We start from the raw sequence: 54,602 nt of genomic DNA, 5'->3' as shown, positions 1-54,602 counted from the left end.
ATTTGCACAGCACCCGCAGCCAGGTTGACACCAGCGCGGAGAGCACGCGCAGGCGCAAATAAAGGCGCCACAAGAAGGTCACGCCCTTGAGCGCGATCATGCGCAGCAGCCAGCGGATGTTGTAGCCCGCCGCGCACAGCACCGCATGCAACCGGTCCCCCGTTTTGCCCTTGAGGTGACAGCGCTGCATCCGACAGTCGGCCTTGAGGTGTCCGATGATGGGCTCGATCGCCTGACGGCGCCTGAGCAGCCTTCTCTCCTGTTGCGTGATCCGTTTGCTCTTGCCCCGGTGCACGATGTGCACATCCGGGTTGTCCGCATCCACACCCCGGAAGCCCAGGTCCACGAACGCGGTGGCAGGCTTGACCCGGCTGTCCTGCATCAGGATCGTGGCCTGCTCCAGTTGTTCGGCCAAGGTGTGTCCGTCATAGGGGTTGCCGTGGAATGCCCGTGCACCCACGACGAGGTTGCCTTTGAACGTGCTGGCAATGCCCACCTTCACGCCGAACTCGTAGGGTGTCCTGGCCTTGCCCTTGCTGATGCAATCCACCTCGGGGGCGTGCCAGGCGTAGAGCTTGGGCTGCCCGTCGATGGCCTTGCGCTGGCCGCTCTGGGCGTTGATGCGCGCGGCCTTGCTCAGGGCCTCGCCCAGAGCCTGCCGCACAGCCATCCCAATGGCTGTGCTGGCTGCCGTGGCCTTGCGTTCGATCTCGCGCTGCAGCCGCGCGACGATGGTGCGCTGGCGTCTGATGGCGCTCTTCATGCGCTTGAACTGGCGGGCGTGGGCATAGCGACCAGCCTTGCGGCTGAGCTCTTTGCCCTCTTTGGCGAAGGTCTGCTTCAGACGGACACCCGCGTCCTTGGCTACCTCCACCAGCTTGGTGCGCGCCGTCTCCAGCAGGCGGCTGTCGGTGGGGTGGGCTATCGCCTTGTGCTGCACCGTGCTGTCCACAATCACCCGGCTGAGTTCCTGCGGCTTGATGAGCTTGAGTTCGACGGCCACGTTGATGGTCTGGGCCAGCAGCTCTTCGACGCCTTCGTCACCGAGCAGCTGACGGAACTTGACCAGGGTGGTGGCGTCGCAGGGTGGGCTGTCTTCGTAGTAAGCGCAGCCCGAGAAGTATTGCCAGCGGGGTGTGTCGGCCCAGCGCTGGACGACGCCTTCGTCGGACTCGTTGAAGGCGTGCTTGAGGTACAGCAGCGAGATCATGATGCGCAGCGGCACGCGCGGGCGTCCGGCCTTGCTGGGCGCGACAGTACGCTGCACCTGTTCGCCGAAGAGGTCCAGCTCGGGCATGGCCACGCCGGCGCGGCCTTTGCGGCTGAAGACCTGGGCCACCTTTGCTTCGATCTCCTGCCAGGGCATGCGCGAGGCCAGCACGGCCAGCGGGTGGCGCAGGTCGATCATGTGGTCGATGCGCGAGCGGAAGAAGTCGTCGGTGGCGGCGCAGGCGAACATCTACAGACTCCCAGGAATCGAGGCAAAGAAGCCGTCAAACAGGGAGAAATCATACCCGGCAAATCCATGAATATCTCATGAAATCAATGGGTTATGAATAAATCAGGAGCAACTAAATCGGGTCAGAGCAGCCTTCCAATCCCGGATGGGCATGGTCCACTTCTGGCTGATGTTGCGCAGGGCCAGGTAGAACAACTTGGTCAGTGCCTCGTCACTGGGGAACGAACCCCGGTTCTTGGTGAGTTTGCGCAAGCTCATGTTGACCGACTCGATGGCGTTGGTGGTGTAGATGACCTTGCGGATTTCTGGCGGGTAGTCAAAGAACGGGGTCAGCCGGCTCCAGTTGCGGCGCCATGACTGACCGATGGGCAGATACTCGTCGTCCCAGCGGGCCTCGAATTCCCCGAGCATCAGCTCGGCCTCCTCGGCGGTGGCGGCGGTGTAAATGCGGCGCAGGTCGGCCGCCACCTCCTTCCTGCGTTTCCAGGACACGTAGTTCAGGCTGTGGCGCACCATGTGCACGATGCACAGTTGCACCACCGCCTTGGGGAATACCGCCTCAATCGCGTCTGGGAAGCCCTTGAGCCCGTCGACACAGGCGATGAAGATGTCCTGCACGCCCCGATTGCGCAACTCGGTGACGACCTGCAGCCAGAACTTGGCCCCCTCGGTTTGCGCCAGCCACAGGCCCAGCACTTCCTTGTCGCCCGTCATGGTGATGCCGATGGCCAGGTACACCGCCTTGACCCGCACTGCACCCTCGCGCACCTTCACATGGATGCAGTCCAGATAGACGATGGGGTAAATCGGCTCCAGCGGCCGGGCCTGCCAGGCCTTGACCTCATCGGCCACCGCGTCGGTCACTGAGGAAATCAGGCTGGGTGAGACCTCGGTGCCGTACATCTCTTCGAGGTGGGCCTGTATCTCGCGCACCGTCATGCCACGGGCGTACAGAGAAATGATTTTGTCGTCGAAGCCGGCCCAGCGGGTCTGGTGCTTGGGGATGAGCTGGGGCTCGAAGCTGCCGTGGCGGTCGCGGGGGACCTCGATGGGCAGTTCACCGAAATCGCCCTTGAGGGTCTTCTTGCTCTTGCCGTTGCGGGTGTTGCCGCTGGCGTTTGCCACGGCTTCATTGCGCTCATGGCCGAGGTGTTCGGTCAGTTCGGCGTCCAAGGCCCTTTCAACCAACAGCTTGGTCAACTGCTTGAGCAGGCCGTTCTCGCCTATCAGGTCTTCAGGTTTCTTGTAGTTGGCCAGCAGGCTGGACAAAAGTTCTTCGGGTACGTCGTGTTTCTTGGTGCTCATGGTGCTTACGGACAGGCCGGCTTGCGCCGGCGGGGAATTGTCCGTTTACACAAAATTCTGCACACCCTCCCCGCCAAATGCCGCAGACATTAATTGGACAGTTTGCTGCGTCAAAAGTCCGTCATGGGCTCACGCCAAGGAGCCGGGATGCTCATCTCCTACGACCATCAATTCCTGCCAATGAGTGGTGTACCTCGGTGTTCGCCGCTCCTGCCTCATCTGCCAGGCCCCGGCTTTGCTTGGCGTGCGGCTCTTCGACACCCTGGCCGAACCCAGCTGCAACGTCCCCCGGCCATAGCGCTGGTTGAGCCCATCCAGCGTCTCCATGAGCCGTTGCTGCCGCTCATCTCTCTCCACCTCTTGGTCACCCAGATCCAGCTCCTGCTGCTCCATGCCGTCGGCCTGCAGATCCAGGAGCATCACACCCGCCTTGGCATAGTTGAAGCCTGAGCGGTAGATACGCTCCAACCCCTTGAGTGCAGCCCCCACGATCCGCTGAGTGTCAGAAGAAGGCAAACGCAATGGCACCGTTACCGAGCGGCTGTACTGCCGGTCCTGAACCCGAAACGGGCTCGTGCGGATGAACACCAACACCGCCCCTGTACGACTGCCTTGTTCCCGCAGCTTCTGCGCCGCCCGGCTGGCAAACTCCGTGATGGCCTCCCTCAGCTCATTGAGCTCCGTCACCTTCTGCCCAAACGACCGTGTGCAGGCGATCTGCTGCTTGGTGGCGGGGACTGCCTCCAGGTCGATGCAGGGAATGCCGTTGAGCTCACGGACGGTCCGCTCCAGCACCACCGACCAGTTGCGCTTGACGGTCGCCGGGTCGAGCCGCTTCAGATCCAGCACCGTGCGGATACCCGCCTCCTGCAGCTGCCGCCCAATGCGCGGCCCAACCCCCCAGATTTCTCCCACCTCGGTTCGCTCGAATAGCCAGTCACGTTGGCGTTCAGTGAGCTCCACCAGATTGCACACCTTGGCCAGCCGGACGGGGTAGCTCCCCGGCTTGCGGTCCGCGCTCTTGGCCATATGGTTCGCCAGCTTGGCCAAGGTCTTGGTGTGAGCAATACCGATGCAGGTGGGTACGCCTATCCACTGCTGTATGCGCTCCTGCGTGGCCCGTGCCCGCTGTGTGGCGTCCTGAACCCCCGTCAGGTCGAGAAAGCACTCGTCGATCGAATAGACCTCCTGCCCACAGCCCAGCGTCTCAGCAATCTCCATCATCCGTGCGCTCATGTCACCGTAGAGCACAAAGTTGGCTGAGAGCGCCACCAGTCCCGCAGACTGCTCCAGGTGCCGGATCTGGAACCAGGGCGCCCCCATCTTGATGCCCAGCGCCTTGGCCTCCTCACTGCGAGCGATGGCACATCCGTCGTTGTTGGACAGCACCACCACCGGCCGCCCGATGAGCTTGGGGTTGAACACCCGCTCGCACGAGGCATAGAAGTTGTTGCCGTCGAGCAGCGCAAAGACCTTGTCGCCAGACACCCAAGCCTCCCGTTGTGACCGTCACACCGGCATCTCTTTGATGACCGAGGTCACCACACCCCAGACCGTGATCTCCTGAGCGTCGCCGGGGACGATGTCCGGATACTCCGGATTGGCCGAGAGCAGCTTGACGATGCCGCGCAGCTTGTACAGCGTCTTGCAGGTGAGCTCGTTGTCGATGACGGCCACCACCACCTGGCCATGGCGTGGGGTGATCTTGCGGTTGATGACGATGAGGTCACCGTTCTCGATGCCACGCCCTGTCATCGAGTTGCCGCTGACCCGGCCCATGAAGACGTAGGGGCGCTCCAGCTCCAGCTTCTCGCCCAGGTCCAGCCGCTCGACCTGGAAGTCCGCGGCAGGCGAAGGAAAGCCCGCAGGCGTCTTGAAGCCCACCAGAGGCAAGCACAGCGAAGCGGGCAGAGCAGGGCAGGCTGTCCGCTCCAGCAGCGAAGCCAGCGCCGGTGCAGCTTGCGACTTGGGCAGGAGCTGCACCGCTGCTGGCTGCCTGAACTCTGTGACCGAATAACTGTACATACATACAGTATAAATCCGGGGCGTGACCCTGCAAGAGCCAACATCAGGGCTCCGCTATCATCTTCACCACAATGGCGTTGGAACGGATTTGCGGGAGGTTCAAGCGATGTTCTGCCAACACTGCGGCTCACAGTTGCCGCCCGGTGCCCAGTTCTGTCCGAGCTGTGGCAAAGCCATCGCGTCCAGCGCAGACAGCGTCTACCGGGGCAATGCAGCGGACTGGACGCTGAGTGAGCCAAGCCGTGGCCCCAGCGAACCAGCACCCGCGCCAGTGGCCGAGGGCGAGCAAATCCGTCCATGGGTGCGCTACTGGGCCCGGATGCTGGATGTTCTGCTCTTCTCCCTGCCTTCAGGCGTGGTGATCGGTGTCATCTGGCCAGAGCTCATCTACAACAGCGACCCCGCCAGCGACTGGGTGCTCGGCATCATCATCCTGCTGGCTTGGGGCTTTGTAGAACCCCTGTGCCTGAGCGTGTTCGGCACCACCCCTGGCAAAGCCTTGTTTCGCATCTCCTTGCGCTTGCGCAATGGGCAGAAGATGGATTACTCGACGGCGCTGGCTCGCTCCCTCAAGGTGTGGCTGAGAGGAATGGGCATGGGCCTGCCGTTGGTCAGCTTGGTCACCTTGATCATCGCCCACGGCAAGCTCAAACGCGGTGGGGTAACGACCTGGGATGCGGATGGCGGCTTTGAGGTCGTGCACCGCCCAGTCGGTGTTGGCCGGACCTTGGCGGCCATCGCGTTCTTCGTGGTGTTCCTGATGCTTGTTGGTGCGGGTTCCTGACCGGCGCACACGCAGAAGTCAACCAGACATCCCCAGGCAACGGGGGCAAGCCTGTGGATAAGCCTAGGGGAAGCAACCTAAGTGCTTGTCCAGCAACGGTTCCGGGTCCGCTGCTCAAACGGCAGGCACATCAGGCAAACGTATCGGTTGCTGCTCCAGCACAATGAGCGCATGTGTACCAACTACACACCGACCAGAAACAAGCACTGGGTCACGCAGAACCTGGGCGTGGACTTGCCCGAGCAGTCGTACCCGGCTGAAGCGTTTCCTGGGTACGCAGCACCCATTGCAGTGCTGGATGACCAGCGCAATGTGAAGTGCATGCTGGGCCGCTTCGGTCTCGTTCCACACTGGGCCAAGGACGCCAACATTGGTCGGCGTACCTACAACGCGCGCAGCGAGACGGTGGCAGAGAAACCCAGCTATCGCACGCCTTGGCGCAAACGGCAGTTCGCGATTGCCTTGCTGGACGACTTCTTCGAGCCCAACTGGGAAACCGGCAGGGCGGTGCGTTGGCGAATCCGGCGTTCGGATGGAGAGCCGATGGGCGTGGCCAGCGTCTGGGACCGCTGGACCGATCCAGGCACTGGGGAGATCGTGACATCCTTCTCGATGCTCACTGTCAACGCGGATGGGCACCCGGTGATGGGGCGGTTTCACCGGCCGGGTGACGAGAAGCGCAGCGTCGTGGTGCTGGAGCCAGAGCAGTTCAGGGCTTGGTTGAATGCTGATCTTCGCTTGGCGACGGTGTTGCTCGATGCTCCCGGCGCCGAAGTGCTGCAGGCGCACGAGGCACCGACGGGAGGGCAGGTGGTGGGCGTGACACAGGGGCTTTTTTAGGCTGAGAGCAGTCGATCGCTGCAGCGCATATAAGTTATCGCTTGCTACTCCTGACCGGGCATTCATCGATCTAGGTTGGTCAACCACCGTTCGAACGAGGATTCAGCCCGAAACGGCAACTTGGAGCTCGTCACCGAAGAAACCGAGGCCCAAGCAGGCTACGGATGTTCATTGTCAGGGAACGACAGGCCGCTTCTGCTGAATCGTCGAGTTCAGGCTGAGTGCATTCAGCTGCCAGTGGATATGGAACAATGGCTTGCCGCAAGAGGTCTGCCGCTGTATGAGCGTTGGTAAATGACAAGGTCACAGACTGTCCAGTGTGTTTCACCCTCGACTTTGATCTCGGCGAAACGCTCAGGCCCGCTCCTTCCTGCTTCTTTTGACCACGTACATCGCATCGTCGGCAACATCCAGCGCTTCCTCCGGCGTGGATGACCCCGGGGCGATGATCGCCAGCCCCACACTGGCTCCCCGGTAATCCAGCACGGTCGATTCCACCTCGACCCTTACTCTGGTCGCTGCAGACACCCTGTCCCGGAACACTGCGCTCGCTCCTTCGGCTGTGGAATAGTCCTTGGGGCCGTGGCCCACCACGACGAACTCATCGCCCCCGATGCGGGCTGCCAGGTCCTCGCCACGCAGTGAGTCTTTCAGGCTCGCCCCCACTCGGGCCAGCAGTGCGTCCCCCACCTCGTGCCCATGGACATCATTGACCTCTTTGAGGCCATCCAGGTCTGCGAAAGCGACAAAGGTGTAGGTGTCGCTGCGTTTGGCGTGTTTGAGCACGCGCGCAAGCTCCTCGAGGAGCCCGCGACGGTTGTAGAGTCCCGTGAGCACATCGGTCCTTGCCTGCTGCGCCAGCGCGTGGTTGGAGGCCACCAGCTCTTTAAGCAGCCGCTCGCGCTCGATGTTCTGCGCGATCAAGGTGGCGAAGAGTGCCAACAGCTTGCGCACGTCTTCGCTGGGCACCTGACTCCTGCTGCTGGCGGCACAAAGCGTACCGTACAGGGCACCATCGCCCAGTCGGATGGGAGTGCTGACATAGGTTTCAATACCGAGTGCCTTGGCAGCACTGGAATAACCCCAGCAGTCCGAGACGTTGGAGGTGAAGGGCTTGCCCTCTTCCAACGCCCGCTTGCATAGGGTGTCGCCCCACGGTACGGCCAAGCCCTCCGGGATCTGCATGTCGTGGGCGTTGTGGGAAAACAGAATCTTCTGCTCGTCCTTTTCCAGATCGATGGTGGTCAGGTAGGCAGAATCCAGGCCGCTGACGAGCTGCAGCATGGAGAGCAGGGGCCGAGAGAGGTCCTCGAGCGTCCGTGCTTTGGTGACCGATGTGGCAAGTTGATCCAGCAATGCGTCCATAGCGTCTGAAGGAGTGATATGAGAAATATATCTCCATCCTTGACTATCCGCGCTCCGGTGTCAATCGGGTTACATTTTGACAATAGATGTCACTTCCAGTAGGCCTGCGGGGCTTCGCAACCGCTCGGCTCACCTTTTGTCACTGGTTGCACTAATGACCGCAAGGTTGCTGAGTCCGTGAGCTCGCCGTACGGTGCAGAGTGACGCCTTCCGCTGCGGACTTGCCGGTCATGATACGGATGTCGCTACAAGGCTGGACCCGGACATTCCTTCATGACGCGCCAATGTTCGAAGAGGCAACAAGCAGCCATTCGATGATGAAGCACTCAAGCGACAGTTGGTCGGCTTGTCTGGAGGAGGAGCCAACCATGCGCCGAAATGGTCAGTGTGGCTGGAACGCAATGATCCCCATGCCCAACAAGGCCACTGCCGCACCGGTTGCATCCCAGGCTGTCGGTCGGACACCATCCACCGCCCACAACCAAGCGATGGCTGTGCCGATGTACACCCCGCCATAGGCCGCGTAAACACGGCCCGAGACCGCATCATGCAAAGTCAACAGCCAAGCGAACAGTGCGAGACTGGCCGCGGCCGGCAGCAGTAACCACGCTGAGCCTCCTTGGCGAAGCCACAGCCAGGGCAGATAGCAGCCAACGATCTCGGCCAAGGCGGTGGCGACGTACAGCAAAAAGGTCTTCATGGTGGGTCAGTGCGAAAGATGTGCATGGCACGCGCACGCTTCGCCATGCGCGGCGGCCACCAGTTCCTTAAGGATGCCGCAGTCAGTTCCTTCGTCGTCACAACGGCCACAACTGGCCTTGAGTAGCAACAGCTGCTTTTCCAGCGCGTACATGCTTTTGAGCCGCGCCCGCACCTTGTCGATCTGCTCTTGCACCAGCCTGTCCACGTCCGGGTGTGGCTCGCACGGTGCGTCCAGCGCGCCCAGCAGCCGGTGGATATCAGCCAGCGGCATCTCTAGTGCGCGGCAGTGACGGATGAAGGCCAGTCGCTCCAGGTGGGCGCTATCGTAGTTGCGGTAGCCGTTGTCCTGACGGGCCGGTTCCGGCAGGAGGCCTTGCTTTTCGTAGTAGCGAATGGTGTCCACGTCCACGCCTGTGGCTTCGGCCAGTTCCTTGATGCGCATGGGGTTTCTCCGGGCTGTTGGACGGACGGCTTGACTCTGGAGTCGCTCCAGGGTTTCCAATACCGATATTCTGAAGGAGTTTCCATGTCGGCCCACTGCTGTGAACACGAATGCCCCGCCCCCGGACAGATTACCAACCTGCCACGCTACCGACGCGTGCTGTGGATCGCGCTGATCGTCAATGCCGCGATGTTTTTGGTCGAACTGGGTGCGGGCTTCTCATCGGGTTCCCTGTCCCTTCTGGCCGATGCCATCGACTTCGCCGGTGACGCGCTGAACTACGGCGTGTCGCTGGCTGTGCTGGCGTCTGCGCTGGCCTGGCGCGCTCGGGCGGCCATGCTCAAAGCGTTCAGCATGATGGGGTTTGGCCTGTATGTGCTGGGCAGCGCCGTCTGGGCGGTCTGGAACGGCCGGGTACCCGATGCGCCGACCATGGGTGTGGTGGCATTGCTGGCGCTGCTGGCCAACGTGTCGGTGGCCTGGCTGCTGTATGCGTTTCGCGAAGGCGACGCCAACATGCGCAGCGTCTGGCTGTGCTCCCGCAACGACGCCATCGGCAACGTGGCCGTGTTCCTGGCCGCGCTGGGGGTTTTTGGTACGGGGACCGCCTGGCCAGATCTGCTCGTGGCGGCGCTGATGGCGGGGCTGGCCTTGCACGGTGGCTGGCAGGTGTTGCGTCAGGCCAGGGGAGAACTTGGAACCACTGATGCCAGTGACCACGGGCATGACCACCATGGCCACGCCCATTGAGTCCGTGGAGACGGTGGCGTTCGACGCGCGCACCTTCGAGCGGCTGTCACAGGCCTACCGGCGCCTTGACCATCACGATGTTGCTCAAGCCTGGCACCTGCTCGAAGCCATGCATGTTCTGGGGCAGACGCGTTTGCTCCCGCATGCACGCTCTCACTGGTGCATGCTCGGGCTCGCCTGGCGGACGCGCGACTCTTCCGAGCTGAGCGGGCAATTCCTGAGGCTGCTCCTGGTGCCTCTTGGGCATCTTCTCGGCCGTCTGCCGCTGGGCAACACCGGTCGCGCAAACATCAGTGCGTTCCAGCCCATGACGGTGACCCCGAAACTGTGGGCCACCATTCGCCAGTTCCAGTCCTCACCTGACAGCTGAACAACCTGAGGCAAACCAGGGCTGCGCATCCTGCCAAGCGCCAGCGTCGTAAAATCTCTTATTTATGCGCGTCGTTCTGCTCACCCTCTTGATGCTGTTCTGCTTGCCCCTGCAGTGGGCGGGAGCTGCCGAGCGCGAGCCTTGTGTGCATGAGCCCTGTGCTTCGGTGCATGCGGCTCTGACAGTCGCGCCGGTTCTGGCCAACACCGACAACCATGTCGGTGAATCCCACGCACAGCACTCCCACTGTGGGAGCTGTCACTCCGGCGCTCTGGCCCTGCCGGTGTGCGCGTCCTTCGTTCCGAGCGACGAGGCTATCCGCCTGCACATGATGGCTAGCATCTGGACCGAAGTCCTTCTCGTTGAGCGGCCCGAACGGCCGCAGTGGCCCACCCTGGCCTGACCAGGGTTCGGTTTTTTTGACGGCGCCCAGCGCCGCACCGCTCCGATTCCTGTGAAACGTGTCAGCCCTCGCGGCTGGTGATGTCCTTGCTTTCAGGGTACTTTTTCATGTCTGCATTTCCATGGCGGGGTAGCCCTCGCCTGGCTTGGCTTATGGCCGTGGCCTTTCTTCTGGCACTGGACCAGCTGAGCAAAGCCTGGTTCGCCAGCACCATAGCGTTGGGCTCGGCCATCGAAGTCTCCGCCTGGTTGAACCTAGTTCATGTGCTCAACACCGGCGCCGCGTTTTCGCTGCTGGCCGATGCGGGCGGCTGGCAGCGGGTGTTCTTCATCGCTATCGGTTTCATGGTGGTGGTGCCCATTACCTTTGTCTGCCTCGCGCGCCAGGTGGAACCGCTGGAACGGACCGCGGGAGCATTGCTGGTGGCCGGCGGCAGCGGCAACCTGATCGACCGCATCGCCAGCGGTGCGGTCACCGACTTCCTTGATCTGCACTGGCGCGGTCTGCATTGGCCGGCCTTCAACCTGGCCGATGTGTTTATCGTGCTGGCGGCGGGCATCTGGATTCTGATGTCCTTTCGCCCACCGGTCACCTCCTCGGAGCGCCCGTCATGACACGACCCTGGACCCTGCTGCTGATGGCCTGGCTGGTGGCGACCACCGCCACCCTGGGCGCGCTGTTCATCGGTGAAGTCATGGGCATGACGCCCTGCGTGCTGTGCTGGTACCAGCGCATCTTCATGTTCCCCATCGCCATCGTTCTGGGCATCGCCTGTTTCACCGATGACCGCCGGGGCGCCATCTATGCCCTGGCTCTGGCATTGGGCGGCCTGGCCATGGCCGGCTACCACACCCTGCTGGTCGCGGGCCTGATTCCCAAGGCCTGGGTGCCATGCAGTGCCGGTGTGTCTTGCGCGGACCAGAAGCTCGAAATCCTCAATGGTGTCCAGATTCCCTGGCTGTCACTGGCCGCGTGCCTGGCGCTGGTCATCCTTCTCGTCGTCTACCTCAGAAAGTCCTCCCGATGAATTCCAAAAAAATCACCGTCGCCGCCCTCGTCGCCATCGTCCTGATGTTCTTCGTCCTGGGCATGAATGCCTACCAGAAGCGGGTCCAGAACTCGCAGGCGGAGAAGGTCAATCAGGTCGTCAAAGAATCCACCGGGCAGCCGGCCACCCCGTCGGGCAGCCCGGCAGACAACCGCCTGGTCCGCTTCCATTCGCCGGTGTTTGGGCCGCGCAACGCGCCGGTCACCATCGTCGAGTTCTTTGACCCGGCGTGCGAGACCTGTCGGGCGTTCTATCCCATCGTGAAGAACATCCTCAAGCAATACCCGAACGATGTGCGCCTGGTGGTCCGGTACGCCCCCTTCCATGCGGGCTCCGATCAGGTGGTCAAGCTGCTGGAGGCCGCCAAACTGCAGGACAAATACCTGCCCGTGCTGGAGATGGTGCTGGCCGCCCAGCCCCAATGGGCCGACCACGGCAAGCCCAACCTCGATCTGGCGTACCGCGCAGCGCAAGAAGCGGGTCTGGACGTTGCCAAGGCACAGGCCGACGCACAGACGCCAGCCATCGACGCGGTTCTGAAGCAGGACATCGAGGACCTGACCGCGCTGGAGGTAACCAAGACCCCCACATTCTTCGTCAATGGCCGTGGTCTGCCGTCTTTTGGCGATCAGCAGTTGATGGCGCTCGTGGCCGAAGAAGTGGCCAAAGCCAAAAAGTGACATGACACAGCGCTTTTCACCCATTTCAAACGATTCGTCCGTGGACCGTCGGCGATTTGTTCAGACGTTTTTCGCTTGCTTGGCAGGTATCCCTGCGTTGATGGCCTGTTCACAAGAAGCGCCCAAGTTCAAGAGCACCGATGTGACCGGCGCCTCCTTTGCCCAGGATCTCCGGCTGAAGGATCACCACGGCAACCTGAGGACGATGAAGGACTTCAAGGGCAAGATCGCGGTCGTTTTCTTCGGCTTCACGCAGTGTCCGGACGTCTGCCCCACCTCGATGACCACCATGGCGGAAGTCAAGCGCTTGCTGGGTGCCCAGGGCGATCGACTGCAGGTGCTCTTCATTACGGTGGACCCCGAGCGGGACACGCAGGCGCTGCTCAGGGAGTACATGGCGAACTTCGACCCGAGCTTCATCGCGCTGCGGCCCGAGCCCGACGAACTCAAGGACGTTGCGGCGGGCTTCAAGATTTACTACAAGAAGGTCCCGGGTTCGACCCCGACCTCCTACACCATGGACCACTCGGCAGGGAAGTACATCTTCGACACCGAAGCCCGGGTCCGCCTGTTTTCCGCCTACGGAACCGATGCCGCCACGATCGCGTCGGACATCCAGATCCTTTTGTCCGCGGCCTGAGGCGCTTCAAGCCCTGGCGAAACCACTGCCTGCCTAGTCATGAAGCCTGTCCACCTGCGCAATCTGCAAACACTGATCCACAGCCACCGACGGCCCGTGCTGGCCGCCCTGGGCACCTTGCTGCTGGGCACGGGTGTCGTGGCGTTCGGCGTTTCACCCACCCTGCCCGACGCGGCCCAATGGCCGGTTCGGCAGGTGGTGGAGACCATGGATGCGCCTCTGGCGGAGCCTGCGCTGACGGCATCGACGCCCGAATTTCTGATTCACCAATCGCAGCTCACCCGCCGAGACGACTCCCTCCAGGCCTTGCTCAAACGGCTGGATGTCGATGATCGTGATGCGCAGGGCTTTCTCGCCCGTGACGCCACATCGCGCCTGCTGTTGACCGGTGCTTCTGGCAAGCTGGCCTCTGCCACCCGGACCCCCGAGGGGCGTTTGAAGACCTTGTCGGTGCGCTGGGTGGACGCCAACAACCAGCGCGTCAGTAGACTGGTGGTGGAGCGGGAAAGCACTGGATTCATCGCCCGGCTCGAACAGCCGACGCCACGGCGCCTGGTCAAGTTCGGTTCGCTCACCATCCGCTCCTCGTTCTACGCGGCCACCGATCAGGTCGGCATTCCGGATGCCATTGCCGCGCAGACGGAGGAGGCCTTTTCCGGGGACCTCGACTTCCAGCGCGACCTGAAGCGCGGCGCGCGCGTCAATCTCGTGTATGAGGCGTTCGAGCTGGAAGGTGAAACCTTGTTCACAGGCCAGTTGCTGGGCGCCGAGATTCAGAACGGCAAAGACACGCACCAGGCCATGTGGTTCCAGTCGCCCGGCAAAGCGGGCGAGTTCGTCAGCCTCGATGGGGCAAGTCAGCGACGCGCCTACCTGGCTTCTCCCCTGGCGTTTTCCAGGGTCACCAGTTCTTATGGACCACGCATCCACCCGGTGTTCGGCGGGCAGAAAGCCCACAAGGGCAGAGACTACGGCGCGCCGGCCGGAACCCCGATCCGAACCGTGGCCGACGGCGTGGTGAGCTTCGCGGGTCGCCAAGGTGGCTATGGCAACTACGTCGTGATCCAGCACCCCGACAAAGCCGCCACTGCGTATGCGCACCTGGAACGCATCGCCGTCCGGGTGGGCCAACGCGTGCAGCAAGGCCAGACCATCGGAACGGTCGGCTCCACCGGCACGGCGACAGGCCCGAACCTGCACTTTGAATACCTCGTCAAAGGCGTGCAAACCAACCCGTCGCGGATCGCCAGCGATACGTCGGTCTCGACCGTTGCGGTGGCCCAGCTGCCCGGCTTCAAGCAGGAAGCCAAGGCCATGCGGGAACAACTCGGCGTGGCCGCCTCGGTCGCCTTGGCCAGCGCGCAGTGATCCGAAAACGCGAAACCTCTTCGTTGACCACCCGATACGTGACTCTGACTTCCGATTTTTCTACCACCCGGCGAGCGCTGCTCTCAGGCACCGCACTGGCCACAACCTCTTTGCTGTTTCCGTTCGGACAGGCCAGCGGCCAACCCGCTGGCAGCCCGTTGAATGGCGAAGCCGTGCTGACCGGGTCTCTGCGCTCGTCGCCCGAGAGGCGTCTGCTTGCGGTCTATCGCGCCATCGCGGCCGGGGATCGGCTGGCCCTGCCACTGGCGGCATCGCTGGTGCGGGATGTGCCGGGTTTCCAACTGGGCCAGCTCGTTTACGCAGACCTTCTGCTCGCCCACAGCGGTTCTTTCCCAGGCCTCACCACGGCGACAGATGGCCCCCCGGCGGTTCGGGAGCAACTGCAAAAGCTGCGCGCCGAGGCCAGCCGGCGCCTGAACTCGCTCAGCGAAATGCCTCCGTCCGGCACCGTTCCGGCACAGCTGCTGCGATTGGCACCGAATGTCCGTCATGTGGTGGTGGTCGACGCCAGCCACTCAAGGGTCTATGTCTTTGAGCAACAAGTCAGTGGTCTTCAGCTGATTCGCAGCTTCTACGCATCTGTAGGACGGGCCGGGTTTGACAAGCGGGTCGAGGGTGATCTGCGCACCCCACTGGGGGTGTACTTCATCACCAGCCGCCTGGACGATCAGCAAGTTGAAGAGCTGTATGGCATCGGAGCGCTGCCGCTGAACTACCCCAACGAGCACGATCGCCGCCTGGGGCGTACCGGCAGCGGCATCTGGTTGCACGGCGTGCCGCGCGCCACCTATTCGCGCAGCCCCTACGCCACCGAGGGTTGCGTCGCTCTGGCCAATGACGACATGGCTTACCTCATGGATGTGCTGCAAACCCGGCGCACGCCCGTCGTCATTGCGGACGAGGTGAAATGGGTTCGACCGTCCGACCAGGCAGCCGAATGGCGAAGCTTTGACGCCGTGCTCACTCAATGGCAACAGGCTCGTGCCCGTGGAGATGCCCGCACCTTGCTGGCCCTGCAAACGGCGGACTTCAATGCGCGCAGTGGCAACCTGCTGCGCAAGGTGTCCCTTGCTGCCGAGCCCCTGCGCGCAGGCGGGGAGCCTGATCCGCAGGCCGAATGGCGCCAAGTCTCGGTCTTTCGCTGGAAGCGAGAGACCGAGGTGGCCATCGTCAACTACAAAGCCGTGACCTCGAAGCCATCACGCGCCACAGAACGTCGCCAATACTGGGCACGAGAGCAAGGACACTGGCGCCTGTTCTTCGATGGTGCAGTCTGAGGGTGATCCTAGAGCCACAGCCTGTATTGCCCGCCTCGTCACTTTCAAAGATCTTCAACGGGGCAACAGCCGATCAGGACGCGACACCGCACTTCAAACCTCCGTCTGCTCGGAGATTTCAAGGGCATCATCGACTTCGATACCCAGATACCTCACGGTAGATTCCAGTTTGGAGTGTCCAAGCAGCAACTGCACAGCGCGTAGGTTCTTGGTGCGCCGATAGATCAACGTCGCTTTCGTTCTTCGCATGGAGTGCGTCCCATAGTCGGCACGGTCGAGACCCAGTTCGTCAACCCAGTGACCCAGAATCCGAGCGTACTGACGCGTGCCCAAATGGGGTGATTCGTGAAGCCTACTGGGGAACAGGAAGTCATCTGATTTCAACGCGGCCTGCTTGATCCAGGCCTGCAGGGCATCACGGGTGCCCGCGGTGATTTCGAACTGCACCGGCCGCTGTGTTTTGTGTTGCATAACGATGGCTCGCGTGGCCATCTGGCTGCCATGACACACATCACGGACCTTGAGCGCCACCAAATCGCAACCTCGCAGCTTGCTGTCGATACCGAGGTTGAAGAGTGCCAGCTCTCGAACCCGCTCCCCCATTTGAAGGCGTACACGCAACGCCCAGATGTCTTTGAGCTTGAAGGGAGCCTTCTGACCAACGATCTTTCCCTTATTCCAAGGTTCATGGTGAACAGAGGTGCCGGAGGTTTCCATGATGGACTCCCATCAAGTTGAGGGCCACACAGCATGCGCCGGCTCCGATGCAGGCTGTTGCGTTAGATCAAACTCGACATCGTCTGCCTACTCATGATTCTGGGGCTGTGTCCGGGACTTCGGTGAGGGTGAATGACCGATCTACAGCCAACAACGGGTGTTCGGATCTGTGCAGCGAGAGGCGCAATCGCTGCAGACTTGCCGCTGGTTTCTGGACACATGCATTAGGTCCGGACCATCGTTCCCTCATTCGTCAGCGGTGTCCATTCCATTCTGGGTCTGGATCCTTCTCCAGTGCGGGAGCCCACTCAGCATCTCTACAGCGAGGCGATGACTGGTCGAAAGGCATCCCAGCATCCTGGCGTGGAGACGTTGATTGTCGTGATCGCTTCATTGTGATTGGTTTGTGGTGGGCACATTGCCCTTGCGCCTTGTCCACCATCCTTTGGCTATGACCACCAACAAGGCATAAACGATCAGCATGGGCACAGGGAAGAACTGCACAACGACCCAGCCCACGCCGTCTTCTGCGACAAGGTTGATCAGCCACTCCACGAGGAGGCGGAAAACCACGAACAGACCACCCCACTGCGCGAGGAACAACAGAATCGCCTTGCGCCGCCGGACATAAGCCTCGACCGTTGAACTGGCCTTGCGCACCACCCCCAACAACACCCCCAACCCCATCAGGCCGGTGAAGCTACCGTACAACGCGAACGAGCGCCTCAAGCCGCTCTCTCCCTGGAACCACTCCCTCACCAGGTGGTACAACCCCCTGGGCACGATCCCCACATGCCAGCGGGCCTCCAGCACCGCCAACCCAAAACCCACCACCCCCAACAGGGCCACGATCTTGAACGGCCGCGACATCACCGCAAAGCCGATCAGCCCAAGCACCAAGACGATTGCAATCCCCATCGCGTTCCCCCCAGAAAGATGACATCCCCGTGCCTTGCCTTGGCACCAGGACCACCACTCCAAAAAATACAGCCAAAAAAACACCGCCAGAGCACAGCGGTGCCCGCAGGCACCGCCGTGTCTCGTTCTCGACGTCTAGCCCGTCACAGCCTGACGAGTTCGCGCTGGGCGTAACGCCAGGTCTGACGACCCTTGAAGCCCTCGAACGACACCAGCAAGCTGCCGTCTGGTTGCACCTTCACCTCGGGCTCCTGCCCGTCACCCGCGATGGTCAGCTCATCTTGTTGGAACAGCATCGGTGCCCCCTGGGCGGTGATGTCCATCACCGCAATCGACGTGTAGCTGCAAGCCGAGCCCCCGCAGCCATGGGTGAGCAGCACCACATCCCGGTCGGTGTAGCGGTAAACCGTCAGCAGCGTGACGAGATCGTTGGTTAGGCCGTTGAGCTTCATGCCTTTGAGCACCAGCACCTTAGGACCCACCGCTGAGCCATCTTCTGTTGCAGCCAGCAACTCTCCACCAACGGTCGTGACCTGGTTGTCCCGGACCTGGATCACCCGCACCGGCACGTCGGCCATCGTTTCCGGTGCCTTGGACAGTGCGGCGACGTCCACTGGCTTGCTGATCGCCTCCCGCAACTCCGCCAGTGCGGCATCAGACCCCGAGCCCCGGTTCGCCTGCAGCTCTTCTTCTGCTCCCACCGCACTTAGCAGCGCGAACACAAAGGTCGCGAGCCAGATCCAGAAGTACACAGGGCGCTGCCCCAGGGCCTTGGACCGTTTCCACAGATAGACCGGCACCAGGAAAGCGACTTTCCCAAAGGTAGCGGTATCGACCCCAGCGCGCTTGAGCCGCCAGTCGTCCAGCAGGCTCAAGCCCACGTTCAGTGCCAGAGAGAAGTACCAGTAGGTGCCCGAGGCAATCGCCACCAGCACGGCTTCTTCAGCGAGGCTACCGCTTGGTGCCAGAGCCCCGGCGACCAGGCTCTCCAGCACCAGCCCCAACAAAGGGGCCACGGCCAGCACCCAGATCACGTCATTGGGTACGCGCGATCCGGGCAAGGGCGGCGGCGTCGACGGGCTGCTCAAGTGAGCCGCCAGCGCGGTGCGCTCCAGCGGCTGCCAGTCGGCGTGGCCCTGGGCCCAGACCAGGGTAGAGCCACCGATCACGCGTTGCTGGACCAGTTTCGCCATCTGGGCTTCGGTCACCGGGCCCAGGCGTTGACCGTTGAGTTCGTAATGCCAAGGTGTCATGTCTTCCTCCTCCTAAGACCCAGTCGGGTCAGATCTTCAAGCCATAGACCGTGACATAGACCTCCTTGGAGTCCTCCGTCCGTTCGGTCTGGTAGGTGATGTCCACGCTCTTCTTGAGCATGAAGCTGTTCGATTCGATGTGCACCGTGCCCGCACACCGGTAGTTGCCCGTGCCCGGGTTCTTGTCCAAGGTTCGGATGTTCTCCAGCCGGGCCTCGTACGTGATCTCCCGGTTGCTGCTGTTCAGGCTGATGAAGGCCTTGCGCAGCGACTCCAGTTCTTCGTTGACGATCTGCAGCACCACCTCGGTGGCCTCCGAATCCGCACACTTGGGCGGTGAGTTCGAGCATCCGCTCAACAGTCCCAAGGCTCCCAAGGCCAGCAGCGCTGGCGATTTCCAGTCAGTCATGTCTTTCTCCTTGTGTCATTCGTTGGGCCGGTCCGTTCACCGGTCTGTTCTCAAGTAATCCAAAACCAGAGGGCAGCCAGGCCGCCCTGTCACCCAGGCTGGTCAGGTTGGTCAGATGGCTCAAGCGTCCTCCCGGGGTGAGCCGTCAAGCGCATCGATCTGCCGCAGGCACTCCTCGAAGATGGCGTCGTCCACCATCTCGTTGCGGTGCAGGGCCAGCAGGCGCCGCCGACGCACCGATGCGGGCGTGGACGCGTCGCCCACGTAGTGCCAGACCGAAGCGATCACCTCGCGCCTCACCTTGGGACGGATCAGCAGGTAAGCTGGGACCACCAGGGGCCAGCCCAGGGCACAGAGCGCCCACCAGGCCGGTGCGGATAAACCCACACGGTTCACCCGCAGACGGCGCATGTCCCAGGAGATCGCCGCGGCGACCAGCAACGCTGCCGTGAGCCAGATCAGAAACTTCAACATCATTCGCTCCAAGATTAACAGATGCGCATATGGGATATTTCAATGCGCATTTAGAATTTTTGAAATGCCAGCCCCCATCAGTGATCCCCGACACAAAGCCATCGCCCAGAAGCTGACGCAACTGCGCAAGGACCGGGGGATGCTGCAGCTGGACGTGGCCCAGCGCCTGCATCGGCCGCAGACCTTTGTTTCCAAGGTGGAAAGCGGTCACCGCCGCGTGGACATCCTCGAACTGCTGGACATCCTCAAGGCACTGGAGGCCGACCCGCACGCCTTTGTCGACGAGGTCATGACCCTGTCCAAGTACGACCCGGTCTGAACCGAGGCGGCAGCCGAGCAGTCACAACCCGTCCTGCTTCAGTCCACTGGCGGAAACACCGGCCCGGGTGGGGGGATCCCCCGATCAGATGCGAGACCCGAACCCAGAACAGAGGCTTTCTGTGCCAGCTTGTGACGCAAGCCACGTCGCTGGTGCGGTGCAGCTTGTGGTGCCCTCGAATCGTTGGAATCCTCAGGATCGACCGGATCGCCTGGACCATCCTCCCCCGTGTCATCGGGATAGAACTCCTCCAGCACGGCCACGCCGTCTTCTTCCGATTCCTCGAACACGCCGCAGGCAAAGCCTTCGCGGGCGGCCTGGTCCAGCGCTGCCTGGTCCCAGCCCGTTTCCGTCCTGGCTTGCCGTTCCGCACGGGCTTGCAGCATCGCTTCAGCGAGCGAGGCCCCGCTACGCAAGGTCAGATCCACGTAGTAGATCGGTGCCCGGTGCGACATCGCAGTCGACTTGCCGCGTAATCGCAGTTCCAGCGGCAGGTTGGACAACAAGCCACCCGAGACCGCGTGCAGGTAACGCTGGCGCGTGGCGAGCGTGCGGATGCTGTTGAACCCCGTCGTGCGAAACACGAACGTGCCCAGTTCATCCTCATCACCCACCCGGACGTTGAGACGCCCAAAGGCCTTGCACTGGCCCTGGGCGTAGGCACAGAAGTCCGGCCCGTCACAGGGTAGGGTGGCAGCTTCAGCGCGACCTCCGACCCCATCACCTCCCTCCACCGCACCAGCCCCCACCCGCTTGCAGGTCTGCCCGTTGCCGACACACAGGGGGCGACCGGTCTGCCGGTCAAACAGCGTGTAGCCCACGCGCAGGTTCAGGTCCGGATCGTCGAACAAGAGCTTGACCGGGATGCTGCGCAGCTTGGCGCTGCCCGTACTGGATGCCGAGCCTGCCGCTTGCCGCAAGGCCTCGTCCATCGGGTGCAGCACCCAGCTGCCTCGCGATTGCACCTGCGATGTCAGAGTGAACTCGTCGTCTTTCTCCGGCAATCGCTTGCCGTTCTTCTCCACCACCTTGCCGATGGAGATGCGCCCCACCACCGGGGGCGTCAGTGCCAGTCCTTTGAGCATGCTGTGCTCCTTTCAGTGAATTCGGTTGAAGCAAACAAAAGGCCCCTGGAATGCCAGGGGCCTGTATGCCGGGGGGCCGTGAGTGGATAGCTCATGACCTTCAGTCGCCAGCTTCTTGGGCCTGGCGGCTTTGCACCAGAAACCGCCGCGAGCCGGGTTTGGTCATCGTGTAGCGCTTCCAGACTTCCGGTCTCTCCTGCTGCAGCCGCAGGGCGTCCAGCGTCTGCGCGTCCTTGCTGCGCTTCCAGCTCACTTCACCGGTTTCGAACAAGGCCCGCGAGGCGTCGCCCATGCGTTGCTGGATGCGTTGCTTCAATTGCGCTTCCAGCGTTTCGTGCCGCTCCAGCACCTGGCGCACCGCCAAGAGGTCAGAAAACACCGACGACATCTCCAGATCCTGCGTCCAGTCCAGCACCGTGCCTGCGTCACGTGGAAACAGGCAGCGCAGCGCCAGATCGGCCGAGTCGGAGCCGTCTGCCGGTGGCGGGGTGTCCGACTCCACAAAGGCCCAGAACCGTCTTTCCAGCGCTAGGAGATGGGCGATCATGGATTCGTCGCGTTCAATCCGGTGGATTTGCAGTTCCTGGCCGCAAATGAGCACCGCCACGTCGGCGGCCTGCTTGCCGGTCACGGCGAGTTGGTGCATCACCTGCAACTGCACGTACTCGGGCACCCCGTCCTTCCACAGCCGGGCCCCATTGAAGCCTGCCGTCTTGCACTCCAGGATCTGGACAGACGGGTCACCCAAGACCTCTCGGTCCAGGTTGGCCAGCATCCAGGGATGGTCCGGGTGTTGCAGCACCGCGTCGACCTTGCGCACCTTGCGCCCTGTGCGCTTGGTGTAGTGGGCCGCCACGATCGGCTCCAGCAACGTCCCCCAGTACATCGGAGACGTTTCGTCGTTCGGATCGACCTGGGGCAAGGCGTCACCCCGTCCGGTCTTGTCCATCCAGAGTTCCAGGGCAGAGCGGTAGGGGTTCAGACCGACCGCCGCAGACGCGTCCGAGCTGCCGATGCCACCCTGGCGCACCGAGAGCCACTGGTCTCGGTTGAGTTCCTGTGTCTTGACCAGGCGCAGGGCCGGGCGGGCTTTGGAGGCACGCGCATGGGTAGCCGCGCCCGGTTCATTCATCAATGGCTGGGCCATGGGAAATCCTTTCAAAATTCAGACGTCACAAAACACAAAACCCCGGTCTCACACTCCTGAGGACAGGAGGGAGCCGGGGTTTATGCCGTGGTGGTGAAAAAAGTGACGGTAATGCGTTGAGCGAGTCGATCAGTGGGGCACCGGATGACAGCCGTTCACGCCACCATCTGCAGTGCCGCATCGAGTGCCCTTTGCTTGAGTTGTGCCCCTTGGCCGAACCAGGCACTGTCCAGGCGGTATTCCTGAGACCGGGCCCGGCGTTCGTGGTCCACGAACTCGGTGATGGAGCACAGCAAGCCCCAGGCGGTACCTTTGGCCGCGCCCAACTCAGCGCCACGACCGTGACCGTCGTAGAGCTCCTGCACTTTCTTCAAGGCGCGTTCGTTGGTCAGCGCACCGGAAGCGTCCAACCCGTCAGAAGCACACAGCACCTTGAGGAAGTAGTTCATCGCCTCGTGGCTCTTGACCTTGCACTCGGCCAGGGTCTTCATGCGGTACATGAAGCCGTCCCACTGGGACACCGCAATGCCCAACTGCTTCTTCACCGCTTGCGCATCGAAGCTGGTGCTGTGCGGCACCTTGATGGCGTGGGCGGCCCCGTTCAAGGCGATCGACAGGGTGTTGTTGCAGACGACACGTACCGTGGTCGGTGTCGCGGTGGTCGCCAGCGTCCCATCACAGGACGTGGCCAGCAGCAGATAACCCTTGACCAGGTCGTGGCCCTTGAGGGCGGTTTCCTTGCCCGTGCGGGCCAGGGCCCAGAACTTGCGGCCTTCCTTCAGTACACCGGCGGTTTCCAGCTCGTAGCCGGAGACCTCGGACAGGTCGCGGTAGAACTCCAGCACCTCTTTGGGTTGCACCACCTGGTAGCGGCGGCCCACCACGGAGAGCGGGGACTTGGTGTCGCTGCGGTAGAGCACCTTGTGGTCCTCGTAGGACTGAATGGTGCCCAAGGGGCCAGCCTGGTCGGTCAGGAAGCGCACCGGGGACTCGCAGATGGTCCAGTCCATGCCCGCTTCACGGGCCCAGACTTCGATGGATTGTTTGGCGGGCAAGGCGTTGCCTAGGGAATGCCAGGGGGCCTCACCGACGTAGGCCATGGATTGAACGGCGTGTGCCATGGAAAGACTCCTTTAGTAATGATTGGGAAACGGTGAAACGCGCGAGAGAGCAGAACGAAAGAGCAGCCGCAGCCATTCACTCGAAGTCGGGGTCCTGATCCGGATGCACTGAAGGCATGGCTGACATCGGATGGAGCGGGTGGTGTGGCCCAGCCGGACCGACCGGACTCACTGGGTGCAGGGGCTCAGGCCCGGTGTCCTGCTGGAAGCGGTGACCGCAGTCCTTGCACTCAACGTTGTCGAGCACCTTGCGGTCGATGAGGTCGCCCAACTGGGCGCCAACGATGCAGCCGGTGGCACCACCAGCGAGGCAGCCCATGAGCACGGCGGCCCAGGCCGCGAGCGGGGGCCCGGTGCGGGTGGCAATGATGGCCAGGGCCGCACCGGCTTTGGCGCCTGACACGGTGGCAGCGCTGGCGGTACCGACGGCGCCAGCACTGGCCGCACCACTGATCGCACCGCCGGTGGCGCCCACCAGACCGCCGAGCTTTTTCGCTGGGGCGTGAAACACCAGTCGGTTGGACTGGCACAGGGGACAGGGCATACGTAAGACTCCTTGTGACGTGACGGCAAAAAGCCCCGGCTGGCAGAACCAGAGGGGCTTGATGGCGTGGGGGTTGGAGGAAGAGAGCAACGCTGACGAAGACCATGAGGTCAGCGTCAGGGAAGGCGGAGCCTGTGTCGATCAGACGCAGTCTTTGGTCGTCTTCGCTGGGGTCATATGTGGCTCAAAAATTCTGGATTTCAATTGCTTGAGAATTTTGGTGTCCATGGTATGTGAGTGCGCATAACTCCGTACATCACATAGATGTCGAATTAGCTGCTTCTGGGGTGAATTGTTCAGTGATTTATGGAAATTTCGTGGTTTAAATTCGCTTGAGAGGTGTGTGTGTCATATATTATCAAGAGAGTAGTTAATTGGGAAATATATTTTGGTTATTAATTTAGATCAAAATGATCTAGGATTGTCAAAATCATTTAATCCATGAATGAGGATTTGGGCGATTCAATTTGTCGTCAGTAGTCGTGGGATTTAATGCTTCTGGACGTTGGTTTCATGATCTTCCTAGCGCGTATGACAGACCGATCAAAGCAATGGGTGATGGCCCTTCTGAGGTGGAGTGAAGACTCATGCATCCGGAAGTTCCCCTTGCTGAGGTGTCTTCTGCTGCCGCGGTCATGTCATTGACTGGTCAAAATATCAATGAGGTGAAGGTTATGTCGGAACCATTGGAATTGGAGTCGGCTTCTGATGAGGCCGTCTTGACGGCGAACTATATCGATGGTGATCGTGAAATGAGAAAAGCCCTTGTGGCTGAATTGCGCAAGGTCGAAGTATTCGTGGAGTGGTGTTTGGATACCCAGGAGCCTGCTGTGGTTTGGGAATGGGGTCGCGCAGGGGCAACGGTAGCCCGCATGAGTTGTGCTGCTCGCAGTTATTACCGGCGTTTGGGTGATTTGATGCAGCCGATTCGTTTGAAGTACACCCGCTCCCTGTGGGTGGAGCTGTTCTGGCGCTCTTTGGAGGCCTTGGACTTGGTCGGGGTGGATCTGTCGATGTCCGCCCCAGAAAAACGTCCCTATCGCTGGTGTGCGCAGTCCGAGGCCTATGTTCAGGTCAACGGTGGTCCGAGCAGTGGCGAGCTGTTCAACGCATTGGTGGAGCGCATCCGTGAGGTAGGACGTCAGCCCGTGTTCCGCAGCAGGTTGCGACGGCAGAGAAACGATGCCCAGCGCAACCTCCACAGTGCACTGGCCTACAACGAGCGTTTGTTCGAAGGTCGTTCCGGTTTGATGGTGATCCGCCTGGACCTGGGCTACCGGCGGGAGGAGGCTCAACAGATCACGCTGCAGCAGTTGCATCAAGACCTGAACCGGTTCCTAGCTAACCAACGCCACAACCGATTGTTCGATCACCTCCTGGGTTTCATCATCAAGGTGGAGGAAGGGCCATTGCGGGGGCTGCACACGCACGCGGTGCTTTACTTTCTGGACACCGAGACCAAGAACCACAAAACCCTGGGGCACCTGATCGGCAGGTACTGGGAAAAACAGATCACCCTGGGCAGAGGGACGTTCTTCAACTGCAACCGCGAGAACTACCGGTATCCCGGCATCGGGGTGATCGATCACGATGACCGAGCGAAGCGCGCCAACCTGCGTGATCGGGTGTTGGGCTACCTGTTCAAGGACGACCAACACGTGGCGATCAAGGGCAAGCGGGTGTTTAGGCGGGGGGTGATGCCAAGAGCCATCATCTGAGCATCTCCTGTGAAGCCTTCATCTTCCGTTGATGGCCTTTGAATGATTGACCAATATTCGTCTTATGATGGAATCAACGACCACAGCCCAAGAAACGATCGTATGCGTTATAAGCATTTGCAGATGGATTTTCAAGACGATCACCTGCCACACGAACGGTTGGTAGGTATTTTGGAGGAGATTGTCAATCACGCTGCGGCTACGCCGCCAGAGACCTTGGGTGGTTACGCCTCCTCAGACCTTAGAAAAGAAGCGGCGAAATTTGTCAAGAATTTGATTCCTGAAGATAATCATTTGTTGGTGGATTTTACGCCGGAAGTTGTTTGGGTAAACATCATCTCGCGATGGGATGGAAAATCGAACTCAGAGCCAGGTGTTCACAAGAGGGATGCCATTCCCGCTGTCAAGTTGATATTGGCCAATCAAATTGCCCTGGAGTCATTGGTTTGTAAAATCAATGATCTTCTGGATGCAATGGAGGTGGCTGTTGCTGAGTCTGATACCAAGGCGAGGATGGATTTGATTCCTCAGGTATTGATTCCTGCCCTTGAGGCCATGAGAATACTGGGTCGAATCGATATGTTGGGCCACATACGCCGAAAAGAGGAAATCTCTAAGCGCCAGAGTTCCAATACGCTTTCTATTCGTGAACAAAAAAAGAAATACTACAATTTGGCTCGTGAATTTCTATTGGAGAATGGTTGCCAAGGGAAGTTCAGAGGGGTCGGTGGTATTGCTGATTATCTTGCGGAACGTCCTGAATTTATAAAAAGACTGCGTGCGTTGAATCCGAAGGGGTCTTGGTGGATCGAATCAAGTTCGAATGGTAAGCCTGCCATGATAGATCATGAGTTTTTTCATAGAGAATTTCGAACCTGGGGCAAGGTTGACGATACCCATGGTGGGTGGTCCGAGTTCAAGAAAAAAAGCCAGGGCCGCAAAAAGTAAGAGTTGGCTCTCTTGAGTTCGATGGGCGAGGGCGGTGATTGGGGCCTCATGGTGGTGTTGCGTTCGAGAGCAAAGGGCAAAATGGGACTTGTGTCGGCGATGCTGCTTGCACTGAGTAAACGGCCCTCGCCGACGTATTCAACACCCTCCCTCAGATTGACAACTGTGATATTGCCGCCAGTTGCACTTGGGGCACCTGCACCATAGGCAAGTCGAACAGGGTCTTATTTCCACGTTGGTAGCAAACCAGGCGCTGACTTTGCAGTAGCCACTCCAGAACCTGATGCAGAATGTCGCGACGCCGCAGACGAGACGGCCCTCCGCGCAGCAGTTCGCTGAGACTGACCGGTTGTCGGGTGAGTCGGGTGTGATGGCCGATCCACGCCAGCAACTCGTCGGCTGCCATCTGGTCCATTTCGTGCTGGCTGGGACGAGAGAAACGTTCCCTGGCCTGATCCAAGAAAAAGTACATCAACTCGATGGCGATTGCCACCCAGCGATGGGTGATCAGGAGCTGCCTGGTCTCGAAGTGGCAGAGGTTTGCGGCCAGACGACCCGCGTTTTCGGTCGCCTTGCCGGCGAACTCGCGCACACCGTGCAAGACCTGGTTGACCCCCAGGTTGCGTTCCATGTCGTTGTAAAAGTCACGCAGCATTACCTTCGCTCCCTCTTCAAAGACCAGGACGTCTCGGGGAGGTGGTCCGTTCGGATTTTCGTGTTGGGCCGTTTCGAGCAATTCGGTACACCGTTCGTAGAACCGCGTGGAACCCTCGTATTCCTCGGGTTCGTGTTGATATGGGTCGACGAATCGGTGTCCCTGTGTCGAGTTGACCCGGACGTACAACGTGCGCCCCAAAAAGCCGGAGTTCAGGAGTTCTACGCCTTTGCGCTTCAAGATGCCATCCAAGCAAGCAGGCTGGATCATGGCACTGACGGCCAAACAACAGTCTTCCAGGACAAAGCTGGATGCTGACGCGCGGTTGACCACGAGCCGGTCACCGCTCCATACGGTGCAGTACAGGGCCATGTCGAGCCGTTTGAATATCATCGCCCCTTCGTCCACGTCTTGTAGCAGCGACCAATTTCCGTTGGCGTACGTCTTCTGCGTGGCTTCGCCAGTCGCGTTTTTGATGGTGAGTTGGAATTCCGGGTAGTCCTTGGGCTTCGTGCGTTTTTTGCCTTTGCCCCCAGTTTCCGACTCTTCCTCCTCTTGGGCTTTCTCGGCGGCTCGCTGCTTACGCTCTTGGCAGATTTGACGTTCGAAGTCGTGCAAGGCCTTTTTCAAGTACCGACTGACCGCTGATTTGCGCTCGTTCGTGAGCGCTTCGATCAAGACGAACAAGCTGGTAGGCACAACACCGATCAGCGGAATGTTGACTTTTGCTTTGGTCTGCACGACGGCGCTGATAGTGGCCAACAGATCGGCCATCACCATCTCGACAGGGGCCATGGTCTTGGCGGCGGTGGCATTGATCATGTCGCCGCACACGGTGCCTTGCAACATGTAGAGGATGCGCTGCAGCCGATCGTGAGGCGCACATTGGAAATAAGGCATATGGTTTTCCTAGAGGCGTGTCTTGCCCGTTGGTGGGCGATGTCATGGGTTTATTGGTCTTTCAGGTACTTGCGAAATGAATTGATGCCATGGGGTGCCGTCAGCTTGAAATAGCGGTCTGCATGGCACAGTCGCTGCGATACCTGTTGGCTCACGTGGATCAGGCGCGATGGCGTGAAAAGCCCCAACTGGTCGTATTCCAGGCCTTCGGTCACGCGGCGCACTCGCTGCCACCAGGTGCCTCCGTCTTGTCCTTGGCCAATGGCCAACCACAAGCCGCCCACTTCGGAAATAAGTGAGCCCTCATGCGGGTGCTTGTGGCCGTTCATCCCCAGCAGCAACGACAGTTGCAAGCCAAGGGTGGGGCAATGGTCAATGCGCCAAACGTAGCCCAGCATCGACTTGCGAAACCATTTCTGTAGAGCTTCCAGCATGTCGTGCCTCTGTCTCGAAAAAAGACGGTACTGGGCTTCGAACATCGCCTGTGAAATGATTCGGCTGTTGGGGTTCTGCGGTTTCAGCCACACGTTGTGCGCGCTGCCCAGGACAATGTGGGCAAAAGTCACCTTGGAGCAAGCGCGCAACGCCCCCGCGATGAAGTCGTGCACGGCACGGCGGCGATTGCGATATGTTCTCTCGAAGGTTTTGACCTTATCTGCACGATCTGGCTGCAGGAGGGCTTGACGGAGCGCCCGCAGTTGGAACCGGGTGTCCTGGGCCGGTGCGGCATAAGAGCCGTTCGTGTCAGCCACCAAAATTTGTGTGTCGAGACCACGGTCGGGCTCTGGCAGGGTCGATGCAACCGCGTCCAAATTGGGGTGCAGTACGTGGTAAGGGTATTGCTCCCGCAGCCGGGGTGCGTACACTTCGAATGTGGCAAGGGCTCTCTGGTTGGCCACGGAAATCTGTCCGTCGTGCGCATCGCCGTTGCAGGAATGGATGGGTTGGTCCTCCGTGAAAGAGTCCAGGCCGGGGCTTGTTGTTATTTGGTGGGCGAACCTGAGTAGGTTGTGAACAGCGAAGCCGATGTCGAACTTGTCGGACGCGATGCACGGTCCGACCCCGGGGTGGGTCCAGTTCAAATAGGAGGCTTCACGGAAATCCGAGATCAGTTCGGTAGCGAGCTTCGGGTAGTTTGCGCATGCTCCTTTCAATTGGGGGAAGCAAGACCTCAGCGGTATACGGGTGCTGTGTTGCATGCTCCTGCCCCCACTTTTCTAGTGTTCAAGCACGGTCCCGGCCGTCGATGTAGGCCAGAACTTCTGACAGCTTCCAGCCGACGGAGTTGGCCCCCAGCCGCAAAGGGCGAGGGAACTCTGGATCGTGGTATTTGGAGCTCGGGTCAAGCTTTTGGTAAACACCTGCCCGGGAGATGCCGGTGCGGCGGGTCAGTTCTTTGATCCGGAGGATGCTTTCGTCGATGGTCATCAAGACCTCCTTTCGTAGCTGGCACCGACTTGGTGCTCTTGGGAGTGATGATCGGACTTCGCCTCTTCCAATGCGATCCACAATCAAATTTCAAATGGACGCTTTTTGATTTCGTATTGACTTAGGTTTTCATCTGGTGTAGTTAAACGTGCGCTGGAGTGACGAAGGCGCACGTGCAACCAACACGGTGTAGGGGTTTGCGATCTGCGAACGTCTTGTCTGGGAACTTGGCTACCCTAGCCCTGTTCGCGGTTCGCATGCTGGCTACGTGACGCCTTGTGTTCACCTCAATTTGCTGTGATGTGCACCCGTACCCAACTCAAGTCAGCAACGTCGTGTGTCGCATTGATCGGGTGACAGCGACGTCACCAACGTGATTTAGGCCGAGCGTGTTGATTCTGTGGTGGTGTTTTTTGTCGCTTGCGGCGAGGGCCAGGGTGTGAACGTTCATCGATCCTCTGATAGTGGACCATCAGCTCTGCACCAGTCGGCTACAGGCACACCCAGAGCATGCACAACTTGGCTTACCCGGTGCGGGCCGAGGTGCCCGGCGCTTGGGTTGATCCTGCGGATACGCTACGTGAGGCAAAATGGGAACACTAGGTGCATGATGGATGCAACCGGTTTCAAGCGTCTCTATATGGACCAACAGAAGCTCAAATCACAACTGCTTGACTTGGCTACGCAAGGAGAGAAGCGCGTAACCAAGATGGACAAATTTCGCGACGTGTTTCCGTTCATCGAAAAGGCAGTGCAAGCTGGGATCAGCCGGCAACAGATCCTCGATCTCTTGAATGGCGACGGGTATGGCATGACCATGGCCAGTTTCAAGTCCTACCTGCAACGGGCTAGAAAAGAAGCAGAAGGCCCCAAGATGGATTCAAGAGGATGCAGACTGGATGCAACAAAAAAACCAAGGGATGTGAGCGGATGTACAGGGTTGCAGGAGGACAACCTGCCTGAGGTGGCAAGTGAATCTCAAGCGTTCCCGCACACTTCAGTTGTCCCAAATCATCGTCGGTCGATGGCGGAATTCCTGCCGCTACCAAGTGACCCCCGTAGTTGATTGGCTGCTTCTGGCCGGTGTTAGCCCCCGATCAGAAGACCAGTCCTCACCCCACTATCATCAACTCCTTCCAGTGAGTTGTGTACCTCGGTGAGCGCCGCTCCTGCTTCATCACCCAGCGGCTGCGCTGCCCCGCGTCCCGCAGCTCGACCAGCGCCGAACCCAGCTTGAGCGTGCCCTTGCCGTAGCGGTCGTTGAGCGCATCCAGCGCCGCCATCAAGCGCCCGTTGCGCACCTCGGTGTCCCGCGCATCGTCCCCCAGGTCCAGCTCCTGTTGGCCCGCCGTCCTGGTCTGCAAGTCCAGCAGCATTACCCCCGCTTTGGCGTAGTTGAATCCCGGCCGGAAGATCGCCTGTAACCCGCGCAACGCGGCGTCCGTGATCCGCAGCGTGTCCGAACTCGGCAGCCGCAAGGGCATGGTGATGGAGCGGGCGTACTGCGCATCGTTGGGTCGAAACGGGCTGGTACGCACAAACACCAGCACCGCGCCCGCCAGGCTGCCTTGACCCCGCAGCTTCTGCGCCGCCCGGCTGGCAAACTCCGTCACCGCTTGCCTAAGTTCGACCAACTCCGTGACCTTCTCTCCAAAACTGCGGGTACACGCAATCTCCTGCTTCGGCGCGGGTTGATCGTCCAGCTCCAGGCAGGCGATGCCATTGAGTTCTCGTACCGTGCGCTCCAGCACAACCGACCAGCTGCGCTTGGCGGTCGCCGGGTCCAGCCGCTTCAGGTCCAGCACGGTGTGCACGCCCCCGGCCTGCAACTGCCTGGCGATCCGTGGACCCACGCCCCAGACCTCACCCACCTCGGTGCGCTTGAACAACCAGTCCCGCTGCTTATCCGTCATCTCCACCAGGTTGCACACCTTGCCCAATTGACGCGGATAGCTGCCCGGCTTGCGGTCGGCCGACTTGGCGATGTGGTTCGCCAGCTTGGCTAGGGTTTTGGTGTGGGCGATGCCGATGCAGGTGGGGATGCCTATGCCCTGCAGGATCTCCGCCTGCTTGCGCCGCGCCCGCTCGGTGGCGTCCGGGATGCCCGTCATGTCCAGGAAACACTCGTCGATGCTGTAAAGCTCCTGCCAACAGCCCAAGCTATCCGCCATCGTCATCATCCGGTGGCTCATGTCCCCGTACAACTCGAAGTTGGCCGAATACGCCTTCAGGCCGGCTGTCTGCTCCAGGTGCCGGATCTGAAACCAGGGCGCCCCCATCTTGATCCCCAGGGCTTTGGCCTCGTCAGAACGGGCAATCGCACAGCCGTCGTTGTTGGACAGCACCACCATCGGCCGACCGTTCAGGGAAGGGTCAAACACCCGCTCGCACGAACAGTAGAAGTTGTTGCCATCGAGCAAGGCAAACACCGAAGGCGATGAGACAGCAACCCCCATGGCTACAGCCCCTCAAATCTTGCGGCCGAAGAGCTTCACACAGGCGGTCATCACACCCCAGACCGTCAAGGTCTGTCCATCCTTGAGCACGATGTCCGGAAAAGCGGGGTTGGCTGCCACCAGCTTGGTAAGTCCATCCTTCTGGTACAGGGTCTTGAGCGTCAGCTCGTTGTCCACCACAGCCACCACGATATCGCCATGCTTGGGCGTCAGCGACCGGTTGACCACCACCAGGTCACCGTCATGGATGCCTTCATCGACCATGGACTGACCCCGCACACGGGTCATGAAGCAATAAGGCTCGTCCAACGCCAGCATCTCAGCGAGGTCCACCCGGTTCACTTCAAAGTCAGCCGCCGGGGAGGGGAACCCAGCAGGGGTGCTGTGCAGCATCCAGGGCATCTCCAAAGCGGCCTTGGGCCCCAGGGCTTGCAGCAGCACATGGCGCGCCGGGCCCTCCAACGGCTCGACGTCCGTCCACTGGGGTGTGCCATCCGCACGCGCAGCATCGGCACACGGTGCTTGCGTCACCCCATCGTGCGACTGGTCCAGCCAACCGGCCTCCACCCCGCAGGCGGCCTCCAGACGGCGGGCCAACTTCGGCCCCAGCGGCGTGCCAGCCTTCAGGCGGCTCCAGTGGGCGTTGTCGATGCCCACGGCTTCGGCAAAAGCCTTGTCGCCACCACCGCGACCCTCGGCAATCTCTTGGAGACGCCAGCGCACGAACAGCGACAAGGCGTTCTGGCGGCGCAGGGCCTGCAGTTCAGCAGATATCGGTTTGACGGGCATGGGCAGAATCAGTGAGGCAGGAAAGAAGTGAAACTCAACGAAATTGAGTTGATATTACACCGCCTTCGGATCAAAAACCGATACGCAGAAACCTCCAGGCTGCAATACGGGCTGATCAACACGACTTCGAGCGGTCGACACCCACCCGAGCCAATTGCTGTTAGATTCACAGGGCTGGCTTCAACCAGCCCCGTTTCACCTCCCTGAGCGGGGGCGTGCCTGGCACGTCTTCAACCCGGCCGGGCGCACAGCGCCTTGGCCGGGTTTCTTTTGGGTGGGGCAAACACACTCACTCGTCCCCATTTACCGTGGGCATCCCTGTGGATAAGCCACGGCAAAGTGGTACAAACCGTTGATTTGCAAGCCGTCCAGTGAAGCTGCTCATCTTTTGGGCAGTGTGCAGACAGATTCGTCCAGCCCGTGTGCACCAACTTCACCCCCACCCGCAACGACCGCTGGAGCCGTGAAACCTTGGGTGTGGACGTCTCGGGCCTGAACTGCCCGAAGGAAACCTACCCAGGCCAGCACCGCTGTCAACACGGCTTCCAGATTGAGGAGCAGGGATGCTGTTGATCCTGCGGTGCGTTGGAGGCCCAGCATCAGCGCCACGGGTCCCAGGACGCCTCCAAAGATGATGGCGCCAGCGAGCCAGGGCCACTCGCCCGGATGCAGCCCCGTGATCTGCCAGCCTTTGTCACGCCACCACCGAGCCGCTATCAGACCGACCCCACTGCCCAGGTACAGCAGGCCACCCAGCAGCACCGGTGATACCGAGCCCAGCAAAAGCTTGGCCAGGGGAGTGCTCACACCGAACAAGGCGGCGGCACCCAGTGCGAACCAGACACTGGTGTTCATAGGTACTTGGTGATCTGACGGAACTCGTCCAGGGAGTCAGGCTGCGTCTGGCTCTGGGCGTCCACCATGTGGTTCAGGCAATGGCTCAGGTGGTCCTGAATCAATGTCTTTTTTGCCTGGGTGATGGCTTTCTCCACGGCTTGCAATTGCTGGACAACGTCAAGGCAGGGTTTGCCATCTTCAAGCATTTTCACGACGCTTGCCAGGTGTCCTCCAGCGCGACGCAGGCGTTTAATCACGGCAGGGTGGGTGTCATGGCTGTGCATGGTGATTGACCTTGTGGAGACTCAGTGTAACCTCCCCCGGAGGTTACAATAAATCTACCGACTCGAATTCCCCTCGATGATCCACGTCCGCTGCTCATGGTTTCGGCACCCTCTGTCGTTGACAAAGGGGCGTGCTGCGGCCTTGGGGATCGCATTGGTCATGTTGTTCGGCGCCCTGCTCACGCCCTGGGGCATGGCACGGTCGCACGGGACAGCAGCTTTCGCGGCGCTGAACCATGCTGAATCCTTGTCAATGGACGACGGGCATGGCCACAGCCATGAGGACGACATTTCTGCGTCCGACATCCGTCACGCACACCACGCGGGCGATCACTCCCACGATCACGCCCATGCCTTGCCCGTGGGGTTGCCGGACTTGAACGAGGTCGCGGCCGTATGGCTGGAGCACCCCGACCACCCGGGAACCAAGCCATTGCTTGATGGCCTTGAGCGACCACCACGTTCCTGACACTGTCCGGTTCCCTTGATCCCAGACTGCTGCTCAGCCTGGGGCATCCCCATTTCCTTGTTGGAGTTTTGATGCTCAACCTCACGTTTGACCGGCTGCGTGCCTCGCCATGGGCGCGGCCGGGCCCCGCCATGGCCACCTCGCTGGTTCTGGTTCTTCTTCTGTTCACATCCACCGAAGCCTTTGCCCATGCCGTGACTCAAGGCGACAAGGGGTACATCCAGGAAATCTCCGGGGTGCACCTCTTGCCCTTCACCTATCTGGGTGCGAAGCACATGGCCACCGGCTACGACCACATCCTGTTCCTGTTCGGGGTCATCTTCTTCCTCTACAAGCTCAAGGACATTGCGGTCTATGTCAGCCTGTTTGCCATCGGGCACTCCACCACCATGGTGCTGGGGGTCTACTACAACATCGGGATCAGTAGCTACCTGATCGACGCGGTCATCGGCTTCTCGGTGGTCTACAAGGCGCTGGACAACCTGGGAGCGTTTCAGCGCTGGTTCGGGGTGCAGCCCAACACGAAGGTGGCCACCCTGGTCTTCGGCCTGATCCACGGCTTTGGCCTGGCCACCAAGATCCAGGAGTACGAGATCTCCCGCGATGGCCTGGTGCCCAACCTACTAGCGTTCAACGTCGGTGTGGAGATTGGACAGCTGCTCGCTTTGTCCGTGATCCTGATCGGCATCGGCTACTGGCGCCGCACCGCTGGCTTCGTGCGTCACGCCTACAGCGCCAACGTGGTCATGATGTCCGCCGGGTTCATCCTGGTGGGCATGCAACTGACGGGCTACTTTGTTTCCCAGTGAATTCGAGTTTGAACACCATGTACAACACTGACATTCCCTCCCGAGCCGAACTACCCTCGACCCGTCAGCTCGTGCGCTCCACCATCATTGCGGCCGTTTCCGCGGTCGTCCTGCTCTACACCCTGGTACTGCCTTCCGAGTACGGCGTCGACCCCACAGGCATCGGCCGGGCCTTGGGCTTGACCGAGATGGGCGAGATCAAGACGCGGCTGACGGCGGAAGCGGACGCTGACGCGCTGGCTGCGGCGAACGCAACCGCTGCAACTCCGCAGGCCGGGGCCACCGAACAGTCACCTCCTGCGCCACTGCCCGCACCCGTTGCAGTGCCTGCAGCGGTCGATGTGGTGGCGAAGCCTGCTGGCCAGCAGTGGCGGGACGATATGTCCATAACCCTGAAACCCGGGGAGGGCACCGAGGTGAAGCTACGGATGCGGGAGGGCGAGAAAGCCACCTATTCCTGGGCGGTGCAAGGCGGGGTGGTGAACTACGATACCCACGGCGATGGTGGCGGGCGCTCCATCAGCTACGAAAAAGGGCGCGCCGTGCCTGCTGACGATGGTGAACTGGTCGCGGCCTTCACCGGCAACCACGGGTGGTTCTGGCGCAACCGAGGGCAGGCAGATGTTAAGTTGGTGCTGCGAACTGGCGGTACTTACAGTGATATCAAGCGTGTGAAATAAGCCCGTACCTCCTTGAATGGCTGGTTGGGTCGAGAGGTGGGTGCACCTCATCGCGCTTGTACGTAGCTAACGCCGTTGGGGCCTGCGCCCACTTTGTGATGGCCGATCACCTGGCGCGAGGCGACGTCTAGGACGGACAAGGTGCCCGCCTCAATGTTGGTTACGAACACATACGCGCCGTCAGCGCTTGCGGCAACGCCATGCGCACCCGGGCCCGTCACCAATGTCTTGATCACCTTTGACTTGGACGGGTCGATCACGGACACTTGGTCTGACGGTTTTTGGCCACTGCCCTGGTTGGCCACATAGACGGTTCCATCTCGCGCGGCCATCATCTGGATTGGCGTGAGTCCCACGGCGACCTTGCCGCTCAAGCGGTGTTTTGCCGTGTCGATCAAGCCAAGACGGTTCTCCCGGCTCAGCGCCACATAGGCCTGCTTGCCGTCCGCCGAAAACCCTACCTGAACCGGCCCTTGGCCCACGGGTATGCGCTGGGTTTCCTGCAGGGTCACAACGTCAATCACCGAAACTGTGCCTCCCTTCATGTTGGCAACGTACAGGGTTCGGCCATCGGGACTCAGCCGCAAGCCATGGGGATAGTCGCCAGTGGGAATCCTTGCTTGCTCGGCCCGCTGCTTCAGGTTGATGACCCTGACCACATTGGCGCCAGAGTCCGACACGAAGGCGCGTTCGCCTGTCGCATCAGTCACCACATGTGCCGGGTGCTCCCCGGCTGGTACAGCCACTGGTGGCGCGTTAAGGTTGGCGGTATTGAGCAGGAGCAATTGGCCTGAAGAGCTCGCTCCATGATGCGCGCTGTGTGCCGAGACGCCCACCGCAAGCAGGGTGGAGCCATCGGGTGAGACCTGAACGTTATGGGGTGCGATATTGACCTTGACTGTACGGACTTGGCTGCTGTCCAAATGGACCTCGCTTATCGATCCATCGCGTTCATTGGCGGTGTAAACGAAGCCCGATGGGTCTGCCCAGGCGGCTTGAATGGTAAGAGACAAACCACAGGCACTCAATGCCCGAAAAGCAGTCTTTAAAAAATTCGGTGCCATGGTGTTGGCCTTTCATTGTGTTCAGAAGGTTGTAACCCTGAGTGGGTGACCGGTTCATTCTGAAATTCACTGCCTTACATCACCATGAGCAGAAGGTGACGTCTTCGACAGCCGCAGGGCGTTGCCAATGACCGAGGCTGAACTCAGGCTCATGGCCAGTGCAGCGATCAATGGCGAGAGCAGCCAGCCCGTGAACGGGAACAGAACGCCTGCCGCCACCGGTATGCCCAGCGCGTTGTACAGGAACGCAAACAACAGGTTCTGCTTCATGTTACGAACCGTGGACACCGACAGCCCCCGTGCCACGGCGATGCCGCGCAAGTCGCCCTTCACGAGCGTCACCTGGGCGCTGTTCATGGCCACGTCGGTGCCTGTGCCCATGGCCACGCCAACATCGGCCTTGGCCAAGGCCGGTGCGTCGTTGATGCCGTCGCCCGCCATGGCGACGACCTTTCCCTCGGCTTGAAGGCGTTCTACAAGGTAGAGCTTGTCGGCTGGTTTCACCTCGGCATGCACCTCGTCCAGGCCCAGGCGAGCGCCCACCGCGCGCGCGGTGGTCCGGCCATCACCCGTGGCCATGATGACGCGGATGCCCGCTTGGTGCAGGGTTTCCAGCGCCTCGGGCGTGCTGGCCTTGACCGGATCAGACACCGCCAACAAGCCCGCCAGACGCCCATCTACGGCCAGGTGCATCACGCTGGCGCCTGTTTGCCGCAGCGCCTCCGCTTGCTCATGCAGACCCGAAACGTCCACGCCTTCCCGCTCCATCAAGGCGGTGTTGCCCAGGGCCAGCCGTTTGCTATCGACAACGCCCGTCACGCCAATGCCAGACGCCGATTCAAACTGGCCTGCGGAATAAAGAGTCAATCCCCGCTCCCGGGCTGTGCGCACAATCGCCTCCGCCAGCGGGTGTTCGCTGCCTTGGTCCAGGCTGGCTGCCAGTTGCAGAACGTCGCTTTCGGTGTGGCCCAGCGCCGCCACGGCCCGCTCGAATGCGGGCTTGCCTTCTGTCAGCGTGCCGGTCTTGTCAACGATCAGGGTGTCCACCTTGCGCATGTTTTCAATGGCGGCGGCGTCCCGGAACAGCACGCCCTGCGTGGCGCCCCTGCCGGTGGCAACCATGATGGACATGGGCGTGGCCAGGCCCAGGGCACATGGGCAGGCGATGATGAGCACCGCCACGGCATTGATGAGGCCAAACACCCAGCTTGGTTCAGGGCCAAAGAACCCCCAGGCCAGCAGGGTGGCCACCGCGACAGCCACGACCGCGAGCACAAACTTGCCTGCCACCTGATCGGCCATGCGCTGCATGGGGGCCCTGGAGCGCTGTGCCTGGGCCACCATCTGCACGATTTGCGACAGCACCGTGGCCGAGCCGACTTTCTCCGCCCGCATCACCAGGGCGCCGCTGGTGTTGAGGGTTGCGCCAATCAGCTGGTCGCCCGGCTGTTTGCTCACGGGCAGGGGTTCCCCCGTGAGCATCGACTCATTCACGGCGCTCGCGCCCTCTACGACGGCACCGTCCACGGGGACCTTCTCACCGGGGCGCACACGCAGCAAGTCTCCAATGTGAACGTGCGCCAGTGGCACGTCTTCTTCCCCGCCGTCAGGCCGGATGCGCCGTGCCGTCTTGGGCGCCAGGCCCAGCAGCGAACGGATCGCGGCCGACGTCTGCGAGCGTGCCTTCAACTCCAGCACCTGCCCCAGCAATGTCAGCGAGATGATCACAGCCGCCGCCTCGTAGTACACCCCCACGCGCCCCATCGACAGGAACGACGCGGGGAACACCCCGGGCGCCAGTGTGGCCACCACGCTGTAGACAAAAGCTGCACCGGTGCCCAGGCCGATCAGCGTCCACATGTTGGGGCTGCGGTTCACCACCGATTGCCAGCCCCGTTTGAAGAAGGGCATGCCCGCCCACAGCACGATGGGCAGCGACAGCGCCAGTTCCAGCCAGGTTTGCACGCCGATGTCCAAGCCCGGCACGCGGTGCCCCGCCATGGCCAAAAAGGTGACCGCCACGGTCAGGGGCAAGGTCCACCAGAAGCGCCGCTGGAAGTCACGCAGTTCGGGGTCTTCCTCGTCGTCCAGGGAAGGCATCACCGGTTCCAGCGTCATGCCGCACTTGGGGCAAGTGCCAGGGTGGTCCTGGCGAATCTCCGGATGCATGGGGCAGGTGTACACGGTGCCCGCAGCCGACGGCGGCGATGCCAGCGAAGGCTCGGCGCCCTCTGCTGTGTGAGGGTGATGGCCGGCGTGATGGTGGTGGTGGGTGTGGTCCATGGTTCAGGCGCTGTCCTTCTTGTGGCCGTGGCGGGAGTGGTGTCCTCCATGCCCATGAAGCAAGTGCATCAGCGGGCAAAGCATCAGCACCAGGTAAGGCCACCAGCCCAGCACATGCCCCCAATGTTCCCGCAGCAGGTAAAACACCGCAATCACCGCCGCCGCTGCCCAGGCCAGGGCAAGCGGCCTGCGCCAAAGCGGGGTGTGCCCTTCGTTGTTTTTTTTTGGTGAGTTCATGGGGCCCTCCTGCGCCATTGGCGCTCAACGCTTGCCGATGTCTCGCTCCATCATCATCTGCATCATGGCCTGCATCATGTCCATGCGCTTTTCCATCAGGGTATGGCGCTGCATCATCTGGCCCATCATCTGCGGCCCCATACCAGGGGCAGGCGCCGCTGCACCGCTTGCTGCTGTAGATGGAGGAGTCGCCGAACCACCGGGCATTCCTGCTCCCCCCATCATCATCGGGCCACTCATCATGCCCATACCTCCCATGGGCATGCCTTGCATTTGCCCCATCATCTTCATGCTGTCTTGCATAGTCTTCTGGTGTTCGGCCATCATGGCCTGCCGCTCCTGCGGGGTCTTGGCGTCGGCCAGTTTGCGGCTCATGTCACGCATGAGTTGCAGTTGCTTGTCCATGGCAGACATCTGTTGCTCTGGCGTGGCTGGCGCGGCTTGGGCAGGTGCGGCCGCTCCGTCGGGGTGGTGTTGTGCATGCTCGGCGGCCGTTTGGGCCGAGGCGGAGAACGTCGCGATGCCGATGAGCATGGCCAAGGCCAGGGGTTTTGAGGCATTCATGGTGAAGTCCTTTCCAGACAAATTCCACCGGCCGTGGCCAGTGTGGCGCCACCACTGCGTCCCCATGACGCGTGGTGTATGCCAGTGACTTCACTTTATGCCTGCAAGGGTCACTTGAACATGACCGCTGGATTACAAAATTGTCATAAATTTGCTAGACGACCGCTTTCCTTTTCTTCGGCGCTGCAACAGTGTGCTTGCCGGCGGGACCGGTGCATCAGATAGTACGCCGCGGGAATGACGAACATCGACAGCAGTGGCGCGGTGACCATGCCGCCCACCATGGGGGCGGCAATACGCTGCATCACCTCGCTGCCGGTGCCGCTGCCCCACATGATGGGCAGCAGCCCCGCCAGGATGACCGCCACCGTCATCGCCTTGGGCCGCACGCGCAGCACCGCGCCCTCGCGGATGGCGTCGAGCAGGTCGGCGTCGCTGGTCTGGTTCTGGTCGACGCGCGCTGCCCATGCTTGTTTGAGGTACAGCAGCATGATCACGCCGAACTCCGCCGCCACGCCCGCCAGCGCGATGAAGCCGACGATCCCGGCGACCGACAGGTTGTAGCCCAGTGCGTACAGCAGCCACACGCCGCCGGCCAGGGCGAAGGGCAGGGTGGCCATCAGCAGCAGGGCTTCAGCAATGTGCTTGAACGTCAGGTACAGGAGCACAAAGATGATGAGCAGCGTGAAGGGCACCACCAGCTTCAACTTCGCACTGGCACGTTCCAGGAACTCAAACTGTCCTGACCACGACACCGAGTAGCCTGCAGGCAATGTCACCTGTTCGGCCACGGCCTTCTGCATTTCGCGCACGGCGGTGCCCAAATCGCGGCCCCGCAGATCGACATAGACGAAGCCTGCCAGGCGGGCGTTTTCACTGCGCAGCATGGGCGGGCCGTCCTCGATGCGGATGTCGGCCACGTCGGCGAGCACCAGCCGCTGCCCGCGCGGGGTCACGATGGGCAATCCGCGCAAACGGTCCAGCGAGTCGCGTACCTCGCGCGGGTAACGCACGTTGATGGGGTAGCGCTGCAGGCCCTCGATGGTCTCGCTGATGTTCATCCCACCCACGGCACTGGCCACTACCGACTGCACGTCGGCAACATTCAGCCCGTAGCGGGCAGCCCGTTCCCGCTGAATGTCCACGGCCACATAGCGTCCGCCGGTCAACCGTTCGGCGAACGCGCTGGTCACACCGGGCACCTGCTTCACCGCTTGCTCCACTTGGCTGGTGAGCTGGTTGATGACCGCGAGGTCGCTGCCCAGGACCTTGACCCCGACCGGGCTCTTGATGCCGGTGGCCAGCATGTCCAGGCGGTTGCGGATGGGGGGAACCCAGATGTTGGTCAGCCCAGGGACTTGCACGGTCCGGTCCAGCGCCTCCACGATCTTCTCTGGCGTCATTCCCGGACGCCATTCGCTGCGCGGTTTGAACTGGATGACGGTTTCGAACATCTCGATGGGGGCCGGATCGGTCGCCGTCGTTGCGCTGCCCGCCTTGCCGTAAACGCTGGCAACTTCCGGGACAGTTCTGATCAGCCGGTCGGTTTGCTGGAGCAATTGCGCCGCCTTGCTGGTCGACAGACCGGGCAGAGCGGTGGGCATGTACAGCAGGTCACCTTCATCCAGCGGTGGCATGAACTCGCTGCCCAGGTGCAGCAGGGGCCACAGGCTGACTGCGAAGAGCAGCACGGACGCCGTGATGGCCATTCGGGGAAAACGCAACACCGTGTCCAGCAGTGGGCGGTAGGCCTTGATCAGCGCACGGTTGAGCGGATTGCTGTTCTCGCTGGGAATGCGGCCGCGGATCAAATAGCCCATCAGCACCGGCACCAGCGTCACCGACAGGCCTGCCGCAGCGGCCATGGCGTAAGTTTTGGTGAAGGCCAGGGGAGAGAACAGCCGCCCCTCTTGCGCCTCCAGCGTGAACACCGGTACGAATGACAGGGTGATGATGAGCAGTGAAAAGAACAGCGCCGGGCCCACCTCGGCTGCAGCGTTGCCGATCACCCGCCAGCGGATGTCGCCACGCAGCTCTTGTCCGGGATGGTCGTGGTCCCATTGTTCCAGATGCTTGTGGGCGTTCTCGATCATCACCACCGCCGCATCAACCATCGCACCGATGGCAATGGCAATGCCCCCCAGCGACATGATGTTGGCGTTCACGCCCTGCAGGTGCATGACGATGAAGGCCGCCAGGATGCCCAGCGGCAGAGAAACGATGGCCACGAGGGCCGAGCGCAGGTGGAACAGGAACAGCGCGCAGACCACCGCCACGACGATGAACTCCTCGACGAGTTTGTGGCTCAAGTTTTCGATGGCCCGCTCGATGAGCGCCGATCGGTCATAGGTGGGCACGATCTCCACCCCTGGCGGCAGGCTTTGCTTGAGCGTGGCCAGCTTGGTCTTGACCGCTTCGATGGTGGTCAACGCGTTTTCGCCGGAGCGCATGACGATCACGCCGCCCACGGCTTCGCCCTCGCCATCCAGCTCCCCGACGCCGCGCCGCATCTCCGGGCCGATCAGCACATGAGCCACGTCGCCCAGCAGCACGGACACACCGGCCTCGGTGGTCCGCAGCGGCACCGCGCGGAAATCGTCCAGCGTTTGCAGATAGCCGGAGGCGCGCACCATGAACTCGGCCTCACCCATCTCCAGCACCGAGCCGCCCGCTTCCTGGTTGGCGCGGCGGATTGCCTCGATCACCTCGTCGTGTGTGACGCGGTAGGCGGCCAGCCGGTCCGGGTCGACCACCACCTGGTACTGGCGCACCATGCCTCCAATCGTGGCCACTTCGGCGACTCCGGGCAAGGTCTTCAGTTCGAACTTGAGGAACCAGTCCTGCAGGCTGCGCAACTGGCTCAGGTCGTGCTGGCCGGACTTGTCGATCAGCGCGTACTGGTAAATCCAGCCTACCCCGGTCGCGTCCGGCCCCAGGGCCGAGGTGGCGCCGGCGGGCAGGCGCGACTGCACCTGGTTAAGGTATTCCAGCACCCGCGAGCGCGCCCAGTAGAGATCGGTGCCATCCTCGAACAGGATGTAGACGTAACTGTCTCCGAAGAGCGAGAAACCACGCACGGCCCGCGCCCCAGGCACCGACAGCATGGTCGTCGTCAGCGGGTAGGTGACCTGGTTCTCGACCAGTTGCGGGGCCTGGCCCGGCCAGCTGGTGCGGATGATGACCTGCGTGTCCGACAGGTCGGGCAGAGCGTCGAGTGGGGTGCGAACCAGCGAGACCACGCCCCACGCAGCGAGCAGTACGGTGGCGATCAACACCAGGAAACGGTTGGCGATGGACCATTGGATCAGGCGGGCGATCATTGTGTGCCCCCCGTCGCTTTGCCTTGGCGCGTGCGCCACTGTACGATCAGCGGCGCCTTGTCCTCCCGCATGCGGAATTCGAACTCGATTTCGCTGCCCACCGGTGGTGTGGGGCCAGCAGGGCCTGCGGCCAGCTCGAAGTCCATCGTCATGCCAGGCCACTTGAGGGCTGGGATTTCTGGATGGGTGAGCGTGAGGGTCTTGCCCGCCACAGCCTCAACCCGGGCCGTTGTGCGGTAGGTTGGTGGCGCTGCGTTGCCAGGGCCCGGTGCAGGGGCTGCGGACAGGCGCGCTTCCACGCCTTTGAGGCTGGCTTCGGAGTCGATCAGGAACTGCCCGGACAGCACGATTTTCTGCCCCTGTATCAGGCCCGACAGGATTTCGGCCTGGCCGTTCTGTTCGCGGCCCACCTGCACCTCGACCGGGCGGTACGACCCGTCCTCAACGAACATCACGAGCGTTCGCTTGCCCGTGCGCACCAGCGACTCAGCGGGCACGAGCAGCGCTGGTTTGGGTGATCCCGCCCCCAGGGTCATCTGAACGAACATGCCCGGCACCAGTTTGCCGCCCGGGTTGGCCAGGACCATGCGGGCTTTGCGCGTTCGAGTGGCGGGGTCCACCTCGGGCAACAGGGCTTGCACCGTGCCTCGAAACACCTCACCAGGCAGGGCAGGCGTCGAGGCGGTGACCTGGGCACCCTCTGCAACCGCCGCCGATTGGCTTTCGGGCACTTCCGCCTGCACCCAGACAGTTGTCAACTCGTTGATCCGCATGAGCGGTGCGCCCTGCATCACGGTGGCCCCGTCACGCACTGACAGCTCGGTGACCACACCGTTCGCTGGAGCAGTCAAGGTCATGCGGGCCTGGACCTGCCCCGTTCGCTCCACCTGGGCAATATGCGCATCGCTCATACCGGCTTGGCGCATGCGCTGGCGGGCCGCGTCGGCCAGCGTTTCCAGCCCGTTGCCCTGCAAGCGTCTGGCAGCCAGGTAGTCCTCCTGTACTGAAACCCACTCAGGCACATACAGATCAAGCAACCGCTGGCCTTTGCCAACGCGGTCCATCACTGCTCGCACATGAAGTTTCTCGACAAAACCCGTGGCGCGAGCCTGCACCACAAACTCTCCACGTTCGTTCCAGGCCACCGTGCCCGCCGCCGACACCTCGGGTTTGAGCAGACCTACAACCACCTCGCCAGTGCGCAGGCCGAGGTTCTGCTGCGTCCGCGCGCTGATGGAGACCGTGCCACTGTCTGCCCCCTGGGCACCTGAGTAGGCGGGCACCAGCATCATGTTCATGAAAGGTGATTTGCCTGGGACTTCGAATTTCTGGCCTGGCACCATGGGGTCGTGGTAATGCAGAATGCGGCGCCCCGTGACGGGATCGACGTCACCTGCCTTGAGCCCGGTTTCGATGTGGCGCCGGGTGGCCGCCTCGCCCTCCGGTATGCCCCAGGCTGACGGATCAGTGCCAGAACCCTCTGGTGCTGAAGGTGCTGCTTGGGAAGCTTGTGTCATGCCGTTGTACAAGCCCAGCCGGTACAGACCAAAGCCGCTTGTGCCTAATGCGCCGACCGTCAGCAGAACGGTCAAAAAGGTTTTTTGGTTCATGGTCTGGACTCCTGAGGAATCTGAAACTCAAGTTCGGCCCACCATGCGGCGGTTTGCCTTTCGATGCGTACCCGCTCCAATTGGGTGTCGATGACCCTGCCATGTGCGTCGAGCACAGCAGCCAGCGGCGCCTTTCCACCGCGGATGGCCGCCTCCATGACGGTGACACGATCTGTAGCCAGCGGGATCAGGGTGGCGTCGTACTCCGCCAAGCGGGCCAAGCCACCTTGCCAGTTGCTGATCAACCGCTGCAGCTCGAAAAGACGCTCGCGTCGCAACTCTTCGCGTTCCAGCCTGATTTGCTCAAGCTGCTGCAGTTTCGCGGTCAGTTCGCGATCTTGCTTGTTCGCCTGGTCCCACTGCAACGGAATAGAAACACCCAGCGACACCATGTCGCCGAATGAGCCCCCACGTTTGCTGTACATCAATGACCAGCTCCAGTCGGCTTGTTTCTCGTGCTTGGCAACGTCCGCTTCAGCCAGTGCGGCGCGCTCGCGCGCATCCAGCACGGTAATGTCTGGGTGCAGATTCACCTGTAGGGTGAGTTGCTGCGCGGATGTGCGGATGCGATCAAGCCTGGGTGGTGAGCCCAGTGGTTGAGTTGCGACTTCTCCCACCCAGCGTCGCAGAAATGCTTGCGCATTGGCCAGATCGGATCGTGCCTCGTGCACGCGATCGTCAATACGTGCTACAGCCGCGCGTGCTTCGAGCACGTCTTCCTGGTTGGAGCGTCCGCCTCTGTAGGCGGACTCCACCGCCTCGGTGATCCGGCTGTATGCGTCGCGTTGCTGTTGCAACAGGCTGAGTTGTTGTTCCTGGAAATAGCGGTCCAGCCAGGCACTGGCGGTTTGAGCCCGCAGCCTGGCCTTTTGCATGACACGCAGCGAGGAAGCTGTCTCGGCTTCGCGCTCGTAGCGAACGCTTCGGGCTCGGCGCTTTGCAGACCCCGTGAAGGTCTGCATCCACTCGACCGAACGCTGGGTCATGAAGTCTTTGGTCAAACTCCAGCGCATGGGGCCTTCAATGGGCAGGTTATCGACCGAAAGCTTCAGCGCCGGGTCCGGCAGACGACCCGCCGAAACGGCCATCTCCCGGGCCGCATGGATGGCAGCATCCTGGGCTTGAAGTGATTTGGATCGCGCCTGCGCGGCATCCAAAGCCGCGTCCAACGTCAACGTGGATGGCGCCGCTTGCGCAGCGGCAACACCGGTGAAAAGGAGCGAAAGAACGGCAGCAGACAGGGGCGTTCGCCCCCAATGATGAGAAAACAATGGCATATGCCAACTCCATGCGAGGTGAGTCCCGCACGATGGATCACGCGCAGGCAATGAGGCCGCCAACCCAATGGGCCAGCGAGTCGCAGTTACATGGAATCAGCCGAGAGAGGGAGGGCGCCAGACCGCAGACGGTGCGTTGGTATAGCGCTGAGTCGGAAACGCTGCCAGAGGGGAACAGCTTGGCAAGGAGGTGTGGGACAAACCACTCGGGGGCAAGATGCCCACACTCGTGGATGCGCATGGAGCGTCGGTCTTGCACAGCATGCCGGTAGCCAGCGCAGTGGCTGCATCGTTGCAACAGCCATCGTCCGAGCCATCCGCCATATCCCAGGCTGCCTGGGCCTCCATGGGGCACGGATGTTGAGGCAACGCTGCGCCTGCTTGGCTTTGAAAAATTAAGCCAAGGCAAAACAGGACGATGGTGACGATGCGCACGGGTGAATGGTAACGGTAGTTGACAACCGGGTGCTCAAGCATCCAAGCCATTCTGGGGTTTTCTGGAGCGGCTCAACCATAGCCACAGGAGGGCGATCGCACCGTAGTTGAGCCACGAAAACCAGGGTGTGTTCCACGCCAGTCCGTCAAAGCCATCTCGCGTGAAAGGGTACAAGACCGGAGAAGGATAGAAGTCGGCTGAGTGGGTAAAGACGTCGATCCCGATATGAAGCCACCAGCCTACCAGCGGCCACCAGAAATGGCCCTTCCATTTGAAGACAACAAAAGTCACCACGCTGGCGACGACTGCACTGTGCATGGTGCAGTGCAGGTGGTGCATGAGTGCCTCGACCACGGGGGGCAATACCGGCTGGTAGTGCGGCAGCGCATGGAAATATGCTTGCAACCTCGACCAGCCCTCAGGTAACACCAGTGCGCCAACGACAATGGGCGTGAGTTGCACCAAGTCTGGGGCCATGGCCAGGCCAACCGTCCAAGCCGTGGTAGTGCGCGGCATTGGGCGTTGCTTGCCTCGCCAACGGCACAGCAGTGCGGCCCACAGACCATGTGCGACGATGTCCACCACTACCTCCTTCGTTCAACCGGCGCAGCAGGAAAGCTGGGCAACATCTTTGCTGAACGTCTGTGCCGTGATTTTGAGCCCTTCGACCATCGTGAGGTAAGGAAACAACTGGTCGGCCAGTTCCTGTACGGTCATCTGGTTCCGGATGGCCAGCGCAGCTGCCTGAATCAATTCGCCTGCTTCCGGCGCTACCGCCTGCACGCCTATGAGCCGCCCCGTGCCCATTTCTGCAACCACCTTGATGAAGCCTCGCGTGTCGAAGTTGGCGAGCGCTCGCGGCACGTTGTCAAGCGTGAGCGTGCGGCTGTCGGATTCGATGCCGGCGTGGCGCGCCATCTGCTCGGAGAGGCCCACGGTGGCGACCTGCGGATCGGTGAACACCACGGTAGGCATGGCAGTCAGGTCTAGAGCAGCTTCGCCGCCGGTCATGTTGATCGCCGCTCGTGTACCAGCCGCCGCTGCGACGTAGACGAACTGGGGCTGGTCGGTGCAGTCGCCGCCAGCGTAAATGCCCGGGGTGCTGGTACGCATGCAGGGGTCGATCTTGATGGCTCCTTGCTTGTTTACTGCCACCCCGGCCGCTTCGAGATGGAGTCTGCTCGTGTTGGGGGTGCGGCCAGTCGCTACCAGCAAGCGGTCGGCGCGCAATTCTCCTTGGTCGGTTCTCAGGACAAACACGCCGTCTGTGTGAGCGACCTCTCTGGCTTGAGTGTGCTCTAGAACCTCGATGCCCTCGGCGCGAAACGCCTCTGTCACCGATTCGCCGATGGTCGGGTCTTCGCTGGAGAACAAGGTGTGGCGGGAAAGTATGGCCACTGTGCTCCCCAGCCGGGCAAAGGCCTGAGCCAGCTCCAGCGCCACCGCCGACGAGCCGATCACAGCCAGACGCTCAGGAATGGTGTCGCTCGCCAGGGCCTCTGTTGACGTCCAGTAAGGTGTGTCATTGAGCCCGGAGATAGGAGGCACCGCCGCACTCGCACCAGTGGCGATCAGGCAGCGGTCGAACAAAACCGTGCGTTCGTCACCGTCGTTTGTACGGACGGCAAGACTCTTGTCATCCTTGAAACGTGCTTCCCCCTGCAGCACAGTGATCGCCGAATGGCCGTCCAAGATGCCCTCGTACTTGGCATGGCGCAGTTCATTGACCCGTGTCTGCTGTTGGGCCAGCAGTCGTGCGCGCAAGACCGTGGGCGGTGTGGGGGGCATGCCGTCATCGAAAGGACTTTCGCGCCGCAGATGGGCGATATGGGCCGCACGGATCAAGATTTTCGAAGGTACGCAGCCGCTGTTGACGCAGGTACCACCGATGGTGCCGCACTCAATCAGCGTTACTCGCGCCCCTCGTTCGGTCGCTTTCAGTGCAGCGGCCATTGCCGCTCCACCGCTGCCGATGATGGCGATGTGCAAGCCTTTTGTGTCGCAAGTGGCATCAAGAATAGTCATGGTCATGGCCTTGGTTCAGTCCAGACAGGCTGCCTCAGCGCTTGACGCTGGATGGGTAGCCCGCATCTTCGGTGGCCTTGGTGAGTTGGAAAATGCTGGTTTTTGCATCGTCAAACGTGACGACTGCTGTCCGTTGCTCGTAGCTGACGTCGACCTTATGCACACCTTTGACCTTGGCTATGGCCATCTTGACCGTGATCGGACACGCTGCACAGGTCATGCCGGGCACAGCCAGCGTCACGGTACTCGTGGCCGCCCATGCGGGTGCCGTGAATGCGGTAACCAGTGCGAGCAGGGCGCTCAAGCGTTTCATGACGATCTCCTTTCAGTAAAAAAGGGGCAGGACATAGGGGAACGCCACGGCCACGGCGACTAGAGCCACCACCACGCAGAAGATGGTCTTGTAGACTCGCTGCGCCCTGGGGGCCGCACAGACCTGGTCCGGCATGCAAGTGGCTTTGAGGCGAAAGATCTGACGCCAGGCGAAGAACAACGCTACGAGTGCGCCGCCAATGAACAAGGGCCGGTAAGGTTCCAGTGCGCTGAGGTTGCCAATCCATGCGCCGGAGAAACCAAGCATCACCAACACCAGCGGACCCAGGCAGCAAGTCGAGGCGAGGATCGCCGCCAGACCTCCAGCGGCCAGCGCACCTCGGCCGCTTCCCGTTCCGGTCATCACGTTCTTCTCTTCAGGGTTATGTTCCATGCGGTAACGTTAAGGCCGTAGTCAAGTACGGAGTCAAACGGCATGTCGAACAATCTGGACCACCTGAGCATCGGAGCTTTCGCGGAGGCGGCAGGCGTCAATGTGGAGACGATCCGCTTTTATCAGCGCAAAGGCCTGTTAGCCGAACCCCAGCGGCCTTATGGCAGTATTCGCCGCTACCGGCAGGTGGATGTGGCCAGGCTGCGGTTTGTGAAAACTGCTCAGAAACTCGGCTTTACGCTGGACGAGATAGGGCAACTGCTGAGACTGGAGGATGGCGCCCATTGCCATGACGCAGCCGAATTGGCGGGGCTGCGGCTGGCCGACGTGCGTGCACGAATTGCCGACCTGCAGCGCATAGAGTCTGTCCTTTCCCGGCTGCTTCAGCAATGCCACAGCAGTAGTGAAAACGTCTCTTGTCCTTTGATCGCTGTGCTACAAGGCACGCCGGTAGGAGCCGCTGGTGCGTTAGACCTATTCTGATGTGGTGCACGGTTCAACGAGGTTTTGGCCAGTGGTAGATGTTTTTGGCATTTCACGAACCATTTCCAGAATGCTGGGCTGAGTAGGTTGCATGCACCAAAGTTGACATAAAGTATGTCGAATCACGGCGAGACTGGAGCATCCATTCTGTTACTTGGCTGGGTGGCCCCATGCGCTCGTCAGGATGGGGCGGCTGTCGGGGCGCGAGCGTGTCAGGTATCGCTGGTCACGCCATCGGAGCCCACGTTGTCGTTCTTCGGTTGACGGCGCTCAAGATACCTGCCACGCCGTATGCCGATCCGGTATGCCAGGAATACCAGGGCAAAAGGTGCCGCACAGACCAAAAAAAAGACCAGCCAGCTGCCGATCATCAAGGCCGTGTGCAGCAGGAAGCCGTGTTCGGCACCGTACATGGGCCTACTCCGTGGGGTTGGACAGTTGGCGGCGCTCGATTTCCCGTGCCACGCCCTCGACCATGGTCTTGACGTTCTGGGCCATCACCGCTGGACCGATCAGTGGGGGCACAGCGAACTCCGGTACCAGCTCTGCACGGTAGCCGACGACCGTCGCATGGTCATGCGGCGCCAAGGTCCAGGCACCGCGCAAGCGCTTGAGGTTCCCGCTCACCAGATCGAAACGGATTTCATTCTCCGGTGTCTCGACAATGCGCGACACGGTCGTGGTGGTGACTTTGAAGAACAGAACACCCGATTCGCCCTTCTGCTCCAGGAGCATGGGCTCGCCCCGGCCGCTCACGATGCGGCTCGACTGCATGCCGGGGACGAAACGGGGCAAATTGTCATAGTCGGTCAGAACCTGCCACGCAAGACGATGGGAGCCTGCAACCTCCATGCGCACGTTGACTTGATAGCCCTCGCCCCATTTCGTGACAGACACCTGGGGCTCTGCCTTGACCGCCGCTGGGTATGAAAGCATCCAGAAATGCACCACGATGATGGCGGCACTCGAAAACTTCATAGACCGCCTGCGATCTTTCAGGATGCCGGCACGATCCGGGTGACGACCATCTTGCCTTGTTGCTGCTCCACCACGAAGCGGACCTTGTCGCCGACCTTGAGATTACTGAGCATGGCGGGTTCGGTCACGGTGAACACCATGGTCATCGGGGGCATGTCCAGGTTCTTGATCTCGCCGTGTTTGATGGTGACCTTGCCTGCTCCGGTGTCGATGCGGCGTACCTCACCCTCGGTCATGTCGGCTGGGGCTGCCATGCCCATCTTGCCGTGGTCCATGGGCATCTGCGCGAACGCCTGGGTGCTGGCAAGGGTGGACGCCGCCAATGCGGCAGCGCTCAGAAAAATGCGAAAGTTCTTCATGGTTGAATCCTGTGCAGGTCGGGCGTGCCAGCTCAGCGGGCCGCGACTTTGACCTGACCTTTCATGCCTGCCTCGTAGTGGCCCACGTGCAGGCAAGCGAAGTGCACAACACCTGCTTTGGTGAAACGCCATATCACCTCACCCTGTTGACCGGGCTTGAGTGAAATCTTGTTCGCTTCCTCGTGTTCCATCCCAGGAAACTTCTTCATCACTTCGTAGTGCTCCTTCAACTCCTGCTCCGTGCCAAGGCTGAACTCGTGCGGCACCTTGCCGGAGTTTTTGATGACGAAACGGATGGTTTCGCCCTTTTTGACGGTCACATCTCCAGGAGTGAAACGCATGTTGTCTGCGGCGTCCACCTGGATGGTGCGGGTGACGTTGGCGGCGATGCCAGGTTCACCTGGGGTCGAGTTGTCATGGCCGCCCGCGTGTTTGCCTGCGGCGAATGCCGTGGATGCGGCCAAAGCCATGGAAGCGAGGAAGAAGGTAGAGGATTTGCTGAACTTCATGCGTGGTCTTTCTGGCAGGGTTGAGGGAGCAGGGGAAAAAAGGGGGAGTGGGTTCAATGCGACATGCCCGGCATGCCTTTGACAGCCTTGGCGTTGGCCGGTGCGCTGGGCGCAGCTGCCTTGGCCGGGGTCGGGGTGGCACCGGTCCATTCATGGGCAACAGTGCCAGGTGGGAACGTGTAGTTGCCAGGGTCCTTGTAGTCCCCGGGTTTCTGGTCCTTGCGTACCTTGAGAACGCTGAGCATGCCGCCCATGCCGATGGGGCCGAACTGGCCATGGCCGGTCATCATCGGCGCGGTGTTCTCGGGAATGGGCATTTCCATGCTTTCCATGTCGCCCATGCCGCGCTCGCCCATCAGCATGTAGTCGGGCACCACCTTCTGGATCTTGCCAATCAGGCCTCGGTGGTCCACACCGATCATGGTTGGCACGTCGTGCCCCATGGCGTTCATGGTGTGGTGGCTCTTGTGGCAGTGGATGGCCCAGTCACCTTCCTCGTCTGCGATGAAATCGAGTTGGCGCATCTGTCCAACAGCGATGTCGGCAGTGACCTCGGGCCAGCGCGCCGCCAAGGGTGTGGGGCCGCCGTCGGTGCCCGTCATCACGAATTCGTGGCCGTGCAAGTGAATGGGGTGGTTGGTCATCGTCAGGTTGCCCACACGCAGGCGCACCCGGTCGCCCAGGCGCACATTGAAGCTGTCGATCCCCGGGAAGATGCGGCTGTTCCAGCACCAGATGTTGAAGTCCGTCATGGTGTTGATCTTGGGCGTGCGGGTACCGGGCTCCACGTCAAAGGCGTTGAGCAGGAAGCAGAAGTCGCGGTCCACGTCGCTGATCAGCGGGTGCTTGGTCTTGGGGTGGGTGACCCAGAAGCCGTGCATGCCCATGGCCATCTGCGTCATTTCGTCGGCGTGCGGGTGGTACATGAAGGTGCCGGGGCGGCGCGCCTCGAACTCGTAGACGAAGGTCTTGCCAGCAGGAATGGCGGGCTGGTTCAAGCCAGCTACGCCGTCCATGCCGGCAGGCAGACGCTGACCGTGCCAGTGAATGGTGGTGTGCTCAGGCAGCTTGTTGGTCACGAAGATGCGCACGCGGTCGCCTTCCACCACTTCGATGGTGGGGCCAGGGCTTTGCCCGTTGTAGCCCCACATGTTCACCACGAAGCCGGGTGCCACCTCGCGCACCACCGGCTCGGCCACCAGGTGGAATTCCTTGACGCCATTGTTCATGCGCCAGGGCAGCGTCCAGCCATTGACTGTGACCACCGGGTTATAGGGGCGCCCGGTGTTCGGTATCAGCGGGGCGGCGGTAGCGGCAGAGGTTTGAATAACCGGCTCGGGCAGCGCTGCCAGAGCTGAACGGGCCACTGCCAAGCCAGCGACCGATGCTGCGGCGCCCGCGAAGAAGCGCCGCCGGGAGGGAATGTTCGTTGTCATGCGTAATAGTCCTCGTGTTGATGCGGATGTGCGGTCAATGACCGGCAGCTGCTGCGGCCTGCTCGCCGCCGCCGAGGGCAACGAAGGCGTCAGGCTGGCCGCCTTGCAGCACCCATTGCAGATCGGTCTCGGCGATCAGGGCGTCACGCTGCGCGCCTATGGCGGCCACCACGGCCTGTGAGCGCGCCCCAACGTCTGCCAGAAGGCCCCAGACGCTTTCGAGCATGCCGTTGTAGCGAAGCTGGGTTTCCTCCCCTATCAGTTCGCGCTGCTTGAGAACGTCGTTCCGGTAACTGCGGTAGATGTCAAGGCTGGCGGCATAGGCTGCGTAAGCCTGCATGGCGTTATTGCCAGCCTTTCTACCTTGTGCTGCTGGCAAGTTGCCTTGTATGGCCGCCAGGCGCACGCGCAGTTCAGCGTCGCTCATCGGCGTTGCGGCGTCGGGCAGGCGGTCTGGCAACGCCACGCTGCTGTGTACCGTGTCAAGTCCCATCGACTTCAGCAGCGCGCGTTCGGCCTGGCTGGCTGCCAGTCGCGCACGCTTGAGCTCCATGCGGGCAGACGACTCGCCCAGAGCCACCTGAGCTTGCTGGTAGCGGCTCCAGTTGCCCACGCTCACCATGCGGCGGCCAAGCTCCGCGGCCGCCTCTGCGGCCGTCACGGCGTCTTCCACTGACTTGAGCGTTTGTCTGGCGGCCACGGCGCTGATCCAGGCCTTGCGTGTGTTCGCTGCCACTTCCAGCACCTCATCGGCACCCTCAATCCTGCGCTGCAGGCTGGGGTCGAGCTCGCCCCAGGCCCCGGCAGCAATGCGCTCCACGTTCTGCTGCCCCAGACGAGCCAGAGGTGAAGCCAGTTCGCGATGGACTTTCCAGGCCGCGCGAATGGCGTCAGGGGCAGAGGGCAGTGCAAATTCTGGCGAGGCACTTTGCGTTGCCGCTTGCGTTGCCATCTGAGCCTTCTCCCAGCGAAGCACATCAGCGTGGCCTCTGGGATATTGGCCAACAATCTCATTGGCTTGCCGCCAGTCTTGCACACCACCGTCCTGAACTTGCGCCTGAACGCCCCAGGGCGCCACCGCCAGACCCAGCGTCAGCATGGGCATCAGTGTTTTCTTCAGCCATCGATGTTTCATCGAAATCGCTCCTATTGATGCAGATCAAACGGGCGAATTCTGAGCAGGTGACACCGACAACAGCCTGTCGACAAGATTACAAATGTGTCATGTTCGCCCGTGGCTGCTTGACCCCAGGCACACTAGAGGGACAGGAAGATCTGCCGTGAAGATTCTCATCGTTGAAGACGAACCCAAGACGGGTGACTACCTGCGCCAGGGGCTGCGCGAGGCAGGGTTCGCCGTGGACCTGGTGACCAACGGCGTGGACGGCCTGCACCATGCGTTGGACGGCGACCACGACCTGGTGATCCTGGACGTGATGCTGCCGGGGCTGGACGGCTGGCAGGTGCTGCAGAACTTGCGCAGCCGAGGGCGGCAGATGCCAGTGCTCTTCCTGACGGCTCGCGACCAGGTGGAAGACCGGGTCAAGGGCTTGGAGCTGGGGGCGGACGACTACTTGGTCAAGCCCTTCTCGTTTGCCGAGTTGCTGGCGCGGGTGCGGACCATCCTGCGCCGGGGCCGCAACGGCGCCGAGAGCACGACCCTGCGGGTGGACGACCTGGAGCTGGACCTGTTGCGCCGCCGGGTCAGCCGCGCGGGCAAGCGCATCGACCTCACGGCCAAGGAATTCGGTTTGCTCGAGTTGCTGATGCGCCGCCAGGGCGAAGTGCTGCCGCGCTCGTTGATCGCATCGCAAGTCTGGGACATGAATTTCGACAGCGACACCAACGTCATCGAAGTCGCGGTGCGGCGCCTGCG

At 61.4% G+C, this 54,602-nt stretch carries 58 protein-coding genes and 1 pseudogene (2 of these 59 running past the window's edge); 19 read left to right on the top strand and 40 right to left on the bottom strand.

Annotated features, from left to right (window positions below):
• The 4 genes from ACYVHH_RS00810 to ACYVHH_RS00795 form a co-directional block, all read right to left on the bottom strand.
• Nucleotides 1-1,459, bottom strand: the 5' portion of a protein-coding gene (locus ACYVHH_RS00810) for an IS5 family transposase (protein WP_460563089.1). It extends 50 nt beyond the left edge of the window; the window shows 1,459 of its 1,509 coding nt (coding positions 1-1,459); its start codon is at nt 1,457-1,459; its stop codon lies beyond the left edge, outside the window.
• Between the two features lie 102 nt (nt 1,460-1,561).
• Nucleotides 1,562-2,764, bottom strand: coding sequence for an IS256 family transposase (locus ACYVHH_RS00805; protein WP_460563088.1), 1,203 nt, complete (start codon nt 2,762-2,764; stop codon nt 1,562-1,564).
• 129 nt (nt 2,765-2,893) lie between these two features.
• The gene (locus tag ACYVHH_RS00800) at nt 2,894-4,252 is read right to left on the bottom strand and encodes a Y-family DNA polymerase (RefSeq protein ID WP_460563087.1); all 1,359 of its coding nucleotides are present in this window, start codon (nt 4,250-4,252) and stop codon (nt 2,894-2,896) included.
• A 21-nt stretch (nt 4,253-4,273) separates the two neighbouring features.
• On the bottom strand, nt 4,274-4,789 hold the full coding sequence (locus ACYVHH_RS00795; RefSeq protein ID WP_460563086.1) for a LexA family protein: 516 nt from the start codon (nt 4,787-4,789) through the stop codon (nt 4,274-4,276).
• A 106-nt stretch (nt 4,790-4,895) separates the two neighbouring features.
• On the opposite strand from ACYVHH_RS00795, the gene ACYVHH_RS00790 reads away from it, so the two are divergent.
• A complete protein-coding gene (locus ACYVHH_RS00790) occupies nt 4,896-5,573 on the top strand; it encodes an RDD family protein (RefSeq protein ID WP_460563085.1) in 678 nt (225 codons plus the stop codon).
• A gap of 171 nt (nt 5,574-5,744) precedes the next feature.
• Entirely contained in the window at nt 5,745-6,413 is a 669-nt protein-coding gene (locus ACYVHH_RS00785) for an SOS response-associated peptidase (RefSeq protein ID WP_460563083.1), read from the top strand.
• Between the two features lie 354 nt (nt 6,414-6,767).
• On the opposite strand, the gene ACYVHH_RS00780 is transcribed toward ACYVHH_RS00785, so the two are convergent.
• The 3 genes from ACYVHH_RS00780 to ACYVHH_RS00770 all read right to left on the bottom strand — a co-directional run bounded on the left by ACYVHH_RS00780 (nt 6,768) and on the right by ACYVHH_RS00770 (nt 8,922).
• Nucleotides 6,768-7,778: a sensor domain-containing diguanylate cyclase gene (locus ACYVHH_RS00780; protein WP_460563082.1), complete on the bottom strand. Its 1,011-nt coding sequence runs from the start codon at nt 7,776-7,778 to the stop codon at nt 6,768-6,770.
• A 382-nt stretch (nt 7,779-8,160) separates the two neighbouring features.
• A complete protein-coding gene (locus tag ACYVHH_RS00775) occupies nt 8,161-8,478 on the bottom strand; it encodes a YnfA family protein (RefSeq protein ID WP_460563081.1) in 318 nt (105 codons plus the stop codon).
• Between the two features lie 6 nt (nt 8,479-8,484).
• Nucleotides 8,485-8,922 (bottom strand): Cd(II)/Pb(II)-responsive transcriptional regulator, encoded by a 438-nt coding sequence (locus ACYVHH_RS00770; protein ID WP_460563080.1) that lies wholly within the window; start codon nt 8,920-8,922, stop codon nt 8,485-8,487.
• 84 nt (nt 8,923-9,006) lie between these two features.
• Here ACYVHH_RS00770 and ACYVHH_RS00765 point away from each other — a divergent pair, with 84 nt between their 5' ends.
• The 8 genes from ACYVHH_RS00765 (at nt 9,007) to ACYVHH_RS00730 (ending at nt 15,479) form a co-directional block, all read left to right on the top strand.
• Complete coding sequence (locus ACYVHH_RS00765; RefSeq protein ID WP_460563079.1) at nt 9,007-9,672, top strand: cation transporter; 666 nt, start codon at nt 9,007-9,009, stop codon at nt 9,670-9,672.
• Nucleotides 9,629-10,042 (top strand): DUF3703 domain-containing protein, encoded by a 414-nt coding sequence (locus ACYVHH_RS00760; protein WP_460563078.1) that lies wholly within the window; start codon nt 9,629-9,631, stop codon nt 10,040-10,042. Before ACYVHH_RS00765 ends, ACYVHH_RS00760 begins: the two co-directional genes overlap by 44 nt.
• 555 nt (nt 10,043-10,597) lie before the next feature.
• Entirely contained in the window at nt 10,598-11,059 is a 462-nt protein-coding gene (gene lspA, locus ACYVHH_RS00755) for a signal peptidase II (RefSeq protein ID WP_460563077.1), read from the top strand.
• A complete protein-coding gene (locus tag ACYVHH_RS00750) occupies nt 11,056-11,472 on the top strand; it encodes a disulfide bond formation protein B (RefSeq protein WP_460563076.1) in 417 nt (138 codons plus the stop codon). The genes lspA and ACYVHH_RS00750 overlap by 4 nt, the downstream gene beginning before the upstream one ends.
• Nucleotides 11,469-12,173, top strand: a complete 705-nt coding sequence (locus ACYVHH_RS00745; protein WP_460563075.1) for a DsbA family protein — start codon at nt 11,469-11,471, stop codon at nt 12,171-12,173. The genes ACYVHH_RS00750 and ACYVHH_RS00745 overlap by 4 nt, the downstream gene beginning before the upstream one ends.
• A gap of 100 nt (nt 12,174-12,273) precedes the next feature.
• Entirely contained in the window at nt 12,274-12,813 is a 540-nt protein-coding gene (locus ACYVHH_RS00740) for an SCO family protein (RefSeq protein ID WP_460563074.1), read from the top strand.
• 39 nt (nt 12,814-12,852) lie between these two features.
• Nucleotides 12,853-14,181, top strand: coding sequence for a peptidoglycan DD-metalloendopeptidase family protein (locus tag ACYVHH_RS00735; protein ID WP_460563073.1), 1,329 nt, complete (start codon nt 12,853-12,855; stop codon nt 14,179-14,181).
• Between the two features lie 38 nt (nt 14,182-14,219).
• A complete protein-coding gene (locus ACYVHH_RS00730) occupies nt 14,220-15,479 on the top strand; it encodes a L,D-transpeptidase family protein (RefSeq protein WP_460563072.1) in 1,260 nt (419 codons plus the stop codon).
• Between the two features lie 93 nt (nt 15,480-15,572).
• Here the strand turns inward: ACYVHH_RS00730 and ACYVHH_RS00725 are convergent, their stop codons facing one another.
• The 5 genes from ACYVHH_RS00725 to ACYVHH_RS00705 all read right to left on the bottom strand — a co-directional run bounded on the left by ACYVHH_RS00725 (nt 15,573) and on the right by ACYVHH_RS00705 (nt 19,253).
• Nucleotides 15,573-16,196, bottom strand: coding sequence for a tyrosine-type recombinase/integrase (locus ACYVHH_RS00725; RefSeq protein ID WP_460563071.1), 624 nt, complete (start codon nt 16,194-16,196; stop codon nt 15,573-15,575).
• A gap of 390 nt (nt 16,197-16,586) precedes the next feature.
• Nucleotides 16,587-17,093 (bottom strand): hypothetical protein, encoded by a 507-nt coding sequence (locus tag ACYVHH_RS00720; protein ID WP_460563070.1) that lies wholly within the window; start codon nt 17,091-17,093, stop codon nt 16,587-16,589.
• Between the two features lie 164 nt (nt 17,094-17,257).
• Complete coding sequence (locus ACYVHH_RS00715) at nt 17,258-18,367, bottom strand: DUF4339 domain-containing protein (RefSeq protein WP_460563069.1); 1,110 nt, start codon at nt 18,365-18,367, stop codon at nt 17,258-17,260.
• Between the two features lie 28 nt (nt 18,368-18,395).
• Nucleotides 18,396-18,776, bottom strand: coding sequence for a hypothetical protein (locus ACYVHH_RS00710; protein ID WP_460563068.1), 381 nt, complete (start codon nt 18,774-18,776; stop codon nt 18,396-18,398).
• Nucleotides 18,777-18,896: 120 nt separating this feature from the next.
• The gene (locus ACYVHH_RS00705) at nt 18,897-19,253 is read right to left on the bottom strand and encodes a hypothetical protein (protein ID WP_460563067.1); all 357 of its coding nucleotides are present in this window, start codon (nt 19,251-19,253) and stop codon (nt 18,897-18,899) included.
• A gap of 61 nt (nt 19,254-19,314) precedes the next feature.
• Between ACYVHH_RS00705 and ACYVHH_RS00700 the strand changes: the two genes are divergently transcribed.
• On the top strand, nt 19,315-19,569 hold the full coding sequence (locus ACYVHH_RS00700; RefSeq protein WP_101047944.1) for a helix-turn-helix domain-containing protein: 255 nt from the start codon (nt 19,315-19,317) through the stop codon (nt 19,567-19,569).
• Between the two features lie 38 nt (nt 19,570-19,607).
• Here ACYVHH_RS00700 and ACYVHH_RS00695 read toward each other — a convergent pair whose 3' ends face one another.
• From ACYVHH_RS00695 to ACYVHH_RS00680, 4 genes are all read right to left on the bottom strand, one after another.
• Complete coding sequence (locus ACYVHH_RS00695; protein WP_460563066.1) at nt 19,608-20,654, bottom strand: recombination directionality factor; 1,047 nt, start codon at nt 20,652-20,654, stop codon at nt 19,608-19,610.
• 100 nt (nt 20,655-20,754) lie between these two features.
• On the bottom strand, nt 20,755-21,801 hold the full coding sequence (locus ACYVHH_RS00690; RefSeq protein WP_460563065.1) for a YqaJ viral recombinase family nuclease: 1,047 nt from the start codon (nt 21,799-21,801) through the stop codon (nt 20,755-20,757).
• A gap of 155 nt (nt 21,802-21,956) precedes the next feature.
• Nucleotides 21,957-22,922, bottom strand: a complete 966-nt coding sequence (locus ACYVHH_RS00685; RefSeq protein WP_460563064.1) for a DUF932 domain-containing protein — start codon at nt 22,920-22,922, stop codon at nt 21,957-21,959.
• Between the two features lie 76 nt (nt 22,923-22,998).
• On the bottom strand, nt 22,999-23,466 hold the full coding sequence (locus ACYVHH_RS00680; RefSeq protein WP_460563063.1) for a hypothetical protein: 468 nt from the start codon (nt 23,464-23,466) through the stop codon (nt 22,999-23,001).
• Nucleotides 23,467-24,053: 587 nt separating this feature from the next.
• Between ACYVHH_RS00680 and ACYVHH_RS00675 the strand changes: the two genes are divergently transcribed.
• Both ACYVHH_RS00675 and ACYVHH_RS00670 read left to right on the top strand, forming a co-directional pair.
• The gene (locus tag ACYVHH_RS00675; protein ID WP_460563062.1) at nt 24,054-25,184 is read left to right on the top strand and encodes a hypothetical protein; all 1,131 of its coding nucleotides are present in this window, start codon (nt 24,054-24,056) and stop codon (nt 25,182-25,184) included.
• Nucleotides 25,185-25,226: 42 nt separating this feature from the next.
• Entirely contained in the window at nt 25,227-26,132 is a 906-nt protein-coding gene (locus tag ACYVHH_RS00670) for a hypothetical protein (protein WP_460563061.1), read from the top strand.
• Nucleotides 26,133-26,283: 151 nt separating this feature from the next.
• Here ACYVHH_RS00670 and ACYVHH_RS00665 read toward each other — a convergent pair whose 3' ends face one another.
• The 3 genes from ACYVHH_RS00665 to ACYVHH_RS00655 are packed head-to-tail and all read right to left on the bottom strand — an operon-like array spanning nt 26,284 to nt 29,115.
• Nucleotides 26,284-27,687: a DUF3987 domain-containing protein gene (locus ACYVHH_RS00665; protein ID WP_460563060.1), complete on the bottom strand. Its 1,404-nt coding sequence runs from the start codon at nt 27,685-27,687 to the stop codon at nt 26,284-26,286.
• 50 nt (nt 27,688-27,737) lie between these two features.
• Nucleotides 27,738-28,886, bottom strand: a complete 1,149-nt coding sequence (locus ACYVHH_RS00660; protein WP_460563059.1) for a hypothetical protein — start codon at nt 28,884-28,886, stop codon at nt 27,738-27,740.
• Nucleotides 28,887-28,911: 25 nt separating this feature from the next.
• The gene (locus ACYVHH_RS00655; RefSeq protein ID WP_460563058.1) at nt 28,912-29,115 is read right to left on the bottom strand and encodes a helix-turn-helix transcriptional regulator; all 204 of its coding nucleotides are present in this window, start codon (nt 29,113-29,115) and stop codon (nt 28,912-28,914) included.
• A 607-nt stretch (nt 29,116-29,722) separates the two neighbouring features.
• Between ACYVHH_RS00655 and ACYVHH_RS00650 the strand changes: the two genes are divergently transcribed.
• Complete coding sequence (locus ACYVHH_RS00650) at nt 29,723-30,181, top strand: hypothetical protein (protein WP_460563057.1); 459 nt, start codon at nt 29,723-29,725, stop codon at nt 30,179-30,181.
• Nucleotides 30,182-30,227: 46 nt separating this feature from the next.
• On the opposite strand, the gene ACYVHH_RS00645 is transcribed toward ACYVHH_RS00650, so the two are convergent.
• The 4 genes from ACYVHH_RS00645 to ACYVHH_RS00630 form a co-directional block, all read right to left on the bottom strand.
• Nucleotides 30,228-31,544, bottom strand: a complete 1,317-nt coding sequence (locus ACYVHH_RS00645) for a Y-family DNA polymerase (RefSeq protein WP_460563137.1) — start codon at nt 31,542-31,544, stop codon at nt 30,228-30,230.
• A 39-nt stretch (nt 31,545-31,583) separates the two neighbouring features.
• Entirely contained in the window at nt 31,584-32,360 is a 777-nt protein-coding gene (gene umuD, locus ACYVHH_RS00640) for a translesion error-prone DNA polymerase V autoproteolytic subunit (protein ID WP_460563056.1), read from the bottom strand.
• Nucleotides 32,361-32,741: 381 nt separating this feature from the next.
• Nucleotides 32,742-33,215, bottom strand: coding sequence for a DMT family transporter (locus tag ACYVHH_RS00635; protein WP_460563055.1), 474 nt, complete (start codon nt 33,213-33,215; stop codon nt 32,742-32,744).
• Entirely contained in the window at nt 33,212-33,481 is a 270-nt protein-coding gene (locus tag ACYVHH_RS00630; RefSeq protein WP_460563054.1) for a metal-sensing transcriptional repressor, read from the bottom strand. Before ACYVHH_RS00630 ends, ACYVHH_RS00635 begins: the two co-directional genes overlap by 4 nt.
• Nucleotides 33,482-33,641: 160 nt before the next feature.
• On the opposite strand from ACYVHH_RS00630, the gene ACYVHH_RS00625 reads away from it, so the two are divergent.
• From ACYVHH_RS00625 to ACYVHH_RS00615, 3 genes are all read left to right on the top strand, one after another.
• Nucleotides 33,642-33,950 carry a hypothetical protein gene (locus tag ACYVHH_RS00625; RefSeq protein WP_460563053.1) on the top strand — a complete coding sequence of 103 codons (309 nt, stop codon included), beginning with the start codon at nt 33,642-33,644 and terminating at the stop codon, nt 33,948-33,950.
• 131 nt (nt 33,951-34,081) lie between these two features.
• Nucleotides 34,082-34,759, top strand: a complete 678-nt coding sequence (locus ACYVHH_RS00620; RefSeq protein ID WP_460563136.1) for a HupE/UreJ family protein — start codon at nt 34,082-34,084, stop codon at nt 34,757-34,759.
• A gap of 17 nt (nt 34,760-34,776) precedes the next feature.
• Nucleotides 34,777-35,439, top strand: a complete 663-nt coding sequence (locus tag ACYVHH_RS00615; protein ID WP_460563052.1) for a transmembrane anchor protein — start codon at nt 34,777-34,779, stop codon at nt 35,437-35,439.
• A 47-nt stretch (nt 35,440-35,486) separates the two neighbouring features.
• Here the strand turns inward: ACYVHH_RS00615 and ACYVHH_RS00610 are convergent, their stop codons facing one another.
• The 11 genes and pseudogenes from ACYVHH_RS00610 to merT form a co-directional block, all read right to left on the bottom strand.
• Nucleotides 35,487-36,503 carry a YncE family protein gene (locus ACYVHH_RS00610; protein WP_460563051.1) on the bottom strand — a complete coding sequence of 339 codons (1,017 nt, stop codon included), beginning with the start codon at nt 36,501-36,503 and terminating at the stop codon, nt 35,487-35,489.
• 66 nt (nt 36,504-36,569) lie between these two features.
• Nucleotides 36,570-38,786, bottom strand: coding sequence for a copper-transporting P-type ATPase (locus ACYVHH_RS00605; RefSeq protein ID WP_460563050.1), 2,217 nt, complete (start codon nt 38,784-38,786; stop codon nt 36,570-36,572).
• Nucleotides 38,787-38,789: 3 nt separating this feature from the next.
• A complete protein-coding gene (locus tag ACYVHH_RS00600; protein WP_460563049.1) occupies nt 38,790-39,023 on the bottom strand; it encodes a DUF2933 domain-containing protein in 234 nt (77 codons plus the stop codon).
• Between the two features lie 24 nt (nt 39,024-39,047).
• Entirely contained in the window at nt 39,048-39,587 is a 540-nt protein-coding gene (locus ACYVHH_RS00595) for a hypothetical protein (RefSeq protein ID WP_460563048.1), read from the bottom strand.
• 143 nt (nt 39,588-39,730) lie between these two features.
• Nucleotides 39,731-42,907 carry an efflux RND transporter permease subunit gene (locus tag ACYVHH_RS00590; RefSeq protein WP_460563047.1) on the bottom strand — a complete coding sequence of 1,059 codons (3,177 nt, stop codon included), beginning with the start codon at nt 42,905-42,907 and terminating at the stop codon, nt 39,731-39,733.
• Nucleotides 42,904-44,517, bottom strand: coding sequence for an efflux RND transporter periplasmic adaptor subunit (locus ACYVHH_RS00585; protein ID WP_460563046.1), 1,614 nt, complete (start codon nt 44,515-44,517; stop codon nt 42,904-42,906). The genes ACYVHH_RS00590 and ACYVHH_RS00585 overlap by 4 nt, the downstream gene beginning before the upstream one ends.
• Nucleotides 44,514-45,794, bottom strand: a complete 1,281-nt coding sequence (locus tag ACYVHH_RS00580; RefSeq protein ID WP_460563045.1) for a TolC family protein — start codon at nt 45,792-45,794, stop codon at nt 44,514-44,516. The genes ACYVHH_RS00585 and ACYVHH_RS00580 overlap by 4 nt, the downstream gene beginning before the upstream one ends.
• A gap of 469 nt (nt 45,795-46,263) precedes the next feature.
• Nucleotides 46,264-46,812 carry a hypothetical protein gene (locus ACYVHH_RS00575; RefSeq protein ID WP_460563044.1) on the bottom strand — a complete coding sequence of 183 codons (549 nt, stop codon included), beginning with the start codon at nt 46,810-46,812 and terminating at the stop codon, nt 46,264-46,266.
• A gap of 15 nt (nt 46,813-46,827) precedes the next feature.
• A pseudogene (gene merA, locus ACYVHH_RS00570) lies at nt 46,828-48,213 on the bottom strand (mercury(II) reductase); the annotation flags it as partial.
• Nucleotides 48,214-48,289: 76 nt separating this feature from the next.
• Nucleotides 48,290-48,568 (bottom strand): mercury resistance system periplasmic binding protein MerP, encoded by a 279-nt coding sequence (merP, locus tag ACYVHH_RS00565; RefSeq protein WP_460563043.1) that lies wholly within the window; start codon nt 48,566-48,568, stop codon nt 48,290-48,292.
• A 12-nt stretch (nt 48,569-48,580) separates the two neighbouring features.
• Nucleotides 48,581-48,931 (bottom strand): mercuric ion transporter MerT, encoded by a 351-nt coding sequence (gene merT, locus ACYVHH_RS00560; protein ID WP_460563135.1) that lies wholly within the window; start codon nt 48,929-48,931, stop codon nt 48,581-48,583.
• A 72-nt stretch (nt 48,932-49,003) separates the two neighbouring features.
• On the opposite strand from merT, the gene merR reads away from it, so the two are divergent.
• Nucleotides 49,004-49,444, top strand: coding sequence for an Hg(II)-responsive transcriptional regulator (gene merR / locus ACYVHH_RS00555; protein WP_460563042.1), 441 nt, complete (start codon nt 49,004-49,006; stop codon nt 49,442-49,444).
• Nucleotides 49,445-49,656: 212 nt separating this feature from the next.
• On the opposite strand, the gene ACYVHH_RS00550 is transcribed toward merR, so the two are convergent.
• The 6 genes from ACYVHH_RS00550 to ACYVHH_RS00525 are packed head-to-tail and all read right to left on the bottom strand — an operon-like array spanning nt 49,657 to nt 53,861.
• Nucleotides 49,657-49,857, bottom strand: a complete 201-nt coding sequence (locus tag ACYVHH_RS00550) for a hypothetical protein (protein ID WP_460563041.1) — start codon at nt 49,855-49,857, stop codon at nt 49,657-49,659.
• A 4-nt stretch (nt 49,858-49,861) separates the two neighbouring features.
• Nucleotides 49,862-50,422 carry an SRPBCC family protein gene (locus ACYVHH_RS00545; RefSeq protein ID WP_460563040.1) on the bottom strand — a complete coding sequence of 187 codons (561 nt, stop codon included), beginning with the start codon at nt 50,420-50,422 and terminating at the stop codon, nt 49,862-49,864.
• Nucleotides 50,423-50,439: 17 nt separating this feature from the next.
• Nucleotides 50,440-50,781 carry a copper-binding protein gene (locus ACYVHH_RS00540; RefSeq protein ID WP_460563039.1) on the bottom strand — a complete coding sequence of 114 codons (342 nt, stop codon included), beginning with the start codon at nt 50,779-50,781 and terminating at the stop codon, nt 50,440-50,442.
• Between the two features lie 32 nt (nt 50,782-50,813).
• A complete protein-coding gene (locus ACYVHH_RS00535) occupies nt 50,814-51,290 on the bottom strand; it encodes a cupredoxin domain-containing protein (protein ID WP_460563038.1) in 477 nt (158 codons plus the stop codon).
• A 53-nt stretch (nt 51,291-51,343) separates the two neighbouring features.
• Nucleotides 51,344-52,726: a multicopper oxidase family protein gene (locus tag ACYVHH_RS00530; RefSeq protein WP_460563037.1), complete on the bottom strand. Its 1,383-nt coding sequence runs from the start codon at nt 52,724-52,726 to the stop codon at nt 51,344-51,346.
• Between the two features lie 34 nt (nt 52,727-52,760).
• Nucleotides 52,761-53,861, bottom strand: coding sequence for a TolC family protein (locus ACYVHH_RS00525; protein WP_460563036.1), 1,101 nt, complete (start codon nt 53,859-53,861; stop codon nt 52,761-52,763).
• Nucleotides 53,862-54,006: 145 nt separating this feature from the next.
• Between ACYVHH_RS00525 and ACYVHH_RS00520 the strand changes: the two genes are divergently transcribed.
• A protein-coding gene (locus ACYVHH_RS00520; protein ID WP_460563035.1) for a heavy metal response regulator transcription factor crosses the window boundary here: on the top strand, nt 54,007-54,602 show its 5' portion. 88 nt of this gene lie beyond the right edge of the window; only the first 596 of its 684 coding nucleotides appear in the window; it begins with the start codon at nt 54,007-54,009; the stop codon falls past the right edge of the window.

The sequence above is a fragment of the Hydrogenophaga aquatica genome (assembly GCF_054780915.1).
The sequence above is the reverse complement of the archived record's forward strand: the minus strand, read 5'-3'. Positions and strand labels throughout refer to the sequence as shown.

What these genes read in the sequence shown, in the direction of transcription:
- ACYVHH_RS00805 (WP_460563088.1), bottom strand. Translation starts at nt 2,764, where the DNA reads ATGAGCACCAAGAAACACGACGTACCCGAAGAACTTTTGTCCAGCCTG.
- ACYVHH_RS00795 (WP_460563086.1), bottom strand. Translation starts at nt 4,789, where the DNA reads ATGTACAGTTATTCGGTCACAGAGTTCAGGCAGCCAGCAGCGGTGCAG.
- ACYVHH_RS00790 (WP_460563085.1), top strand. Translation starts at nt 4,896, where the DNA reads ATGTTCTGCCAACACTGCGGCTCACAGTTGCCGCCCGGTGCCCAGTTC.
- ACYVHH_RS00785 (WP_460563083.1), top strand. Translation starts at nt 5,745, where the DNA reads ATGTGTACCAACTACACACCGACCAGAAACAAGCACTGGGTCACGCAG.
- ACYVHH_RS00780 (WP_460563082.1), bottom strand. Translation starts at nt 7,778, where the DNA reads ATGGACGCATTGCTGGATCAACTTGCCACATCGGTCACCAAAGCACGG.
- ACYVHH_RS00775 (WP_460563081.1), bottom strand. Translation starts at nt 8,478, where the DNA reads ATGAAGACCTTTTTGCTGTACGTCGCCACCGCCTTGGCCGAGATCGTT.
- ACYVHH_RS00770 (WP_460563080.1), bottom strand. Translation starts at nt 8,922, where the DNA reads ATGCGCATCAAGGAACTGGCCGAAGCCACAGGCGTGGACGTGGACACC.
- ACYVHH_RS00765 (WP_460563079.1), top strand. Translation starts at nt 9,007, where the DNA reads ATGTCGGCCCACTGCTGTGAACACGAATGCCCCGCCCCCGGACAGATT.
- ACYVHH_RS00760 (WP_460563078.1), top strand. Translation starts at nt 9,629, where the DNA reads ATGCCAGTGACCACGGGCATGACCACCATGGCCACGCCCATTGAGTCC.
- lspA (WP_460563077.1), top strand. Translation starts at nt 10,598, where the DNA reads ATGGCCGTGGCCTTTCTTCTGGCACTGGACCAGCTGAGCAAAGCCTGG.
- ACYVHH_RS00750 (WP_460563076.1), top strand. Translation starts at nt 11,056, where the DNA reads ATGACACGACCCTGGACCCTGCTGCTGATGGCCTGGCTGGTGGCGACC.
- ACYVHH_RS00745 (WP_460563075.1), top strand. Translation starts at nt 11,469, where the DNA reads ATGAATTCCAAAAAAATCACCGTCGCCGCCCTCGTCGCCATCGTCCTG.
- ACYVHH_RS00740 (WP_460563074.1), top strand. Translation starts at nt 12,274, where the DNA reads ATGGCCTGTTCACAAGAAGCGCCCAAGTTCAAGAGCACCGATGTGACC.
- ACYVHH_RS00735 (WP_460563073.1), top strand. Translation starts at nt 12,853, where the DNA reads ATGAAGCCTGTCCACCTGCGCAATCTGCAAACACTGATCCACAGCCAC.
- ACYVHH_RS00725 (WP_460563071.1), bottom strand. Translation starts at nt 16,196, where the DNA reads ATGGAAACCTCCGGCACCTCTGTTCACCATGAACCTTGGAATAAGGGA.
- ACYVHH_RS00715 (WP_460563069.1), bottom strand. Translation starts at nt 18,367, where the DNA reads ATGACACCTTGGCATTACGAACTCAACGGTCAACGCCTGGGCCCGGTG.
- ACYVHH_RS00710 (WP_460563068.1), bottom strand. Translation starts at nt 18,776, where the DNA reads ATGACTGACTGGAAATCGCCAGCGCTGCTGGCCTTGGGAGCCTTGGGA.
- ACYVHH_RS00705 (WP_460563067.1), bottom strand. Translation starts at nt 19,253, where the DNA reads ATGATGTTGAAGTTTCTGATCTGGCTCACGGCAGCGTTGCTGGTCGCC.
- ACYVHH_RS00700 (WP_101047944.1), top strand. Translation starts at nt 19,315, where the DNA reads ATGCCAGCCCCCATCAGTGATCCCCGACACAAAGCCATCGCCCAGAAG.
- ACYVHH_RS00695 (WP_460563066.1), bottom strand. Translation starts at nt 20,654, where the DNA reads ATGCTCAAAGGACTGGCACTGACGCCCCCGGTGGTGGGGCGCATCTCC.
- ACYVHH_RS00690 (WP_460563065.1), bottom strand. Translation starts at nt 21,801, where the DNA reads ATGGCCCAGCCATTGATGAATGAACCGGGCGCGGCTACCCATGCGCGT.
- ACYVHH_RS00685 (WP_460563064.1), bottom strand. Translation starts at nt 22,922, where the DNA reads ATGGCACACGCCGTTCAATCCATGGCCTACGTCGGTGAGGCCCCCTGG.
- ACYVHH_RS00680 (WP_460563063.1), bottom strand. Translation starts at nt 23,466, where the DNA reads ATGCCCTGTCCCCTGTGCCAGTCCAACCGACTGGTGTTTCACGCCCCA.
- ACYVHH_RS00675 (WP_460563062.1), top strand. Translation starts at nt 24,054, where the DNA reads ATGCATCCGGAAGTTCCCCTTGCTGAGGTGTCTTCTGCTGCCGCGGTC.
- ACYVHH_RS00670 (WP_460563061.1), top strand. Translation starts at nt 25,227, where the DNA reads ATGATTGACCAATATTCGTCTTATGATGGAATCAACGACCACAGCCCA.
- ACYVHH_RS00665 (WP_460563060.1), bottom strand. Translation starts at nt 27,687, where the DNA reads ATGCCTTATTTCCAATGTGCGCCTCACGATCGGCTGCAGCGCATCCTC.
- ACYVHH_RS00660 (WP_460563059.1), bottom strand. Translation starts at nt 28,886, where the DNA reads ATGCAACACAGCACCCGTATACCGCTGAGGTCTTGCTTCCCCCAATTG.
- ACYVHH_RS00655 (WP_460563058.1), bottom strand. Translation starts at nt 29,115, where the DNA reads ATGACCATCGACGAAAGCATCCTCCGGATCAAAGAACTGACCCGCCGC.
- ACYVHH_RS00650 (WP_460563057.1), top strand. Translation starts at nt 29,723, where the DNA reads ATGATGGATGCAACCGGTTTCAAGCGTCTCTATATGGACCAACAGAAG.
- umuD (WP_460563056.1), bottom strand. Translation starts at nt 32,360, where the DNA reads ATGCCCGTCAAACCGATATCTGCTGAACTGCAGGCCCTGCGCCGCCAG.
- ACYVHH_RS00635 (WP_460563055.1), bottom strand. Translation starts at nt 33,215, where the DNA reads ATGAACACCAGTGTCTGGTTCGCACTGGGTGCCGCCGCCTTGTTCGGT.
- ACYVHH_RS00630 (WP_460563054.1), bottom strand. Translation starts at nt 33,481, where the DNA reads ATGCACAGCCATGACACCCACCCTGCCGTGATTAAACGCCTGCGTCGC.
- ACYVHH_RS00625 (WP_460563053.1), top strand. Translation starts at nt 33,642, where the DNA reads ATGTTGTTCGGCGCCCTGCTCACGCCCTGGGGCATGGCACGGTCGCAC.
- ACYVHH_RS00620 (WP_460563136.1), top strand. Translation starts at nt 34,082, where the DNA reads ATGGCCACCTCGCTGGTTCTGGTTCTTCTTCTGTTCACATCCACCGAA.
- ACYVHH_RS00615 (WP_460563052.1), top strand. Translation starts at nt 34,777, where the DNA reads ATGTACAACACTGACATTCCCTCCCGAGCCGAACTACCCTCGACCCGT.
- ACYVHH_RS00610 (WP_460563051.1), bottom strand. Translation starts at nt 36,503, where the DNA reads ATGGCACCGAATTTTTTAAAGACTGCTTTTCGGGCATTGAGTGCCTGT.
- ACYVHH_RS00605 (WP_460563050.1), bottom strand. Translation starts at nt 38,786, where the DNA reads ATGGACCACACCCACCACCACCATCACGCCGGCCATCACCCTCACACA.
- ACYVHH_RS00600 (WP_460563049.1), bottom strand. Translation starts at nt 39,023, where the DNA reads ATGAACTCACCAAAAAAAAACAACGAAGGGCACACCCCGCTTTGGCGC.
- ACYVHH_RS00595 (WP_460563048.1), bottom strand. Translation starts at nt 39,587, where the DNA reads ATGAATGCCTCAAAACCCCTGGCCTTGGCCATGCTCATCGGCATCGCG.
- ACYVHH_RS00590 (WP_460563047.1), bottom strand. Translation starts at nt 42,907, where the DNA reads ATGATCGCCCGCCTGATCCAATGGTCCATCGCCAACCGTTTCCTGGTG.
- ACYVHH_RS00585 (WP_460563046.1), bottom strand. Translation starts at nt 44,517, where the DNA reads ATGAACCAAAAAACCTTTTTGACCGTTCTGCTGACGGTCGGCGCATTA.
- ACYVHH_RS00580 (WP_460563045.1), bottom strand. Translation starts at nt 45,794, where the DNA reads ATGCCATTGTTTTCTCATCATTGGGGGCGAACGCCCCTGTCTGCTGCC.
- merP (WP_460563043.1), bottom strand. Translation starts at nt 48,568, where the DNA reads ATGAAACGCTTGAGCGCCCTGCTCGCACTGGTTACCGCATTCACGGCA.
- merT (WP_460563135.1), bottom strand. Translation starts at nt 48,931, where the DNA reads ATGACCGGAACGGGAAGCGGCCGAGGTGCGCTGGCCGCTGGAGGTCTG.
- merR (WP_460563042.1), top strand. Translation starts at nt 49,004, where the DNA reads ATGTCGAACAATCTGGACCACCTGAGCATCGGAGCTTTCGCGGAGGCG.
- ACYVHH_RS00550 (WP_460563041.1), bottom strand. Translation starts at nt 49,857, where the DNA reads ATGTACGGTGCCGAACACGGCTTCCTGCTGCACACGGCCTTGATGATC.
- ACYVHH_RS00545 (WP_460563040.1), bottom strand. Translation starts at nt 50,422, where the DNA reads ATGAAGTTTTCGAGTGCCGCCATCATCGTGGTGCATTTCTGGATGCTT.
- ACYVHH_RS00540 (WP_460563039.1), bottom strand. Translation starts at nt 50,781, where the DNA reads ATGAAGAACTTTCGCATTTTTCTGAGCGCTGCCGCATTGGCGGCGTCC.
- ACYVHH_RS00535 (WP_460563038.1), bottom strand. Translation starts at nt 51,290, where the DNA reads ATGAAGTTCAGCAAATCCTCTACCTTCTTCCTCGCTTCCATGGCTTTG.
- ACYVHH_RS00530 (WP_460563037.1), bottom strand. Translation starts at nt 52,726, where the DNA reads ATGACAACGAACATTCCCTCCCGGCGGCGCTTCTTCGCGGGCGCCGCA.
- ACYVHH_RS00525 (WP_460563036.1), bottom strand. Translation starts at nt 53,861, where the DNA reads ATGAAACATCGATGGCTGAAGAAAACACTGATGCCCATGCTGACGCTG.